Origin of the sequence: Clostridium hominis, assembly GCF_014287825.1 — a bacterium.
Lineage (GTDB): Bacteria > Bacillota > Clostridia > Clostridiales > Clostridiaceae > Clostridium > Clostridium hominis.
Map to the genome: position 1 here is coordinate 1 of NZ_JACOOO010000005.1, position 57,671 is coordinate 57,671.

Annotated in this window: 51 protein-coding genes and 1 riboswitch (1 of these 52 running past the window's edge); of the genes, 9 read left to right on the forward strand and 42 right to left on the reverse strand. The window is 29.5% G+C overall.

Going from position 1 to position 57,671, the window contains the following annotated elements:
• Positions 1-2,169 (reverse strand): Helicase associated domain protein (locus H8S20_RS04630; RefSeq protein ID WP_186859420.1); only part of this gene is annotated, 2,169 nt, incomplete at its 3' end.
• 234 nt (positions 2,170-2,403) lie between these two features.
• On the opposite strand from H8S20_RS04630, the gene H8S20_RS04635 reads away from it, so the two are divergent.
• Entirely contained in the window at positions 2,404-3,474 is a 1,071-nt protein-coding gene (locus H8S20_RS04635) for a helix-turn-helix domain-containing protein (protein WP_186859421.1), read from the forward strand.
• Positions 3,475-3,496: 22 nt separating this feature from the next.
• Here H8S20_RS04635 and H8S20_RS04640 read toward each other — a convergent pair whose 3' ends face one another.
• The 7 genes from H8S20_RS04640 to H8S20_RS04670 all read right to left on the reverse strand — a co-directional run bounded on the left by H8S20_RS04640 (position 3,497) and on the right by H8S20_RS04670 (position 11,020).
• Positions 3,497-3,661, reverse strand: coding sequence for a hypothetical protein (locus H8S20_RS04640; protein ID WP_186859422.1), 165 nt, complete (start codon positions 3,659-3,661; stop codon positions 3,497-3,499).
• Positions 3,662-3,794: 133 nt separating this feature from the next.
• On the reverse strand, positions 3,795-4,538 hold the full coding sequence (locus tag H8S20_RS04645) for a hypothetical protein (RefSeq protein WP_186859423.1): 744 nt from the start codon (positions 4,536-4,538) through the stop codon (positions 3,795-3,797).
• A 193-nt stretch (positions 4,539-4,731) separates the two neighbouring features.
• Positions 4,732-6,141 carry a Na+/H+ antiporter NhaC family protein gene (locus H8S20_RS04650; protein WP_186859424.1) on the reverse strand — a complete coding sequence of 470 codons (1,410 nt, stop codon included), beginning with the start codon at positions 6,139-6,141 and terminating at the stop codon, positions 4,732-4,734.
• Between the two features lie 35 nt (positions 6,142-6,176).
• Positions 6,177-7,328, reverse strand: a complete 1,152-nt coding sequence (locus H8S20_RS04655) for an alanine dehydrogenase (protein ID WP_186859425.1) — start codon at positions 7,326-7,328, stop codon at positions 6,177-6,179.
• 259 nt (positions 7,329-7,587) lie between these two features.
• Positions 7,588-7,757, reverse strand: a riboswitch (Lysine riboswitch).
• A 102-nt stretch (positions 7,758-7,859) separates the two neighbouring features.
• The gene (locus H8S20_RS04660) at positions 7,860-8,819 is read right to left on the reverse strand and encodes an RsmB/NOP family class I SAM-dependent RNA methyltransferase (RefSeq protein WP_186859426.1); all 960 of its coding nucleotides are present in this window, start codon (positions 8,817-8,819) and stop codon (positions 7,860-7,862) included.
• 145 nt (positions 8,820-8,964) lie between these two features.
• Positions 8,965-9,552 (reverse strand): GNAT family N-acetyltransferase, encoded by a 588-nt coding sequence (locus H8S20_RS04665; RefSeq protein ID WP_186859427.1) that lies wholly within the window; start codon positions 9,550-9,552, stop codon positions 8,965-8,967.
• A gap of 94 nt (positions 9,553-9,646) precedes the next feature.
• Positions 9,647-11,020: an MATE family efflux transporter gene (locus H8S20_RS04670; RefSeq protein ID WP_186859428.1), complete on the reverse strand. Its 1,374-nt coding sequence runs from the start codon at positions 11,018-11,020 to the stop codon at positions 9,647-9,649.
• A gap of 461 nt (positions 11,021-11,481) precedes the next feature.
• Here H8S20_RS04670 and H8S20_RS04675 point away from each other — a divergent pair, with 461 nt between their 5' ends.
• Positions 11,482-11,904 (forward strand): HNH endonuclease, encoded by a 423-nt coding sequence (locus H8S20_RS04675; protein WP_186859429.1) that lies wholly within the window; start codon positions 11,482-11,484, stop codon positions 11,902-11,904.
• A gap of 246 nt (positions 11,905-12,150) precedes the next feature.
• Here H8S20_RS04675 and lacZ read toward each other — a convergent pair whose 3' ends face one another.
• The 24 genes from lacZ to H8S20_RS04795 form a co-directional block, all read right to left on the reverse strand.
• Positions 12,151-15,159: a beta-galactosidase, LacZ type gene (gene lacZ, locus H8S20_RS04680; protein WP_186859430.1), complete on the reverse strand. Its 3,009-nt coding sequence runs from the start codon at positions 15,157-15,159 to the stop codon at positions 12,151-12,153.
• A gap of 185 nt (positions 15,160-15,344) precedes the next feature.
• Positions 15,345-16,589: a Gfo/Idh/MocA family protein gene (locus H8S20_RS04685; protein ID WP_186859431.1), complete on the reverse strand. Its 1,245-nt coding sequence runs from the start codon at positions 16,587-16,589 to the stop codon at positions 15,345-15,347.
• Positions 16,586-17,902, reverse strand: a complete 1,317-nt coding sequence (locus H8S20_RS04690; protein WP_186859432.1) for an alpha-L-fucosidase — start codon at positions 17,900-17,902, stop codon at positions 16,586-16,588. Before H8S20_RS04690 ends, H8S20_RS04685 begins: the two co-directional genes overlap by 4 nt.
• Before the next feature lie 82 nt (positions 17,903-17,984).
• The gene (locus H8S20_RS04695; protein ID WP_186859433.1) at positions 17,985-18,842 is read right to left on the reverse strand and encodes a carbohydrate ABC transporter permease; all 858 of its coding nucleotides are present in this window, start codon (positions 18,840-18,842) and stop codon (positions 17,985-17,987) included.
• A complete protein-coding gene (locus H8S20_RS04700; protein ID WP_366455600.1) occupies positions 18,842-19,816 on the reverse strand; it encodes a carbohydrate ABC transporter permease in 975 nt (324 codons plus the stop codon). Before H8S20_RS04700 ends, H8S20_RS04695 begins: the two co-directional genes overlap by 1 nt.
• Positions 19,817-19,868: 52 nt before the next feature.
• Positions 19,869-21,161 (reverse strand): ABC transporter substrate-binding protein, encoded by a 1,293-nt coding sequence (locus H8S20_RS04705; RefSeq protein ID WP_186859434.1) that lies wholly within the window; start codon positions 21,159-21,161, stop codon positions 19,869-19,871.
• Positions 21,162-21,354: 193 nt separating this feature from the next.
• A complete protein-coding gene (locus H8S20_RS04710) occupies positions 21,355-22,596 on the reverse strand; it encodes an ABC transporter substrate-binding protein (protein ID WP_186859435.1) in 1,242 nt (413 codons plus the stop codon).
• Positions 22,597-22,622: 26 nt separating this feature from the next.
• The gene (locus H8S20_RS04715) at positions 22,623-24,182 is read right to left on the reverse strand and encodes a response regulator transcription factor (protein WP_186859436.1); all 1,560 of its coding nucleotides are present in this window, start codon (positions 24,180-24,182) and stop codon (positions 22,623-22,625) included.
• Between the two features lie 12 nt (positions 24,183-24,194).
• Positions 24,195-25,904, reverse strand: a complete 1,710-nt coding sequence (locus H8S20_RS04720) for a sensor histidine kinase (protein ID WP_186859437.1) — start codon at positions 25,902-25,904, stop codon at positions 24,195-24,197.
• A 167-nt stretch (positions 25,905-26,071) separates the two neighbouring features.
• Entirely contained in the window at positions 26,072-26,791 is a 720-nt protein-coding gene (gene deoD / locus H8S20_RS04725; protein ID WP_186859438.1) for a purine-nucleoside phosphorylase, read from the reverse strand.
• A gap of 52 nt (positions 26,792-26,843) precedes the next feature.
• Entirely contained in the window at positions 26,844-28,142 is a 1,299-nt protein-coding gene (locus H8S20_RS04730) for a PTS sugar transporter subunit IIC (protein ID WP_032118531.1), read from the reverse strand.
• Between the two features lie 307 nt (positions 28,143-28,449).
• Positions 28,450-29,778 (reverse strand): 6-phospho-alpha-glucosidase, encoded by a 1,329-nt coding sequence (locus H8S20_RS04735; RefSeq protein WP_186859439.1) that lies wholly within the window; start codon positions 29,776-29,778, stop codon positions 28,450-28,452.
• 253 nt (positions 29,779-30,031) lie between these two features.
• Entirely contained in the window at positions 30,032-30,634 is a 603-nt protein-coding gene (locus tag H8S20_RS04740; RefSeq protein ID WP_032117855.1) for a hypothetical protein, read from the reverse strand.
• 40 nt (positions 30,635-30,674) lie between these two features.
• Positions 30,675-32,588 carry a BglG family transcription antiterminator gene (locus tag H8S20_RS04745; RefSeq protein ID WP_032117854.1) on the reverse strand — a complete coding sequence of 638 codons (1,914 nt, stop codon included), beginning with the start codon at positions 32,586-32,588 and terminating at the stop codon, positions 30,675-30,677.
• 254 nt (positions 32,589-32,842) lie between these two features.
• On the reverse strand, positions 32,843-34,759 hold the full coding sequence (locus H8S20_RS04750) for an OPT family oligopeptide transporter (protein ID WP_032117853.1): 1,917 nt from the start codon (positions 34,757-34,759) through the stop codon (positions 32,843-32,845).
• A 240-nt stretch (positions 34,760-34,999) separates the two neighbouring features.
• Complete coding sequence (locus H8S20_RS04755) at positions 35,000-35,377, reverse strand: hypothetical protein (RefSeq protein WP_207725250.1); 378 nt, start codon at positions 35,375-35,377, stop codon at positions 35,000-35,002.
• A gap of 145 nt (positions 35,378-35,522) precedes the next feature.
• Positions 35,523-35,864, reverse strand: a complete 342-nt coding sequence (locus tag H8S20_RS04760) for a hypothetical protein (protein ID WP_032117852.1) — start codon at positions 35,862-35,864, stop codon at positions 35,523-35,525.
• A gap of 193 nt (positions 35,865-36,057) precedes the next feature.
• The gene (locus tag H8S20_RS04765) at positions 36,058-38,169 is read right to left on the reverse strand and encodes an FAD-dependent oxidoreductase (protein WP_051986828.1); all 2,112 of its coding nucleotides are present in this window, start codon (positions 38,167-38,169) and stop codon (positions 36,058-36,060) included.
• Between the two features lie 124 nt (positions 38,170-38,293).
• Positions 38,294-39,094: a helix-turn-helix domain-containing protein gene (locus H8S20_RS04770; protein WP_032117851.1), complete on the reverse strand. Its 801-nt coding sequence runs from the start codon at positions 39,092-39,094 to the stop codon at positions 38,294-38,296.
• A 100-nt stretch (positions 39,095-39,194) separates the two neighbouring features.
• Positions 39,195-39,569, reverse strand: coding sequence for a (deoxy)nucleoside triphosphate pyrophosphohydrolase (locus tag H8S20_RS04775; protein ID WP_032117850.1), 375 nt, complete (start codon positions 39,567-39,569; stop codon positions 39,195-39,197).
• 37 nt (positions 39,570-39,606) lie between these two features.
• The gene (locus H8S20_RS04780; RefSeq protein WP_032117849.1) at positions 39,607-40,410 is read right to left on the reverse strand and encodes an SIS domain-containing protein; all 804 of its coding nucleotides are present in this window, start codon (positions 40,408-40,410) and stop codon (positions 39,607-39,609) included.
• A 95-nt stretch (positions 40,411-40,505) separates the two neighbouring features.
• A complete protein-coding gene (locus H8S20_RS04785) occupies positions 40,506-41,150 on the reverse strand; it encodes an N-acetylmannosamine-6-phosphate 2-epimerase (RefSeq protein ID WP_032117848.1) in 645 nt (214 codons plus the stop codon).
• A 16-nt stretch (positions 41,151-41,166) separates the two neighbouring features.
• Entirely contained in the window at positions 41,167-42,657 is a 1,491-nt protein-coding gene (locus H8S20_RS04790; RefSeq protein WP_032117847.1) for a PTS transporter subunit EIIC, read from the reverse strand.
• A 282-nt stretch (positions 42,658-42,939) separates the two neighbouring features.
• Complete coding sequence (locus H8S20_RS04795; RefSeq protein WP_032117846.1) at positions 42,940-43,143, reverse strand: DUF1657 domain-containing protein; 204 nt, start codon at positions 43,141-43,143, stop codon at positions 42,940-42,942.
• Positions 43,144-43,368: 225 nt separating this feature from the next.
• Here H8S20_RS04795 and H8S20_RS04800 point away from each other — a divergent pair, with 225 nt between their 5' ends.
• The 5 genes from H8S20_RS04800 to spoVAE are packed head-to-tail and all read left to right on the forward strand — an operon-like array spanning position 43,369 to position 46,317.
• The gene (locus H8S20_RS04800) at positions 43,369-43,575 is read left to right on the forward strand and encodes a DUF1657 domain-containing protein (RefSeq protein WP_032117845.1); all 207 of its coding nucleotides are present in this window, start codon (positions 43,369-43,371) and stop codon (positions 43,573-43,575) included.
• A 12-nt stretch (positions 43,576-43,587) separates the two neighbouring features.
• Positions 43,588-44,448 (forward strand): DUF421 domain-containing protein, encoded by an 861-nt coding sequence (locus H8S20_RS04805; RefSeq protein WP_186859440.1) that lies wholly within the window; start codon positions 43,588-43,590, stop codon positions 44,446-44,448.
• An 11-nt stretch (positions 44,449-44,459) separates the two neighbouring features.
• A complete protein-coding gene (spoVAC, locus tag H8S20_RS04810) occupies positions 44,460-44,939 on the forward strand; it encodes a stage V sporulation protein AC (RefSeq protein WP_032117843.1) in 480 nt (159 codons plus the stop codon).
• Positions 44,940-45,941 carry a stage V sporulation protein AD gene (spoVAD, locus tag H8S20_RS04815; RefSeq protein WP_032117842.1) on the forward strand — a complete coding sequence of 334 codons (1,002 nt, stop codon included), beginning with the start codon at positions 44,940-44,942 and terminating at the stop codon, positions 45,939-45,941.
• Between the two features lie 22 nt (positions 45,942-45,963).
• Positions 45,964-46,317 (forward strand): stage V sporulation protein AE, encoded by a 354-nt coding sequence (gene spoVAE / locus H8S20_RS04820; RefSeq protein ID WP_032117841.1) that lies wholly within the window; start codon positions 45,964-45,966, stop codon positions 46,315-46,317.
• Positions 46,318-46,395: 78 nt separating this feature from the next.
• Here the strand turns inward: spoVAE and H8S20_RS04825 are convergent, their stop codons facing one another.
• Together H8S20_RS04825 and H8S20_RS04830 are read right to left on the reverse strand one after the other, a co-directional pair.
• On the reverse strand, positions 46,396-46,548 hold the full coding sequence (locus tag H8S20_RS04825; protein WP_186859441.1) for a hypothetical protein: 153 nt from the start codon (positions 46,546-46,548) through the stop codon (positions 46,396-46,398).
• A gap of 125 nt (positions 46,549-46,673) precedes the next feature.
• Entirely contained in the window at positions 46,674-47,924 is a 1,251-nt protein-coding gene (locus tag H8S20_RS04830) for a chloride channel protein (RefSeq protein ID WP_051986826.1), read from the reverse strand.
• A 119-nt stretch (positions 47,925-48,043) separates the two neighbouring features.
• Between H8S20_RS04830 and H8S20_RS04835 the strand changes: the two genes are divergently transcribed.
• Positions 48,044-48,382, forward strand: a complete 339-nt coding sequence (locus H8S20_RS04835; RefSeq protein WP_032117840.1) for a TIGR04076 family protein — start codon at positions 48,044-48,046, stop codon at positions 48,380-48,382.
• Positions 48,383-48,492: 110 nt separating this feature from the next.
• Here H8S20_RS04835 and H8S20_RS04840 read toward each other — a convergent pair whose 3' ends face one another.
• The 7 genes from H8S20_RS04840 to H8S20_RS20650 all read right to left on the reverse strand — a co-directional run bounded on the left by H8S20_RS04840 (position 48,493) and on the right by H8S20_RS20650 (position 56,194).
• Positions 48,493-49,137, reverse strand: a complete 645-nt coding sequence (locus tag H8S20_RS04840; RefSeq protein ID WP_032117839.1) for a DNA alkylation repair protein — start codon at positions 49,135-49,137, stop codon at positions 48,493-48,495.
• 41 nt (positions 49,138-49,178) lie between these two features.
• A complete protein-coding gene (locus H8S20_RS04845) occupies positions 49,179-50,006 on the reverse strand; it encodes an alpha/beta hydrolase (protein ID WP_032117838.1) in 828 nt (275 codons plus the stop codon).
• A gap of 47 nt (positions 50,007-50,053) precedes the next feature.
• The gene (locus H8S20_RS04850) at positions 50,054-50,443 is read right to left on the reverse strand and encodes a ribosomal maturation YjgA family protein (protein WP_032117837.1); all 390 of its coding nucleotides are present in this window, start codon (positions 50,441-50,443) and stop codon (positions 50,054-50,056) included.
• 89 nt (positions 50,444-50,532) lie between these two features.
• Positions 50,533-53,706, reverse strand: a complete 3,174-nt coding sequence (locus H8S20_RS04855; protein ID WP_186859442.1) for a DEAD/DEAH box helicase — start codon at positions 53,704-53,706, stop codon at positions 50,533-50,535.
• A gap of 344 nt (positions 53,707-54,050) precedes the next feature.
• Positions 54,051-54,527 (reverse strand): CarD family transcriptional regulator, encoded by a 477-nt coding sequence (locus H8S20_RS04860; protein WP_032117835.1) that lies wholly within the window; start codon positions 54,525-54,527, stop codon positions 54,051-54,053.
• A gap of 1,056 nt (positions 54,528-55,583) precedes the next feature.
• The gene (locus H8S20_RS20420; protein WP_243177514.1) at positions 55,584-56,021 is read right to left on the reverse strand and encodes an MBL fold metallo-hydrolase; all 438 of its coding nucleotides are present in this window, start codon (positions 56,019-56,021) and stop codon (positions 55,584-55,586) included.
• Between the two features lie 47 nt (positions 56,022-56,068).
• A complete protein-coding gene (locus H8S20_RS20650) occupies positions 56,069-56,194 on the reverse strand; it encodes a hypothetical protein (RefSeq protein ID WP_279288160.1) in 126 nt (41 codons plus the stop codon).
• A 706-nt stretch (positions 56,195-56,900) separates the two neighbouring features.
• On the opposite strand from H8S20_RS20650, the gene H8S20_RS04870 reads away from it, so the two are divergent.
• Positions 56,901-57,140, forward strand: coding sequence for a hypothetical protein (locus tag H8S20_RS04870; RefSeq protein WP_032117834.1), 240 nt, complete (start codon positions 56,901-56,903; stop codon positions 57,138-57,140).
• A 128-nt stretch (positions 57,141-57,268) separates the two neighbouring features.
• Here H8S20_RS04870 and H8S20_RS04875 read toward each other — a convergent pair whose 3' ends face one another.
• On the reverse strand, positions 57,269-57,671 hold the 3' portion of the coding sequence (locus H8S20_RS04875; RefSeq protein WP_032117833.1) for a GNAT family N-acetyltransferase. The gene runs 104 nt beyond the window's last position; only the last 403 of its 507 coding nucleotides appear in the window; its start codon lies off the right edge, out of view — the gene reads right to left on this strand; the stop codon is at positions 57,269-57,271.

The following is a 57,671-nucleotide window of genomic DNA, read 5'->3' on the forward strand; positions in this document are numbered from 1 at the left end:
AAATTCTGAGATTTTCTTAAATTCATTTTCTAACAACTCAACCTTTCTTTCTTCTAGATTATCAGACTTATATTCTTTTATCTGTTTATCCATCCAATTTAATAAGGCTGAATTATTTACTATATCTTCATCACTTTCGTAAACATTGATATAGTATTTATCCGAAATCAACTTATAATAGCTTATCTTTTTTCTATAACAGCTACTAATAAAATTATCATATTTCTTTAAGTTCTCTTTCCAATTATAAAATCTTTGATCCCATATAAATCCGATAGAATCTAGTTTTTCTATAAACTCCTCATTTAAAATCCCCTTATTATAAAGTGCTCTTTGGAGGCTTATCCAACTATACAATCTACTATATTCTTGAGATTTAGGTACATTTATATTGCCATATAACTCCTTAAACTCACATAACATTTCGAAGGATTTATCCCAATTATATGTTATCTTTTTTTCTATATTTTTGAGTTGTGATATTAATTCAAAATGCTCATCATATAAAGCTAAACGAATCTCATCACTATCAACACCTATACTTTTTCTATATTCATTATGTAAAGATCTTGCCTCTTCTAGTTTTGCTCTAAAGTTCATAAGCTCTAAATTATCTATATTATCTACAAAATCAAATACTATAGGACTTTTATTAACTGAATCTGCCGTTAAGCATCTTCCAAGTTGTTGATAGTATATAGTTGGTGATTTAGTAGTTCTAAGCATAATAATTCCACTTATATTCCTAATATGGATTCCTTCATTTAATTTACTTATAGAAAAAAGTAATTTAAATTCATCTTTATTATTATTATTTTCAAAGTCAAAGAGTTCTGATGTGTTATTATTTTCTGAGGTCACTATGTATTCTCTAATGTTAATATCAGAATCTAATACATTTCTAAACCAACTTATTACCTCATTTTTCATTTCCTTTAAATGCTTATTATTTTCACAAAAAACTATAAACTTTAAATTATCTTCTTTAGGTAAATGTTTTTTTATAATTAGCTCTGCTCTACTTTCTTTTTCGTATAAGTTTTTATAAATATTAAGTTCCTCTATATATTTTTTCCTATCTTCTGTAGATACATTATATTTTTTCATTATCTTAATCTTTTTATCTATTTCTTTATCTAAATTGTACATAGCAGAAACGTATATAGGACTAGGTAAAATCCTTCTCACTATAGCATCGGAAAGGCTTAATGGAGTTGTTGAAACACCGTCTAATACTTCACTAATCATATCTCTATTATTATCTAAAAACCTTATAGGCGTAGCTGATAGACCTACTACTTTAGCTTCAAAGTTCTTATCTAAAATATAGTTTACAGCTTTTCCCCAATTTAATGCTCCAGTTCTATGTAACTCATCTAAAATTATTAAATCTACCTTCAAATCATCTAACTTACCCTTGTTGTACATAGCTGAAAACTTACTATATGTATAAAACTTACACCTTGTGCTACTCCAAGGAGCTATTCTTTTCATCCTCTCAATTATTTCATTTGTAGGTGCTAAAAGAATTGAATCTTTCTTTATATAGTCAAACAATAATTGAAGTATAATAAAACTCTTTCCTGTTCCTGTAGCATTAGGTACTGCTACCCTATTCTTATTTTCTAATATAGCCTTTATCTCTTTATAAGTATATCTATTATGAGGCCTTAAATCTGGTAACAACACTTGTCCATTATCTTCTTCTGAAAAATTATTTATGAGTTCTTCTATATAGTCAAAGCCTTCTAAACTCATATTTGTTTTGTTAAAAATATTAACTCTTTCTACATATCCGTTTAATGATATTATCATAAAGTACTTACATTTATATCTTAATCTAGATTCTTTCTCAAACTTAAGTAACTCTTCTCTTATTTCAGGATTACTTAAAGGCCTATTTAAGTTTTTAGCTTGTACTATCCAGACTACTTTATTGGGATTACTCTTTCTTGATAGAAGGATATCTGCCCCCCCATCCCAAGATGAACCATTTACCGTTGCAATAAAGCCATTTCCCTCAAATAAAAAAGCTAAATATTCCTCGAATAACTTTCCCTTAATTTCTCTATCCGCTTTATTTAAAAGATCCTTAATAAAATAAATTTCTCTATTATAAGTCATCCTCTTTAGTTTATCTAATATATAATTTTTGTCCTTTGTGTTCATTTATTAATGAAGCTCCTTCTTCTGTAGTCAACTAATTTTTTTAGTGAATCTTTATCCTATTTTGGTAATATTCTCATTTAAATATACCAAGGATAGCCATAACCATCAAAGACAATTATACCCATATTGAATGATACTCAAGTTTTGTGAATAAAAAGATGAATTTCACTCCATTGTTATGAAGATACTTTCTATTTATAATTAAATTAACAACTTTGAAGGATGTGTGTTTAAGTGAATAGTTTTAATATAGGTGATAAAATCTTAAAATTAAGAAAAGAAAATAATATTACACAAGAACAATTAGCTAACATGGTAGGTGTTACTGCCGGTGCAGTTAGCAAATGGGAAAATGGGAACTCTACTCCAGATATAACATTGCTTGCTCCACTTGCTAGAGCGTTAGATACCTCTCTTGACGTTTTACTTTCATTTCAAAAAGAGCTTTCTGATGCAGATGTTAGTGATATTAAAGGAGAATTAACTACTATCTTTTTAACCGAAGGCTATGATAATGGTATATTAAAAAGTAACAAATATTTGAAAGAATATCCAAACAGTGTTTCTCTTAAATTATCAATTGCAGGGTTAATTCAAATGTACGGAATGATGTCTGAAGATGTAACAGAAGATATTATGAAGGATAGACTTAAATACTCACTTAAATTATTTTATGAAGTATCAAAAAGTGATGACTCTAAATATAAATCATCAGCTTTATTCTCAGTAGCTAGCTTAGAAATGATGCTAGAAAATTATGAAAAGAGCGAAGATGCTCTCAAAGAACTTTCAAGTGCATTTATAGATCCAATGGTTATATATCCTACACTTTTAGAAAGGCAAGGTAAAAATAAAGAGGCTGAAAATTTATGCAAAAAAATGCTCTTGCATTATTTAAATCAAGGTTCAGCTATGCTAGCAGTTTTATCAAGACTTTCTAAAAATGATGGAGATATAGAAAAGTCTAAGCTTTATCTATCTGCTCTTGATTATATTCAAAGTAAATTTAAAATTGGTATAGGCTCTGCAGCTTATAGCTATTGCAAAATGTATATAGAAATTGATAACAAAGAACTTGCTGCAAAATGGTTTAAAAAATATATAGACGAAGTAATTTCATTCCCTTATGACTACTCAGAAAATCCATATTTCAAAGATCTTAAACTAGAAGTTGGTATTGATGGACAAAAAGCTATGAGAAAAAGGCTAATTTCAACACTAATAGATAGTGATGAGTTTAAAGCTTTAAAAGGATTAATAGATTACGAAGAGGCAAACTGTAGACTTAAAGAAACAATTAAATAAAGTGCGAGCTAAGCTCGCACTTTTATTCATCGCTACATACGCACATTGAATGTTGCAATTCAATATATTCTTCTTTGCTCAGTGATTCTAAGTATTTATCAAAATGTTCTTCTGAGCAAAAGCTTCCTACTTTATTTTCTAAATGTTCTTTATTAAGTATCATTTTACAATATAGACACTTTTTCATATTATCACTTTCCTAACTCTTTTTTATATTAGCTTATCACCATTCTTAACTACATATTCTATCTTATAGTAATTATGATATTTATAAGCATATATAAAAAGTATACTTTTCTTATTTATCCATATATCCTTTTTTACTTTTTATTTGAACTTGAAGATGATTCCTTCGTTTTACTACTTATTATAGAGTTTTCAATTATAGTATAGAAAATTGCATCTTCTACATCTATATCACTTTTATCCTTAATTTTAATTTTATATTTATGAGTAGGACTAAAATAATTTCCATCAATTACATAATCTATATTATCATCCTCATCATAAATCTTATAATCCTTACAAAATAAGATTGCATCTGGCATAGCTCGTCCCTCTTTATTATGATTTTCATCATAGAAGTATTGCACTCGCTTTAATCTCCAAAAGTCATTTTGTTTCTGTTCTCCTATATATCCAGTTGTGTTACCATTAGCATCCTCTATCTTAGCTAATCTATTTATAGATATATTAAACAGTTTTACTTGTGTTAATCCCAATCTCTTTATTTGACTTTCCTTTTTTATAAGGTTACCCTGAATATCTTTTAACTGAAGTGTATCTCCAAAGATAGGAAATAGCTTTCCTTTAACTTCCCCGACTAATACTCCATCACTAAGGATATAATAATGCTTTCTAAACGAAAATAATTTTTTCTCCATAGTTATCTCATCAGAAAGTTCTATTATCTCTTCAAAACTCTGTGTTTTAGGATTTATTATATCTGTAGATTCTTTCCCAAAAATCCTAATCTTTTGAGCAATGTAAAATCCTAAAGTCCATAAAAGTATAAATATAAGTATTCCACATACTACCTTAACAAATTTATTTACTATTCTCATTCTTCCCCCGACAAATATAAGTTTTTAGATAATTGTACCATTGTGAAATTACACTATCAAGTTATTAAACTGTAAACTCTCTTGATTTAATTTAATAATCCTTATATAAAAAGTGCCTACAGTAAACATAAATTTACCGTAAGCACTTTCCTCTTCACCGTGAATATTTCTTTTTAAATCTTTGCTTGTACCACTATGCTCCTATAAAGCCTACAATTAGGTATAAAACTATTGTAAGTGCTGATACTGTTAACGCATATGGAGCTTGTGTTTTTACGTGATCTAAATGATCTGCTGCTGCTCCTGTAGATGCTAGTATTGTTGTATCTGACAATGGTGAACAGTGATCCCCAAATACTCCTCCACCTGCTACTGCTGATATAGTTGCTAATACTAGCATATTTATCTCTCCCCCTGAGAAGCCAAAAGCTAAAGGTACTGCTATGGGCATAACTATCGCAAATGTTCCCCATGAAGTTCCTGTAGAGAATGCTATTACTGCAGCTATAATAAATGTTAAAGCTGGTAATACAACAGCACTCATCCATCCACTTGTAATCTCTATTATATAGTATGCTGTTCCCATTTCCTTACTTAACTCATTTATTGAATAAGAAAGTGCTAATATTATAATAGCTGGCATAACACCTTTCATACCTCTTACAGCAGTGTCCATAATATCTTTAAAAGGTATACCTTTAATTCGCATAACTATTCCTAAGAATACTACTGCAGCCATAAAAGCTTCCATAGTCTTAGCTGATCCTAAAACTATATATGTTCCTATTGCAATAGATATAACTATTAAAACAGGCGCTATAAAGTTTAAAAATACATTTATCTTATAACCTGGATAAGCTTGTGTTTCTGTTAATTCTTCACCTACTAAAGGCTCTGCTCCATCTCTTAATACTTTACCTTCATTTATAGCTCTTTCCTCTGACTTTTTCATTGGTCCAAAGTCTGGAATCACCTTAGTTGCTATAAGTCCAACCATTAAAACAGCCCCTATGGCATAGAAGTTAAAGAATGATGACTTAACAAAAGTACTCATTGCCATTTCTTGATTTATAATTGGCCCCATTCCAACTAATAATCCTGATAAATATACTGCCCAACCAGTTATAGGTACTAATACACTTACTGGTGCTGAAGTAGAGTCCGCAATATACGCTAACTTATCTCTTGATATTTTAGCCTTATCTGATAAACTTCTCATAGTTGAACCTACAAATAATGGACTAAAATAATCACTAAAGAATACAAACATTCCCATAACCCATGATGTTAACTGTATCTTAACTCTACTTAAGTTTTTCTTTCTCATAATTTCTGTAAATCCTTGAATTGCCCCTGTACGTTGAAAGAATGCTATTAATATCCCTATAAATAACTCTAAAAGTAAAATCCAAGAAAAACTAGTAGTTCCTAACGATCTTTTAAGTAAGTCCGGAAATGCTAATAATCCATTTCCCGTTAATAAAACTCCTATAAAAATCGATACAAATAACGAAAATATAGTGTTTCTAGTTTTAAACGCCAGTACTATAGCAAGTATTGGCGGCAATATCGATATAATCCCCAAGTGCGTTCCCGCTTCCATATATAAAGTCCTCCTCTTTATTCATTTGCTTATTGCTAATTTGCTTCTGTTGTAGTTGCTTTAGGTGCTATATCCATTTTTGCCCCAACTAAACCTAAAACATCTTCTGGTGTTGTCCATTCTCTATTTTGAATAACACTTGTCTCTTCATGAGTAAGAACTCCTTTATAAGCAGTTAAGCTTCTTCTTAAGAATCCATCTCTTCTACAAGCTTCCTTAATTCCATTGTTAGCTATTGATCTAATATGTGGCAATACACTTGCTGCATATGCAATAGAAGTTGTATGAGCTGCTGCCCCTGGTATATTATCTACACCATAATGAATTACCCCATTAACTTCATAAACTGGATTTTCGTGAGTTGTTGGTCTATAAGTTTCTATTGCCCCACCAACATCTGCACTAATATCAACTATTACTGTTCCTTTTTTCATTAAGCCAAGCATTTCTTCAGTAATTAAATGGTCTTTTCTATGCTTCGGCCATTTAACACAATTTACTACTAAATCTGTAGTTGGTAATAATGATTTTATGTTTGATTGATTTGAGAACATAGTTCTTACATTTGCAGGATATAACTCTTGACAAGCTCTCATAGATCCTATATTTATATCCATGACTGTAACTTGAGCTCCTAATGAAGCTAAAGTTTGTATTGCACCTTTACCAACAATTCCTGCACCTAATACTATTGCATTAGCTCCTGGTGCTCCACCGATACCCATTACTAATTTACCGATTCCTCCATTGTTATTAAGTAAGTAATTTACCCCCATTAAAGCCCCTAGCTTTCCTGCAACTTCACAGTTTGGAGAACCATATCTATGTGTATCCTCTGCTGTAAATGCTATTACTTCTTTATCTAGTAACACATCAACCTCTTCTCTGTTAGCAGCAGGATGTATACAAGTGAATAAAATTTGATCTTTTCTTAATAAATCATATTCTTCTGGGAAGAACTCTTTAACTTTAAGTATCATATCACAAGTTGAGTAAATCTCTTCTCTAGTTTCTACAATCTTAGCCCCTGACTTTTTATAATCTTCATCATAAAATCCAGCATTGTATCCAGCATTAGATTGAACCCAAACCTCATGTCCATCATTTATAAGTTCTTCTACTTCTACAGGTGTTACAATAACCCTTGATTCTCCTGGTTTAATTTCTTTTAAAGCTCCTATTAACATCTTTTTCCCCCTTAATCTTATTGCTTGTCCTTTGTTTTAGGATAATAAGGACTATATATAATATTAATTACCCATCTTCATATAGTTTTGAAGATGCAGCTGACAATATTAAAATATAGAATTATAATTGCCTGCTAAATAAATATTAACTTTTATACTTTTTGACCCCAATGTATAATATTTAACTCATTTTTTGTATAAAAAAAACCTTAAGTGTTCACTTAAGGTATGAAGTATACAACAAAATATTGTAATTTCCTTAAATGATAGCACTCCACAAAACGTGACAGTCATATAGATATTATCTATACACCCAAAATAAAGCTTTAAAGCATTAGCTATATCCTTCGGCGATAAATCCTTTTGTAGTAACTCACAGCTGCTTAGCTCATTACAACTACTATTAAGTATCGCTCCTCTATCTTCTAATTATTCTATTTGTTACCATAATAACCTATTCCTATATATTTTTCAATATATATTTTTCAATATTTTTATAAAATTGCAATTTTACCTTTTAAAAATTGCATTTTAACTTTTTTTACTAATTAAGCAAATATAAAAACCCTCCATAAATTCATTTGGAATAATCCTAATAGATTTACCTATTCTCTCATCATAAACCTTATCCTTAAAAGAAATTATTCCACTTTTATAGTTAGTTATATTTAAATTTATAGTCAAAATTTCTGCATCTTTATGCCTTTTTAGTAAATAATTTATTACTTCTTCATTTTCTTGTGGCGAAATTGTACATGTTGAATATAATATAATCCCGCCTTTTTTCAATGCAACAAAAGCTGATTGTATAAGCTCTTTTTGTACCTTTACGAAAGGACTATTCTTTAATAGCTTAAGTTTTTTAGTATTTTTAATATTAATTGTCCCCTCTCCTGAACATGGTACATCAAGAAGTATTTTATCAAAATATTCCTTATAAATATGCATTAGCCTCCTGCCATCTAAATTTAATGACGTAACATTCTTTGCCCCAAGTTTTTCTAAATTAAACTTTAACCGTTCATATCTAATCTTATTTACTTCATTTGCAACTATTACGCCTTCATTATTCATCTTCTCTGCCAGCTTCAAAGTTTTACCACCTGGTGCTGCACACATATCAAGAACCTTATCTTTCTTATTTACATCTAATATCTCAGCTGGCATTATACTAGATAAATTTTGTAAATATATATTTCCATTCTTATAAGCTTCTAAGCCTTGTAGTAGTCTGTCTTGTTTTTCTTTTAATATATAAACATCTTTATAACAAGTACATCTATCTACCTTAATATTCTTTCTTTTTAATTCATCTAAAACCTTATCCCCGTCTTCTTTTAGCCTATTAATTCTAAAGGTAGTTTTCCTTCCTAGTAAATAGCTTTTTAATATTAAGTCAACCTCTTTCGGCGTATATATTTCATATAACATCTCTAGATAATACTCTGGAAATAATTCTCTAACGCCCTTTATACCTATACCAACAGCCATAAATTCCTCCCCATAATTTATAACTTTGTATACTATATGTTAAGTAGTTGTTTTTTATATCAAAATTCTCATTTATAGTCTTAAATAAAAAACAGATTACTTTAATAAAACTTACTAAGTATCCTCTTATTTTTTTACTTTAATTTCACTTAATTTTACTCCATATAAGTTCCCAAGCCTCATTATTATAATTTTCAAAATCCATATGACAACACTCCCAATTTTCAGGCCTACTTCCTGAGTAAGGTTTAAATCCAAACCTTAAGTATAAATTCACAGCCTTATAGCTCCAACTTTGAGTAGTTAAATATATATATTTTTCATCTTTTAATTTTTCATTTTTTAAAATATAGGATATAAGTGCCTTTGCTAATCCCTTGCCTCTATAATCTGGATGTACCGCTACCCAGTGCAATCTATACTTTATTCCTTCATCAAAATGCTTACCAAACCATAATGAAGCTGTAGCAACTACATTTCCTTTAGGGCTCTCCACAAAATAACAATAATTACTTAAATCAACATCCTCTTTAATAAATTCATTTTCAAAATACTTCCTAGCATCTAAAATATTATTAAATTCACCTACTTCTGTCTCAAGTTCAGCCCATTTTTCTTCCATACCTTCCTCATAAGGTTTAATAGTATACCCTACTGGAAGTTTATACTTTCTAAAAAACTCACTATTTCTTCTTACCATTAATACTTCATAATATTTTATCGACTTATCCATAACTGATTCTCCCTATATAGTTCTATATTAATAATTCTATGAGAAAAATATTTATTAATGATTGTTATTTTTCATTACCCAAGCAAATGTTTCTCTAAGATATAGTAATATATTCATCTTCAGATTTGGCTATATTATGATGTTTTTTTAACCAAATAAAATACCCGAAACATATAACTACTGAGACAAAGGATGCTACTGGTGAAGCTAAGCCCATCTTAAATAATGAAGTGTTAGTCATTTTACTCATTAGATATGATATTGGAATACGGACTCCAAATGTTGCAATCATACTATGAATAAAAGAAATCATAGATCTACCACATCCACTAAAATATGAATTCATACAAAATATAACTGCTACTAACATGCAATCAAAAGAATATGACTTCAAGTACATAGCTGCTGAGGCTATAACCTCTACATCTTTAGTAAATATACCTGTAATTGTATGAGGTAAAAACTGACAATATATGCATACTAATATTCCACATATAAGCGAATATCCTATTCCATACCTTAACCCTTTTATTGCACGACCAGGTTTATTTGCCCCGATATTTTGAGCTGTCATTGTTGCTACTGCTGCTGCAAAAGCGGTTGGTGGAAGCATTGCAAATATTATTACCTTTTCAACAACCCCTACTGATGCTGACGCTACTAACCCCATACCATTGACTATTACAGTTATTAATAAAAATGATATATTTACTAATGCATCTTGAAGGGCTAGAGGCGACCCTACTTTTAAAATACGTTTTAATGAATATTTATCAACTCTTACATATTCCTTATTGAATTCAAAAGAAAATCCTCTCTTTTTAATAAATATAATAGATATTATTAAACTTATAGCTTGGGCTAAAATAGTTGCTATAGCTGCTCCTGAAGCTCCCATGTTAAGTCCACCAACTAATATAAAGTCAGCAACTATATTTACTACACATGCTATGGCAATAAAATACATAGGTGTTTTGGAATCTCCTATTCCCCTAAAAATACCACTTACTGCATTGTATCCTACTATAAAAGGAATCCCACAAGCACATATAAAGATATATTGCCTAGCATAATCTATAGCTTCATTTGGTGTATGCATTAAAGATACTGATAAATTAGTTCCAAATATCATAATTGGAGTTAAAATAATAGCTATCATAATAAACAAAATAGTTATTGTGCCAACAGCTTTTGCGGCTCCCTTATCATTTTTTTCTCCTATACAATGACCTATTAAAACAGTTCCTCCCATAGATATTCCAAGTACAATCCCTGTTATTGTCTGCATAAGTTGACTTCCTATAGCTACAGCAGAAACAGCAGCAGAATCAGCGTATTGCCCTACAACAAATAAATCAACTGCACCATATAAAGCTTGCAATAAACTTGCTAGTAAAAATGGCACTGCAAATCTTAACAGTGTTTTTCCTATTGCTCCTTCAGTTAATGATAATGTTTTTTGCTTCATAAAGACCTCCTAAAATATATATTTATAATAATTGCAACCTTCTATTGTAGTAAGTTTTTTATTCTAAAATAGAAAGCGTGTATACTTAGAAAAATAAAAAAAGCTGGATAAGAACGGATTATCTCCGCATCTTATCCAGCATATTTACCAATGTAATATATACCCTCCGATGAACCAAAAATCATATTCAATTATATTAACGTATATATCAATATAATTATTATACTAATATTTTCAAAAAAGACAAGTACAATTTTTAAATAAGTATTACAATTAATACTTACTTTTATTAACATCAAGTTCAAATTTTTCATTCTATTTATTATTGTTTTAAAGCACCCTAATCCCCAGTCCCCCTAAACTCTCATCATTTACTTTTAGCTTTTTAATTAATATAATTGTATATTTAAATATATGTATTAAAAACGCTATTCAAGGGAAAAATACCATTGGTGATTTTTATGTTTAATTTAATTTATTTTATACTAGGACTTTATTTTATTAGCCTAGTTACAACAGTTTTAAAAGAATATTATTTAAAATTTAGAATTACTAGAACTAAAGAAAATTCTAATTTGATGACGAAATTTTTTTCTAAGTTTAAAGGTACTGTATCAGAAAAAAGTAATATTTTCATCCTAAAACACAACAAAAAAGATTTATCCGAAGAAAATATCGAATCAAATCAAATAGTCTCATCGAAAGAAAAACGTCATTTAGCATTTGAAAATGCTAAATATATGTGTGAAGAATGTGGTAATATCGCAAATTTAGATGTGTACAATATTAGCCCTATTTCTTCTGATTCTGATGAAAACTTAAAGGTTTTATGTAAAAAATGTTCTGAAGAATATTTTACTAAAGTAAAGCTACACTATGACTAAAATAACATTGTTCGCGAAACTCACAAGAGAAATATGTCATTCTGACAGAGAAATATTCACCTTTGGTGAAGATAAATATGCCTGTGGCAAATATAATATTGATACCATAGGCATATGCTTCTCTGTGCCCTTAGCCACATATTTCTATTCAGCTTGCTGAATATTTCTCTTTGCTGAAAGCATATATTTCTCTTGCCAAAGGCAACATTCTCTTTGTGAGAGTAGCAAACAATTTATTTAATTAGTTTATTTTTCTTTTCCTCCAAAAGTAAATTTAAACTTATGATTTTCTTCTCCCGAAATTGTAAACTCCTTATGAACTGGAGCCCCCCATGTATCGTCTCCTCCTACTCCCATTTGTTCTTGTGATACTCGAACTATAGTGTGGTTTATTGGAGGTAACTCATAAAAGTGAGCTGCATTTTCTATTTCATGTGGAGTATATGGTAATGCACTAAAATTAAGGTTCTCACCTTTAAATATCAACTCATCTTTATTGTCATTAAATACCTTAGCATATCTCACATCTGACTTATTACCATATTCTTGGGGTCTTAAATATGGTGTGAAATCTGTTACTAATCCTTCATATATTCCAATTTTACATCCATGCTTCCTATCAAAATAACTTTCTTCTGGGCCTCTTCCATACCAAAGAACTTTATCTAAGTCTGATTTTAATGTAAACATCATTCCAAACTCAGGCATATTAGGAATTCCTTCCGCTCCAAAATATTCTCCTGTTATATCTATAGTTCCATCCTTCTTAACAAGATATTTAACATCTATTTTCACCTTATCTACCATAGGTAACCTGTGACTATAACAAACTTCTACTCCATCTTCTAACTCATTATAATATTCCATAGAAGCTTTTCCATAAAGACTTGCAATTTTCCATATACTATTATTAAAGGTCATTCCATTTGCAATATCATTATCTACTGGAGCTCTCCAAAAGTTTAGCTTAGGCCTTTCTAAAATATATTCCTTACCATCATATACATAAGAAACTAATCCACCTTTAACTCTTGAGAATACTACTCTAAAGTTTTCTCCATGTACCCCTACGTGAATATCTCCATCTACAATAGAAAGCTTTCCTTTATATTCTTTTTTGTCTTCTTTGACTACATAAAGTACTTTTTGCTCAAAAGCAATTTCGTAACCTTCTTCTGCCCATATTTCATCTTTACTTAAACAGAAAGAAACTGTTAAAATATATTCTCCAGTATTATTCTCTCTTATAAATGGTATCTCAATACTCTTCTCGCACATTGGAGCTAAATCTATAATAGTAGTCTTTCTATCTATTTCTACTCCATCCCTAGTTAAAATAAAGAAACACTCATATTCATTCAGATTGGTAAATAAGTTTTTGTTTTTTATATTAATCTTATCTTCTAATATTTTTATTTTTATATTTTGATAACAATATTTAACCTCAGGCATCTTAGGAGTAACTTCTCTATTAGCAAATACTAATCCATTACCACAAAAATTATAATCTGTTGGTCTATCTTCAAAATCACCACCATAAGCTAAGAACTTTTCACCACTACTATTTTTCTTCATTATAGCTTGGTCTATAAAATCCCATATAAATCCGCCTTGATATAAAGGATCTTCTTCCGTTAAATCTGTATATTTATATAAAGCACCTAAGGAATTTCCCATGGCATGAGCATATTCGCAACATATCATAGGCTTATCTCTATTTTCCTTTAAAAATTCTTTTATATTGTGTACCTTTGTATACATTTGACTTTCAATTTGTGATGTGTCATTATATCTTCTATCATTGAATATGCCTTCATAATGTACAAGTCTAGTATCGTCTTTACCTTGTAGAAATTTACTCATCTTATAAATATCTTCTCCACCAAAGGATTCATTTCCACAAGACCAAATCAATATAGAAGGATGGTTTTTATCTCTCTCAAACATTGAATTAGCTCTGTCTAATAATAAAGGCACCCACTCTTCTTTATCATTTGGAAGTATATTTTCATCATTGTATTTTCTTGGGCCAGTACATAACCCCCAAGTACCATGTGACTCAAGATTTACTTCATCAATTACATATAACCCATACTCATCACATAATTCATAAAATCTTGTATTATTAGGATAATGGGAAGTTCTAACGGCATTTATGTTATTCTTCTTCATAGTTTTTAAATCCCAAATCATATCCTCTTCAGAAACTACTCTACCACTATTACAGTTAAACTCATGACGATTAACTCCGTTAAATACAATTCTCTTACCATTTAACTGCATTATTCCATTCTTTAGTTCAAATCTTCTAAAACCTACTTTTTGCATTACTGTTTCAATTACTTCACCATCTGCAATTAATAATATTTTTAGAGTATATAAGAATGGTGCTTCTGCACTCCATAAATTATGATTATCTACTTTCATTTCTAAATCTATAGTTATCTCATTCTTAATTGATATGTTATCTTTTTCTCCACTTATAATAACTTCATCATCTTTATCTAATAACTCATATTGAACTATAGCTTCTCCGTTACCATTAAGTAATAAATTAGATTTCAGTATTCCATTTTTATATTTATCATCAACTTCTGCAACAACCTTTAAATCGTATACATGAACTTTAGGAACACTATATACAAATACATCCCTAAATATCCCTGAAAATCTCCAAAAATCTTGATCCTCAAGCCAACTACCTGAGCACCACTTGTATACTTGAACAGCAATTTTATTCAATCCAGACTTTAAAACTTTACTTACTTCAAATTCTGAAGGTGTAAATGTATCTTCACTATACCCTATAAATTCTCCATTTATATATAAAGTAAATGAACTTTCTACGCCTTGGAATGATAAGTATATCTTATTGTTATCTTTTAAATCATCCTCTGTTAGTTCTAAAAACTTAACATAGCTTCCTACTGGATTAAAATCTTTGGGAGCTTGTCCTGCAGAAACATCTTCACATCCATCCCAAGGATATATTGTGTTTACATACTGTGGTCTGTCATATCCTTGCATTTGAATATGACCAGGTACTTTTATCTCAGCCCATTCATTCACATCAAAGTCTTTTTTATAAAAATCCTTTTCTGCCTTATCTAAATTATCACTATAGCTAAATTTCCAATTACCATTTAAAGAATACTTAAATGTATTATATCCTTCAAAATAATGGTCTGAATGTGCCTTGCACCTATTAATTTCAAATACCTTTGGATCATTCAATATAGATATTATATCTTTCATATTAGTCACCTCTCATAAAACTAGCTTTCAAAAAAAGTATACTGAATGTTTAAGTTTATTTAAATCTCCTTTAATTTATAAGCAACATTCTTATGTTTTATAACAAAATATTATAATTTTTTTAAGTTGTATTAAAAACAAAAACCTCATCGAATTATCTTCAACGAAGTTTTTTAATCTACTAATTATAACTCTATATTTTTCCCTTTATCTAATCTACTTTCCTCAGCAGCTAAAGCTATTAAGTGACTTTGTATAGCTTCCAATGCACTACTCTTACATTCATTATTTCCATCCGAAGCTACTAGTGAAACAAAATCTTTCATCATAGATACATCACTTCCACTATGCCCTGTTGCTGGTACATGTAATTCTATCTTTGTAGTGTTTCCAGTCACAAAATCAACTACTTCAATAGTATTCTCTTCCATATTACCTCTAATTTGACCTTTAGTTCCCATAATATTTATTACACGTTCACACTTGTTAGTAAATGCACACATAGTAAAGCTAACTGTTACTCCATTTTCATATTGAAGATTAACAACCTGATTATCTACTACATCATTATCGCAATGATATACACATCTGCCATATGGTCCTTTTTCTAACTCTTTCAATATACTTTCCCTTGAAGTGTCTAAGCTTACAACCTTAGCAAATCCATCAGTATCAGCTTTAGGATGCTCTAAATAAAATCTTGGTGCAAAAAACGGACAATTATCTCTTTCACTACAGCCATCCATGCAATATTTAGGTGCATTTTTAGGCGCATTATTCTTTGTAAAGTGTAGTAAATCACCATAACTACTTACACTTTTACATCTGCTACCAACAAGCCAAGTTAGTATATCCATATCATGACAACATTTTTGTAAGATAATTGGACTACTTAACTCTTTATTTCTCCAATTACCACGTACAAAGCTATGTGCCATATGCCAGTATCCTATACTTTCTATATGTTGAACAGAAACTAATTTTCCTATTGTTCCTTTATCTATAATCTCCTTTATCTTAATGAAAAAAGGTGAATATCTAAGCACATGACATATACTTAAAACTTTATCACTTTGTTCTGCTAGATGTCCTATTTCTATTAATTCTTCTTTATTAGGACTCATAGGTTTTTCACATAAAATATGATATTCTTTTTCAAAAGCTTCCTTAACTGGCTCATAATGCATCTTATCTTGAGTACAAATTAAAATACAATCTGCCATTTTAGGCTTTGATAATAATTCCTTCCAATCTGAAAAACAATTTTCTAAGGGTATGTTATGTTGTTTTCTAAAATCTTCTCTTCTATCTTCTCTTGGTTCTGCCACAGCAACAAACTTTAATTCATTTGGATAATTTAATGCATATGAAGCATATGCTTCTACCCCTCTTTGCCCTGCTCCAATTAAAACAGCTGTTACTTGCTTCATATGTCATTTCCTTCTTTCATTGTTATTTCAATTACAGTATCTCTATCATCTGGTAGCTTGTAAGTAAAATGAGGTATCTCACCAAGCGTTGCAAAAGGAATGTCTTCATAAGCAGCAGTTACCCAACTTTCACCTCTTTTTACTTCAGATCCATCTGCTAAGCGTCTCATTAACTTAATATCCTTACCTCTTATCCCTGTTAATGCTAATGGCCCTATTGGACATTCAAAAATATGTGCATATATCTTATTATCCTTTTTTGTGTATCTTCCCCATTCCGGCTTATCAACATTTAATGCACTACATCCATAAATAGAATCTTTATTTTTACTCATCCACTCTCCAATTTCTCTTAGTTTCTTTTTACTTTCATAAGGTATTCTTCCATTTGCATCAGGTCCAACATTTAAAATCATATTTCCATTCTTACTAACACATTCAACTAATTTTCTTATTATTAGATACGTAGGCTTGTACTCAAAATCTGTTGATGAATATCCCCAGTTGTTATTCATCGTCATACATAATTCCCATGGAACAGGCTTTCCTAAAACATTAGTAATTCCTTGTGGCGGAATTATCTGCTCAGGACTTGCAAAATCTCCAGAATAAATGCTCGGCTCCTCTTCGACCATACTTCCAAATCCTTCTCCAGATGTTTCTAAACGATTGTCTATTATAACATCAGGTTGCTTTTCCCTAACCATCTTTATAAGCTCAGTTGCTTTCCACTTTTCTCCCATCATATCGTCATAAGAAAAATCAAACCACAAAATATCTAACTTTCCATAGTTCGTTACTATTTCTTCAACTTGCCCATGCATAAATTTAAGATATCTATCAAAGTCAATCTCTTCATTTTTATAATCTAAATTATCTTTCATTGGATGAAAAGCATCTCCATATTTAGGATAATCTTTATGTGACCAATCTATAAGCGAAAAATAAAGTCCAACTTTTAAACCTTCTTCTCTTACTGCTTCAACAAACTCTTTAACTAAATCCTTACCTATTTTTGTATTAGTTGATTTATACTCTGTAAGCTTTGAATCAAACAAACAAAATCCATCATGATGCTTTGCTGTTAAAACAACATATTTCATTCCTGCTTCTTTAGCCAATTTTGCCCATTCTCTAGGATTATATTCAGTAGGATTAAATTCTTCAAAGTACTTTCTATATTCATCTACAGTCATTTTTTCTTTACTCATAACCCATTCCCCACGAGCAGGAATAGCATATAATCCCCAATGAATAAACATTCCAAATCTATCATTTCTAAACCATTCAGTTCTAGTATACATATCAGACATAATATTCTCCTTTTATTTAAATAAATACTATTTTTACTATCAGTAAATTCTAAACTTTATAAGCTAATTATATGTTTTTACTTTAGCCCTTCACTGCCCCACCTGATAAGGCCTCAACAAAATACTTAGAGCAACAACAGAATAAAATAATTGGAGGAATTACAATTACAACTATTGCTGAAAATAGACCATTATAGTTTGTACTAAAACTAGTTGTAAATTGAGAAAGTAATGCTGGTACAGTTAATTTTTCTTTATCTATTAACACCATAGAAGACCAATAATACTCGTTCCAGTTATTCATAAATGCTAATACTGCCGCTGTCATAATCCCTGGTCTAGCTATAGGAAAGATTATCATTGTAAATGTCTGAAAAAAGTTACATCCATCTATAAAAGCTGCTTCTTCAATTTCCTTTGGAATTGTTGCAAAGTAATTTTTAATTATAAAAAAGCTAACAGCTATTCCACTACATGTATAAATAAAGATTAACCCACTATGCTTATTATGAATCCCCATATTGTTTACTAAATTATAAACTGGAAATGTCATTGCTGTTGCTGGTATAAACATTGTAGATAACAATAAAGCTGTTACTATACCTTTTCCTTTAAACTCTGTTCTCGCTACAACATAAGCAGACAAAGATATCATTGTAATACTTAAAACAACTGAAGTAAGTGACACTATTATACTGTTTCCAAAATAACGAAGTATGTTCATATCTTTAAATACACTAATATATCCATCAAATACAAGTTTGCTTGGTAATGCAAATCCTGGCTCAGCTAATGGATCGCCTTTAAATGATGATATAACCACCCATACTAATGGAAATAAGGCTATAATTGACATAAGTATCATTCCAATATATACAGATATCTTTCCGCCTTTTGATAAACCATTAATAGTAAGTTTTTTACGTCTTTTAATCTTCATCAGTTCCACTCCTCCTTTTTCCTACTTTTAAATAATAGATTAATTACTATAATAATAAATAGTCCCCCTAATATTTGTATTACTCCAACCGTATTAGCACGGGCATATTGAGTTCTAGAGCTTGTTATAGCTAGCTCACGAATTATATAACTAATACTCTTAGTGCCTGCTGCTCCTTGCGTCAGGAAATATACCTCGTTATATAATAAGAATCCAGCTGTAGCCGCTAAAATTGTTACTGTTTTTATAGTATCTTTTATTAGTGGTAAAGTTATATACCATTCTCTTTTCCATCCAGTTATATTATCTAAGGTTGCAGCTTCATATATTTCAGTTGGTATTGCAAAAATTTGCCCTAATATCATTATCGTGGATGAACCTGCAAATAAAATATATGAGAATGTCATTGCCCAAAAGTTAACTTTAGGTAATAACAGTATATTCTGATCAAATCCTGGAGCGAATAGCTGAATTATTTGATTTATTACTCCAAATCTAGGATTATATATTTGTAAAAATATAAGTCCCATAGCAGCTGTAGAAATTATATTTGGAATAATATAAACATTTCTAGCAAACTTCCATCCTGGTAAACTTTTTGATAACATTATAGCTACTGTAACAGCTATAGGCACTTGGATTACAACTCCACATAAGGCCCAAGCCATAGAATTTCTTAAAGCTTCCCAAAAGTATGGATATTCAGTAAGAATATATTTATAATTAGTGAATAATTCCTTACCTTTATAAAATTCAGGTTTTAAAATATTTGAATAATCCCATTTTGCAAAAGATGTTGCAAATACTGTTAATATAGGATATAGATAAAATAAACAAAATGCACATAAAGTCGGTAATAGAAAAAGAAAAATCCATAATTTCTTTTTATTTTTTGCTGATGCCATACTATTTTTTTTAACCTTAATTTTTAAATTACTTTTTTCTTTGGCACGTAGTTTATCTAACGATAGCATAAAATCCTCCTTATAAAAGTATAGGATGAATTCATCCTATACTTTTTCATTATTACTCTATAAGTACAACTAATTCACTTTTTAACTCTTCAAATTTAGCATCTATATCTACACCTGCTACTGAACATTCAATTAGCTTATTCGCTATTGCAGTTTGAATATCTCCACCCCATGCAGAGTCAATAGTTTTTACTATAGTTTTTGCATTATTTGCTTGATCACAAGCTTCTGCTAATAATATAGCTGTTGGATCATTCTTTTCTTTTGCTAAATCATTTATATTTAAGTTCGTATTACATGGGTTAGCTCCAACTTCTAAGAAAATCTTCTTTTGAACTTCTTCGCTCGTTATGTATTTTACAAATTCTAAAGCTAATTCGATTTTAGCTTCGTCCATCTTACTACTTATTGTTAATCCTCCGCCTGCTGAAGAAAGTGCTACATTACCAGGGAATATAGCTGGTTTAACACTATCATCTCCTGCAAATCCACCAGCTGCCCATACACCATTAAAGAATACTGAAGATTTTCCATCAGAGAAATCAGCTGAGAAATCGTTCGCTGAAGAACCTGCATTAGCTGATCCATTTTCTTGATCTAAAGTCGCTATTGTCTTAAATGCATCTGCAAATTCCTTTGATTCAATAATTTCTTTTGATAAGTCCTTATCTAACAATTCAGGTTTAACTTGTCCTAAATAAGCATTAAAACAACGAATAGATCCTTGACCTGATCCATATGCATAATTTCCATCTTTTCCATTTTCTCTTATACTAGCCATAGCCTTACCAAAGTCATCCCAATTATTCCACGTTTCTGGTAACTCTACATTTGATTCTTTCATAAGATTTTTGTTATACCAAAAGCCTAATGTTAATAATTGATCATGAACTGTATAAATTGATCCATCAATATCGTTTTGAGTATAATTAATACCTACAGCATCCTTCAAATTTTCCGAATCAATATATGGTTTCATATCATATACTAAACCTTGTGTTATAGCCGCTAATGATACTGGATTTCCAGCTAAGTCAATCATATCTGGAAAATTACCACTAGCTACTTTATTATTCATTATATCTAAATAATTTTCTACAGCTACTGGTTTAAATACAACATCTCCACCTTCATGTTGTTTAGCAAAGTCATCATAAATATCCCTCATAACCTTAGCCGCTGGCCATTCACTTTCTTCATGGAAATATCCATGATAGAATTCTAGAACATTTGAATTATTAGAAGTCTCATTACCAACTTCCTCTGTTCCTTTATTTCCACATCCTACGAATAAACTCGTTGCCATTGCCATTGTTAATAATACACCCAATACTCTTTTTTTCATGTTATCTCTCCTCCCTTATTACATATTTATAATATCAAGCAAGCTTTTCAAACTCCATGTAAAACGTTTACCTTTTTTTGTACTCTATTTATATTTTTTATAAAAATAAAAAGAAACTCTTAATCTTAAGAATTTCTTTTTTATATTATTAAAATATTTACTTTTTATTGCACTATTTTTACCCTTTTTTGAGTTACTCTGTTTCAATATTTTTCACAAATTCATCTAGTTCGATTTTTCGATTTAACACATCTAAGATATTATTCATAAAATACACCCTCTTCTTTTCATTCCAGAAGTTAACCGGAATAGGTATATGCATATCTGCATTATTTACCACATTAACTGCCTCATATAATCTCGGCATACTCTCCCTATATTCTTCAATATTTATTTTAGGATTTATAGGGACTTGGCCTGTTTCCTCTAAAAGCCTATTTTGCACATTATCACTAAGCATATATTTAACTAATTTTATAGAGGCCTCTATTCTATCTTGATCTTTTGTATTTCCAACTATATACCCAATACAAGAAGATTTACTAGCAATTGTTTTACCTGAATTCATCGGAAATGCCGCGTATTTAGCATTTATATTCTGATCTATCATAGAATTGGCCCATACTCCATTTATATATATTGCCGATTTATTATTATTAAAATTATTAAGGCTATCTCTATAAGTGAATTCTTTATTTAAATCAGTTGAATACTCAAATATAACTTGAAGTTTTTTTAGATTTTCATATAACGTATTATAATTAAGTTCAGCTCGCCACTCATTGTTTATACTATGAAAATCGCCTCCATTAGATGAAACTAGATAATCAAATAACGCTATGCTATTCTCTGAGTTAAAGCATATTGGTACTATATCCTCATTGATATCATCAGCCCAGTTTCTTATTTTCTTACACATATCTAAGAATTCATCCCACGTCTTCGGTGGTTCTTTTATTCCGGCTTGTGAAAATATATCTGCATTATACCAATATCCACTCATTAAAAACACATCTGGTAATGTAAAAATTTCCTTATTATCATTTTCCCAATACTGAATTACTGATTTAGGAATATTACCTTTAAACTCATCATCGTTTTCTATATAAGGAAATAAATTTACTGCATAGTCTTTTTCAACCATAAATTTATAAATTGTATCGTAGCCTATTCCACCTGTAAATATAATGTCAGGCACATTTCCTATTGATATCATATCTATAGCTTTATTAACAGCATCTTCTGATGAAGGCATTGATAATAAATTAATATGTATACCTGGATTTTCTTTTTCAAAGTCTTCATAAATTTTACGCATTGCAATATGGTCTTCTTCCATTGTTCCCCATCCATGAAGCAAAGTAATTTGAATTATCTCTTCATTTAGGTTATTATCGCTACATGAAATGAATAATGACATTAATGCAACAAGCATAATTAATAACCGTATATATTTCCCTCTCATATTATCCCACTTTTCATTTTACTTAATTCTGCTCTTTCAAACTCTTTTGGTGTTAGCCCTGTGTATTTTTTAAATACCCTTGAAAAATAAGCTGAGTCTGAAAATCCTACTAAAAGAGCAACTTCATTTATTTTTTTATTATACTTAGCTATATACTCTTTTGACTTTTCAATCTTTTTAATATTTACTACATCAAATAAATTCTTTCCTGTCTTTAATTTATAAATTCTACTTAAATAACTTGAATTAACATGAACTTCATTAGCTATTTCATCTAATGTGATTCTATTGCAATAATTATTATTTATATAATTATCTATATCTCTAATTAAATCATCTCTTCTTTCTTTTTGTTCTAGTACTAGTTTTACTGTGTCATTGATAATATCATTAAAAATATTTTTAAGCTCTAAAACTTTTTTTGTGTTTAATATTTCTGAATCTATATTCCTATTATCAAATATTACCTTATCTAAATCTGCACCTTGATCACGCCATATCTTTCTACATGTGGCCAATAAAAGAATTAAACTACTTTTAGTTGTAGCTAATCCGTTTATATTATATAAATTTATTAGCTTATCTAGACTATCTACACTTTCTAAATATCTTCCATTATTAATACTATCTACTATACTGTCTACTATATAAAACTGTTCTTTTCTATTTACATAATTTATCTTTCCTTTTTCAAAGAAAACTACATTATTTCCTCCATCAAAGTTCTGCATTATTTCCTTTAAGGTATTTTTATATGCCTTACTAACATTTTCTATTCTAGAGTAAAATCTACTTATACCTATAATAGTCTTGATTCCTAAAAAGCTTTGAGCCAAATTATTAAATTTATTACATAAAAATTCTATCTTTTCCTTCTTATTTATATCTCCATCAATTATGATACAATATTCGGTTCTACTAACTTTAAAGCTTCTAAAAGTATTTCCATCAAAAACTGTTTTCATCAAATCAAAAATACTCTTTTGTAAAGCGCTATTAAGCTGAATATTTTCATTTACTATCTGACATAAAATAAGAGAAAAAGAAGGAAACTTTTCATTAAATGAATCATAATAATGTTTATACTCAAAATAATAATCATCAGTAATAATTGAATCTTCTATTAAAATTCTATAAAATAATCTTTCTCCCTGTGGTACTATATTAGCTTTCACCTTTGCTTCCTCTAAGTCTTTCACAATGCGTGAAATTGTGTTAGGTATTTCTTCTAAAATAGCTGTTTTCACTATATAATCATTTACTGAATATAATATTGCTTGCTTTGTATATTCAAAATCTGCATAAGCTGTAAGCAAAACAATTTTTATTTCTGGATAGTGTTCTCTTAAATATGCTACTACTTCTAATCCACTCATTATTGGCATTTTTATATCTAGTATAACTATATTAGGAATACAAACACTAAAATTATCTAATAAGTCTTGTCCATTTTTTGCAGAGTATACTAACTCACACCCTAAAGTATCCCATTTAATTAACTTTTTTAAACCATCTCTTATAAAAACCTCATCATCTGCAATCATTACTTTCCACATGACTTAACTCCTTTACATAGGTAATTTAATAAATACTGAAGTTCCTACCCCAACCTTACTTTCTATATCAATTCCAAAATCATCACCATATAAGTTATTTATTAATTTTTGGGTGTTATATATCCCAACATGAGTATGTTCTTTGTAAGCAACTGTATCATTATAACTCTCCTCTTGATTGAACCCTACACCATCATCTTTAACTTCTATTAAAAGGCTATCTCCATCTTTTCTAATTAATACCTCTATTGTTCCTGAATCTTCTTTCGGTTCTAATCCATGTAGTACCGCATTTTCTACAATTGGCTCTATACTTAATCTAGGTATTAATATTTTTTTTAACTCTTCATCCTCATAAGTTATATTGTACGAAATTTTATCTGCAAATCTGTTACTTTGTAAGAATAGATAAAACTCAACTAGTTCCATTTCTTCTGATAAAGGAATTGTAATTTCTTCTTTTCTAAATATTTTCCCTTGTATTAGCTTCGAAAAAGCATATATCATCTTATGCACTTCATCATTATCAGACATTTTGGCCTTTATACCTATCATAGATAAAATATTAAACATAAAATGTGGATTTATCTGTGATTGTAAATATTGAATTTGAGCTTTTGTAGTTAATAACTGATTTTCATATACCTGTTTTATTAGATAGTTAATCTTATCTGTCATCTCATTAAAAACAAAGCTTATATCTGTTAACTCTTGGGTGTTAAACTCCTCAAGCTTAGTATCAAAGTTTCCTTTTCCAAATTCTCTTATTTTATCTGCTACTATTTTCAAAGGCACAGTAAAACGATATGCAACAAAAAATACAATAGCTGCAATACATAAAAGTAATATAATAATTATTCCCACCATAATCATTATGCTAGATTTTATATAATCATAAATATTAGATTTTGAAACTAATACCATTGTTTTTAATCCAAAAGAGTTTTGCTTTTGAGATAAAAAATACTTACTATTTAAGTCTTTTTTATTATCTTCAACACTTGTATCCCCTTTATAAATTATTTCATCATATATATCTTCGATATTATTTGACTGAACTACTAAACTATCATTACCAACTAATACCCATTTTGAATCATTATACTTTTCAATTTCATTAAATATTTCCTTTATAGCCAAGCTATTTAATTGAACTATGCAACTTCCTTTTTCAACTAAATACTTATCATAAATTTTGAATACTATATCTACACTACTTTTATTTATCTTAAAATAATATTCACTATTTTCAGTTAAAAACTTTTTATTTATCTCACTATACTCTTCAGATACTAACTTCAAATGTTCAATAGTGGTAGGGTAAAAAATGCTATTTATACTATCCCCCTTATTATTAAACAAGAAAATCTGAGTAATAAACGGATAATTTTGATTTACCATATTTCTTTCTGAAAAAAGATTACCACAATAACTTAATCTCTTACTTACTTCTTCTTTGCTATAATTAACATCATTAAAAAAATCAGCCATAATAGAATCATTACGTATATACATAATGCTTTCCTCTAAAAATTGTAATTTATTGTTAAAATCATTATTCACTCTTTCTATATAAAAAGATATATCCTCTCTAACATTCTTAGAAAATATTCTAGCAAATACGCTAGTTAATATTCCACCTTGAACTATCATGGCTACTACACAGGTAAAAACACATAAAACTATTAGTTCCTTTTGCAATGTACTTTTTCGCTTTCTCATTAATAATCTCCATTTTGAAAACATTTTCTTCATCTATATAACTTATTATACATAGTTTTACTTATTTTTACTAATATATCTTTTTTTTGCAAGAAAAAAAAGCCTAAGTATAAATTTTATATACTTAGACTTTTAATAACTTATTATATTTTCACTTAATTTTACTACTATTTAGAATACTCTACTACTGTACCTAAGGCTAACTTTATCATATTTTCAAAAGCATGTTGTCTTTCTTCAACTGTAGCCTTCTCATTAGTTAAGGCATGATCTGCAACTGTTAATAGGCATGCTGCTTTCTTTCCTGCAACATTTGCATTATGTAATAGAGCGAAAGATTCCATCTCTACTCCAAGACATCCGTAAGTGTCTCTTATATGATGTAGTACACTTTTATCCATTGTGTAGAAAGCATCAGTTGAATGTATCCTACCTGTCTTTATACTAATATTTAAGTTATCTGATACTTCTTTAATAAGAGAGTTTAATTCACTATTTGGATAAACAATATCTTCTTCATATCCGCTATAAGTTTTAGCATAGGTAGATTGACTCCAACTACTTTCAACAAGCATTACATCATGCATATTTAACTTTTCACTATAAGCTCCAGTAGAACCTATTCTTATAATAGCATCTACATCATACTTATTAAAAAGCTCATGTGAGTATATTCCCATTGATGGGCCTCCCATACCTGATGACATTACAGTTACTCTAATTCCTTTATAGTACCCTGTAAATCCAAACATATTTCTAACTTTATTTATTTGTACTGCATCTTCTAAATAATTTTCTGCAATAAATTGTGCTCTTAAAGGATCCCCTGGCATAAGTACTATTTTAGCAATCTCTTCTTTATTAGCTTCTATATGTATAGTTCCCATTATTATCTCCCTTCAAAAAAATAAAGTGCAAAGCACTTTATTTCTATATCTATTACGCTACTCCATTAGCCTTTCCTTCTGCAATAGCTTCTTTTCTTAATTCGTCTTTTTCCATAGCCTTGAAGAATGGATAGTATAATGCTGTCATAAATAATACATTAAATATTGCTAGAGCAAATGCTTTCCAATCTAATGTTAATAAAAAGGCTTGGAATCCTGGTGGTAGGAATCCTGGTGCTTCGTATAATGGAAGTCCAACTAATCCTGTTGACATAGCTAGATAATTTAAACCTGCAACTACTACTGGTCCAAATACGAATGGTAAAAACATAAATGGGTTCATTATTAATGGTGCACCAAATATTACCGGCTCATTTATTCCAAAGAAACTTGGTACTATACCTAATTTACCTATAGCTTTAAGTGATTTAGCTTTACTTCTCATCATTAAGAAAACAAGACCTAATGTGATACCTGATCCAGTTACTTGTAAGAATCCATAATAGAATCCAAAAGTAAATACATGTTGAGGTGCTTGGCCTGCTGCTACTGCCGCTGCATTTGCTGCACCATAGCTAATTGCAAAGGCTGCCCATACACTTGATGTTATTGAAGCTCCATGTAATCCAAAGAACCATAATAATTGAGTTAAGAATATCACTAACATAACAGCTGGTAGTGAATCCATTGAAGTAATTGCTGGAGCAAGTAATTTCATTATTAATTGTGGGAATGTTACTCCCGCCATGTTCATACAAATTATTGATCCTGCTACTGCTAGAGCAAAGTTTAATATTAATGGAATTAATATTGTAAATGATTCTGCAACCATTGGTGGTACGCTATCTGGCATCTTAATTACTAAATTCTTTTCTTTACATAATCTACTTATTTCAACAACTACTATTGAAACTATCATACTTACAAATAGCCCTTCAGCTCCTAAAGATGATACATTCCATGTTGTTGGATTTGCAAAATCTGCAATTGATACAGATAATACTAAGTGACATAAAACTGATGTTATTCCAATTAAACTTGAGTTTAAATTATATTTCTTTTGTAAACTATCTGCAATGAAGAATGCAGCATATAAAGACATAAGATTAGTTGTAAAAAATCCTGGTAAATTGAAATAATTAATATTAGTATTTACGAATTCATAAAATCCACTGTTTGGGAATAAGTTTGCAATCCCTATTGGAATTAAACTAAAAGATCCGATTATGATTATAGGAATTACAGCTATAATACCATCTTTAATAGCTTGTAAATGCTTTTGACTTTCAATTTTCTGTGCAATTGGCATTAAACACTTCTCCATAAATCTAGAAAAAGCACCTTGTTTCATATTATTACCTCCTAAGTTTCCGTTAAATTTAACTTTATTATACTTACCCTTACACATGTAATCAAACAAACATTTTCCTCTCTGGTTAGGAAGAGTTTCTCTTTTAATCCTTTTCATCTGAATATTATAATTATTTTTTTAAAAAATTTTCGTGTTTTTTTGTTTTTACACTTAGAATTTTTTTATCAATATAAACTAGAGATTAAAATGAAAAGAAGCTATACCATTGTCCTATTACTTCCATGGTATAGCTTTATATTATTAAAACTCACTATTTAATATTTTTATATTAAAATATACTGTTCAATTAGTTAAGTTCTGGCCAATATCCTTTATTAACCTCTATAAAATCATCTAAAAGTTCCTTTGCAACAGTTGCACTTGGTACAGTTTTAGATAACATCAGTGCTTGCCATAACTTATGATATGACTTTTCAATCCATGCATCAACTACTAGCTTCTCTACAGCTAATTGTTGCTCAATTAATCCTTTTTGGAATGTCGGAATACTACCTACTGATAAAGGCTCGTACCCATCCTTCCCAACAATACATGGTATCTCAACCATGGCATCATCTTGAATATTTGCTATAGCACCATTATTTTCAACTATTAATAACATTCTTTCTTGAGTATTATAAGCTAACGCCGTTGCTAAATCTACTATAAATTCAGCATGAATACCTATTTGTAATCCTGAACCTTCAGAGTTTCCTTGCTGCTCAATTAAAGCACAGGCTCCAAAAACTTCTTTTTCTCTTCCATCAATAACTTCATTTGCACGAGTATACTCTGGATTAGAGTGGTTTACAACATAGTCTGGGAATAAATAATATTTTAAATAACTACTTGGTATTGTAGTTAAATCTGTCTTAATTATTTCTCTAGTGAAAAGATTAGTTTCAAACCAGCTATCCTTCTTAGCTGTTTTCATCCCTTCCTCACCATTAATAAATCCATATTCCTTTATATGATCAACAAGTTTAGGAAGTAATTCATTTCCTTCTTTATCTTTAATAGATGTATACCACCCAAAGTGATTTAACCCATAATATCTTATATCCATATGTTTTCTAGACTCTAAGCCAGCAATTTTAGCTATGCTATGCTCCATACCTATTGGCATATCACAAATATTTATAACTCTAGAATCAGGACGTAATCTTCTAACTGCTTCTGCAACTATTGATGCTGGATTTGAGTAATTTAACATCCAACAATCCGGTGAGTACTTTTCCATATAATCGATATTTTCAAGTACACCTGATATAGATCTCATTCCATAAGCAATTCCACCTGGTCCACAAGTTTCTTGTCCAACAACACCATGCTTTAATGAAATCTTCTCATCCATTTCTCTCATTTCAAGCTTACCAACTCTTATATGAGCAAGACAGAAATCAACATCTGTATAAGCCTCTTCTGGATCTATTGTCGCTAAATATTCAATCGAAGGATCTTTCTCCTTAATTAATATTTCACAAGCTTTAGCCACCTTATTTTGTCTTTCTTCGTCATTATCGTATAGCTTAATCTTTCTTAATGGAAGTCTATCTAAATTATCTAATAACATTAAAATAATTTCCGGTGTATAAGTACTTCCCCCACCTGCTATAACAACTGAAAATTTTCTCATAGTAAATTCCTCCTTTTAACTTTTACTCTACAAATTTAAGAGTACTTCAGCACTCTCTTTTACTATGTACTTGATAAGTTAAATAAGTTCATCTACTATTTCTAGTAAACTATTGTCTAAAACTTTAAGTACCATAAGAAATTTTCTTTTCAACTAAATTATATTAATTAAAGCTTTACACCTCAACCCATAAATTTCCTAACTCTTAGGAAAGATTAAAAGAGCAGAGAATTATTCCCCCTGCTCTTTTTAATTAATATTGATCTTTTCCGTAAACAAATGCGTTTTCTACAGCATCTTCTGGCTTGTATACTTCTAAGATTTTTCCATATCTCTCTCTATAATCATTGTCAATTTCAAGTTGAGGTATTACTTTAGTTCCTTCTTCAAAGAAGTGCTTTGAACCTCTTCCCATTTCTTGACCTCTCTTAGTGTGCTTGTCTAAAGCAACATCCATAACCTCTGGCTTTTTACCCATTGCAAAGCTCTTAATTACTATGTTCTTTAAGTAATCACTTGAACGGTCTTTAGTGCTTTCTGCTAAAATTCTTGTTGCATGGATGAAGTACATTGGTTGATCTCCATCATCATATGGATAGTTCTTTCTCATTTCATTTAATGCATTAACTTGAACTGCTGCATCTAGATTACCAAATCCAACATCTTCAACAGATATAGTTAATATTCTTCTCCATAATTTATCTAATAATTGTGGTGAAGTTATATATAATTCATATGCATATTCACATGCCTCTTCTACCATTGATCTTCTTACTGCTTTTTGATAAGATGAAATAATTTCATCTGCTACAAAACCATTTCTTGTCTTTATTTCTGCCCACATCATGTAACTCATAATAATTTCTCCTTGTTTTTAACAATATTTATATTTAAAGTTATTTGATATTCTTAGATAACTCAATGAACGATTGTAAAAATTCACTTTTATCTTCTAAGTCAATCAATGATCTTAATATACACTTATTTAAGGCTACTCTTTTAAATAATTCATATAGAAGACTTAAATCATAATTTGCTTTATGTGTTTGTGTTGATAAAAATAAAATCCTTATATTTTTTCCTTTATATGAAATAGGTTTCTTTAAAAGAGCTACACTCACTAAAATCTTTTCTGAAAAAGTCTTCCTTGGCCGTGGTATCATAACAGACTCCCCAATAACCGTAGGATAATCTCTTTCCCTAGCCAATATATCATCTACAAATTCTTTTTCATTTAAAATACAACCTACTTTTTTAAACTTTTTAGCCTGTTTCATTATTAATTCATCAAAGCTATATTCTTCATCATATATTTCTATTAAATCTTTCTCAAAGTACTTCTTAATAATATCTTCAAATTTAGTTCCAATATTAACTTTATGCATCATTTGCTTTAATCTCTGTATATCATTACTATCCGGTATACTTTCAATCACACATGTAGGAACTTTGACTTCTTTTTCTATATTAATAGGAGATATAATAATCTCTGCATCATCTATATCTTTATAATTACTTAACTGATTTAAAGATATTTTCCCTAAAATCTCTACTTTATTATAAAAATTATCACTAATCCATCTCTGAATTAAGCCATTAATTCCAACCCTAGAATCTGTTATCATAAGTAACTTAGTCTTATACGTAAAATTATCTAAAAGAGGTTCTAGATAAATTGCTATATTGGCTACTTCATCATCCTTTGTGTATTTATTAAAATACTTATATACTATCTCAACTATTAGCATTGAAATTTCATAAGCAAATGGATATCTATTTTTAATATCGTTCTTTATAGAATTTACGAATTGATAGTCACTTTGTATACGTCGTAACATGTATTCCATATACTCTAATAGATTTTCTAAAAATTCATTATTATCAGTTAAATCAACATCATATTTTTCTTTAATTGCACAAATAAAATCGCTTAAAACAATATTAGTAATTTCACTTATCTGATTTTCGGAAGTTAATTTTTTAGTCCATAAAAATTTATAAATAGGCTCTATATCATTTTTATTTAACTTAACTCCAGCTTCTAATAAATCATCTATTGTTTGCAAAGCATTCTTATCTGTTAATTTAATTTTACTTTGTTGATTTAAATAACCATTGCTACTTCTTATTTTAGCTATGTATAGAAGCCAACTTAGTATAACTATATATTCTTCATCAACAAAATTCTTTTTATCTATAAAACACTTTTTTACTTTATCACAAATAGAATGTAGATCTTCTAAACTAAAGTTATCATCAAATATAATCTGAACTTCTTTTAATGATATTGTCTTTTCAAACACACTGACACTAACTATTTTAAAAAGTAACTTTCTAATCTCTTCTTCAGATGCTTCAACAAAAACATACTCTTTTTCGTATTTTATTCCATTAAATAAATATTTTGTTGCCATACTTTCCTGTAGACTCTTAACAACTTTATATACAGTTCTTGTAGAAACAAATAATATTTCACTTAAATCATATATATTTTGTTTTCCTTCAAAAAGAATTTTACCTAATACAACGAAATCTCTATGATCATCTAAATGATAATCTGAATTTAACCCTTTTTCGTTATTCAATATTTCCTTTAACTTCTCTATATACTCATTCTTTAAAAAATATCCACTCTTATGAGATGATGAAACAGTTATATTATCATTACTTAAAAGTGAATTTATCTGTGAAATATCATTTCTAATAGTTCTTGATGAAACTGAAAGTTTTTCTCCAATATTAGAACCAGTAATTCCAGATGTGTTCTTTAGAATTATCTCCAATATATTTGTTTGCCTCTTAGTAAACATAGCGCACCTCTCATTACCTATTATCATATACAAATATACGCTAGCTCACTTTAATGATTAGATTGTTACTAATCACTTTAAGTAAATTTTAATAAAGCTTTAGTAACGATTCAAATATTCTTTTTCCTATTAGTTAGGAAATTGAGCAAGCGTACTTTTAAAATTCTTCTATTACATTTAATTATAGTATATAGAAAAGCATATATTATTTCAATTTTCGACAAAAAAATAAAGTGCAAAGCACTTTATTTTTATTACTCGTTATTTTTAATTTTTGATGTCATAATCGGTATTGTAGTTGCTACTACTAATATAATTAACAGTATTATAGCCATCATATTTCCACCTAAAAATCCTCCTGGGACTCTAGGTTTAATAATACCTGTAACTTGTAATATTATTCCTAATAATCCTATTATAGATCCTCCAGCAACAAGTCCTGATGAAAGACTAATACCATTAGAAACCTTAACTTCTTTCTCTTTTTCACTCTTACTCATTTTTTCTATAAATAAACGTATTAAAGCTCCTACTAATATTATTGATGTTGTTGATATAGGTAAATAGAAACCTATTGCTATAGTCATTATAGGAAGATTTAACATAAATAAGAATAATGCTATGACAATGCCTACTAAAATCATTGGCCAAGGTAAGTTACCTGACATGATACCTGAAGTTAATGTAGACATTAAGTTAGCTTGAGGAAGTGCAAATGGCGCATCTGCTCCTGTTATTCTTAATTGATCAGCAAGAACCATTATTGTTCCTGTAACCACAACTACTCCTACTATACTAGCTAAAGCAAAGTAGTTTCTCATTTCTTTTCTACTTCCACCTATTATGTAACTTACTTTTTGAGATTGACTATATCCACCAGCAACTGATATAGCAACTACCATAAACTCTGCAAATAAAAGTAATGACTTATTGTCAGATTGACCTTTCCAGCCCATTATTACAAATACTAAAGTTAATATAACTAAGGCTGCTATTGTCATACCTGATACTGGAAGATTTGATGTACCTATAGTTCCAGCTAACCTTCCAGAAACTATTACGAATAACAAGGCTAGAATAAGAGATACAATAGCTGCTACTATAGCCATGGTAATGCTTCCTGAAATAAAGAAACCTGCTACAAAAGCTAGAACAATTCCTACTAAAAGTATTATCATCTCACCTGAATTCTTTTCGCCACCAGAATTTGATTTAGCCTTTAACGTTTCTTTTAAAGATACAACTATAGTTGGTATAAGCTTAATTGCTCCTATAATACCACCACAAAGCATCATCCCTGCACCTATGTACTTAACATATCCACCTGAAATTGCATTAACATCCATCTGATTAATAGCAACTGTTGCATCATTCCATGAATTCATACCTTCTGATGCCATATCACTAAAATAACCTATTAATGGTGCAACTCCAAAATTAGCTAATATTGATCCTGCAAACATAGTTAAAGATACTTCTAACCCAACTATAAATCCAATTCCTAATAAAAGGGGATTTACTTCTGTTGAGAACTTCCACTTATAAAATTTACTTCCTAAGAAAGTCATTGTATTATTAACTACATTTAAGAAAGAACTAGTTAAAACATTTATAATGCCACTTATTCCAAAGCCTATTCCCATAAACTTTATTGCATCTCCACCAGTTTCTGAAGCAACTAGAGTTTCAGAAATAGCTAAAGACTCAGGATACATAAGTTGACCATGCTCCTCAACTATCAAGTAATTATAAACTAATGAAGTAGCTCCTATTCCAAATAAAGCTCCTGCAACGCTTACACTTACTCCTTCTAAGAAGCCAACATTGCTTCCTATTAATATTACTGCTGGTAATACATAAATCATACCACTTGCTATAGATTCTCCACCACTAGACATACCTTGAATAATATTCTTACCAAGGATTCCTTTCTTTTTAGCAAAGACTCCTACAAGCATTGAACCTATTATAGCTCCTGGAATTCCTGCAGCAACTGTTAATCCTGATTTCATACCAGAATAAGCTGTAGATGCTGCAAATACGGCAGCTAAAACAACTCCAATTATCATCACTGCCACATTTACTCCTTTTTTAGACTTATCAGTTACAAATGGAACATAATCCTTTCCATGTACTCCACCGTAAGCCTCTTTAGGTAATTTGTTTTTCATAAAAATCCCTTTCCTTCATTTGATTAGATTTACTAAAATAGCTTTTTAGATATTTTGTTACATTTTTCTACACATTCTTTAGTATTTGTAAAAAAAATTATTTTATAATGAATTTATTTTGGAAAGGTTGTTAAACTAATTATGAATTCAAAAAACATCTCACTAAATTTAATATTTTTACTCCTAAAAATATTAAGAGGGCGATAATATAATATTATCGCCCTAATCAAATTATATGTTTTATGCTCCCATTGCAGTTATAAAAAAGCAAATAGCTGTTATAGCTGCTAATGGTGTCATTATATACTTTTCTTTTTTGCTCTTAGATATAGCGTTCATAATTGTATTTAAAACTAGATAAGCTGCAAAAACATAGCAGCCAATCTTAGCTACATTATCAGGTATCTTAGTAGCAAGTACATTTCCTGTTTGTAATAATATTATCATTGCAAATATTTGTACAAATACAGATATAGCACACATAACTCTCATGGATTTAGGCATAACTGTATACTTTCCACCCATAGCAAATTCACCATAAGGTAATCCTAAAACTAATGTAATATATAGAATTGCTATAAAACTAATAGTAATACTCCCAATTATTGCTGTTATCATATTCTCCCCCTAGATTTTATAATATTCTGTTTAATATTTTTCTTATAATTATACTACAAAATAAAAATAATAAAACGTTAATATTAAATAACTAGGCTATAGAAGATCTTATTCTATTAAATTAACAAAGCTATAATACAGCTAATTAAAAAGCCTGACTTTCTTGAATCTCAGATAGATTATCATAATTTAATATTACAGTAATGTATTTACTACATTCTACATCTTCTATTTCACATTTGCATCCATATGCTTTTTCTATTTTTCCACTATAACTTTTTAAATCGCTTAAGCTTCCTCCAATAGCTACTTCTATAATCATAACAAGAGAATTACCTTCTTTATAGTAACGTTTTATTCTATATTTATTTAATCCAAGCTTATCCCATCTTTTAAAAACTATTAATAGTTTCCTTTTTAAACAGTCTAATCCCCCTACTAAAGCTATTCCTGATCCTAAAACTAACCCTAAATTTAATAACCCCATATTTTCACCTCATATTTAAAACAAATCACCGTATATAACATCGATATGAGGTATTATAAATTATTATTCATTTATTATTAATTATTATTTGACTCTTAATTACACTATTAATTATTATTGTTAAAAACTCCTCTAATCTATTAAAATAAAAAAGCAATAAGATACTAAGTAATCTTATTGCTTTTAATGTGTTTTATTTTAAATCTTCTATAATTGTATCTGCAACAACATATCCATAAGTTAACGCAGCATCAAATCCATTACCATATTCCTTACCATCTTTTTCTTCAATAGAGCCTGTTACATCCCCTGCTGCATATAGTCCTTTTATTGCTTTACCTTCCTCATTTAGGACTCTAGCATCTAAATCTATAGCTACTCCTCCTGTAGTTAAATAGAATGTAGGAATAACTCTTAACATCCAAATACCATCGCGTGTTTCAATGTAAGGTAACCCTTTTCTTCCAAATTCATCAGCTTCTCCTGCAAGAGCTAATTCATTGTTTTTCTTGATTGTTTCTTCAAGATTTGGAAGGTTTAATTCCTTTGCAGCATCAGCTACAGAATCATATCTCTTAACTTGATCTCTTTCAAAAATTGATTTATATGAAAGTCCATAGGCATCAAAATCTTTGGTTGACTCTGCCGCTGAATCATCAAATACATAGTAGAATGTTTCTCCATTTTTTGGATCTACAAGCGCTTCAGCCAATGTTTTGTGATTACTCTTCATTATATTTCCAAACTGATCACCATTTACATTTACTATTATTCCAGGGGTAGAACTGTGCATAAATGCTAATTCATAGTTTGATCCATATTCAGACATAAATGCTCCTAACGGACGCCCCATGCACTCTATCGCTGCTCCAGCCTCTTCCGCCATTTTAATTCCTTCTCCAGTACTTGCTGCAACACTATTAAACTTATACTTAGCATATTGTGGATAATATTCTTCAATCATTTCTTGGTTAGAAGCAAATCCACCTGTTGCCATTACAACAGCATCAGCAGTTATATTCCATGTCTTACCGTCTTTACCTTTTGCAATAACTCCTGTTACATCACCATTTTCATTTGTTGTCAATTCAGTTACTGGTGTAGAATATACAACCTTTGTCTCTCTTTGTTCAAGTCTTTGAGCTAAAAACATTAATGCATATCCTGCTCCCCCTTGATAACAACCAGGTGCAAGATATGGTGTAAATCCATATTGTAGTCCACCTTCAAAGTTACCCATTGAAGCAAATCCAACCCCCATATCATGTAACCAGTCTACAACTTTTCCTGATGCATCCATCATAACATTTTGGTATGGTTGTGCTTTATCAAATCTATCGTATTCTTCATTTATATAATTTTCAAATACAGGCATAAGCAATTCTTTATTCCAACTAGCACTCTCTTGTTCTCTGCCAAGACCATAGTTTTTACCAAGTTCTGAATAAGAATTCATTATTCCACTATATGTAGTTGCCATAGAACCACCCGGAATATCCATCTTTTCAAATACTATTACATTTTTGCCTTCTTCAGCTAATCTATTTGCTGTAATAAGCCCTGCTGTTCCTGCTCCAACAACTACTACATCATATTTTTCTTCAACAACTTCAGTGCTAAGAGGTGCTTGTTCAACTTCTTTTTGAAAAGTAGCTACACTGCCTCCTGCATCCTTTATAGCTTGAGTTACAGCAGCCTTTACTGCATTTGAAGATACAGTTGCCCCTGATACGGCATCAGCATTCAAACTTTGGCTTTCAACAATTTTCTTCGGCATCCTTGCAGTTGCATAGTTACCTATCCCCATAGTTTCCTCATGAGATGTTACTTCACAGCTTACTATAGCACCATCTTTAAACATTGTTGTAACGTATATATAATCCTCATGTCCCATTGCCTTTGTTAGATATTTTCCATCTTTAACGGTACTTTCTTCTGTTTCTATTCCCTTAGCATCATTTAATGCTAAATTTATAGCATCAATAACTGCATTTGATGTTATAGTTGCTCCTGAAACAACTTCAATATCTGCACTATTTTTTTCTATAATAGCTTTTTGTAACTGATCTAATGCAGCTCCACCTATTTCTTTAGTCTCCTTATCTCCAGTAAGAACAACATCAGTAATTTTTCCTCCAGCAACTGTTACTACAGCTTTTATCTCTCCACCAAATCCATTAGCGGTGCCTGTATATTCACCTGCTTTAAGTTGTCCTCCTGCTTGACTACCAGAATTGTTTGTACATGATACTAAAGACATAATCATACTAACGATTAAAATACTAGTAATTAATTTTCTCTTCATATCTTTCCCCCCTAAGTTAAAACATTATTTATACACTCACATAATGTAGTGCTTTTCACAATATAAATTCTAAGGTCTCAATCAATATGAAGGTCAAGATATTTTTTTAACAATATTTATACACTTATTTTATTGGTAATATAAGTTCAACTACATTAACTTTATTATCATTTTCATCCTTACATGTGCTAATAAGCCGTGTAAAAGGATTTGCTCGCAATTCATAATTAGTTGTTCTTAAGAATTTCCAACATTCACTTTGCATATTATCAATATCAATATTGTTAAAATACTTGAAAAGTTTAACAGCAAATAAGCCCCTTTCTATCTCACTAATATCATCACTTTTTGCAGTAATAAACCTATTAAATATTTTCTTCTCTGCTATAACTCCAACAGAATAATTACCAAATACTCCATCCTTGAAATTAAACATAATTGATGTAGTAGTAAAAAAAAGGTTTTGATACCACTCTGTACACTCTTCTATCATCTTCTTAGTTAGTATTATTCCCTCTTTTTCTTTTGTAACATTATATCTATAAAAACTATCCATTTCACATACTTTAAAGCTGTCTTCTCCATTATTTAACTCATCTAACTTATCTATGTAAAAATCAAGTTGTTCCACTAATTTAAGCTGATGCTCTATTTCTTCCATCACTTCTCTTCTTCTTTGTTTATATTGCCAATATACATCTTGCTCATTCTGCCTATGATAAACTGATGCACTATCCTTCAAAGGAAATCCTGCATTTCTTAACCTCTTAATAGTTCCTAACTTTTGAAAATCATACTCATCAAAATACCTATATCTATTTATCCCATCTCTTTTAGGTTCAATAAGTCCTAATTTTTCATAATGATGAATTGTTTGAGGACTTATTCCAAACAATTCTGCTAATTCTCCTACTTTATATAACATAATCCTCCCATAACCCTCATACTATATGTAAGTTTTTAATTATAAAAAATCATCATCTTAAAGTATTTATCTACTATCGCTATCATATTTTATAAAAGAATTATATATTACTTATTAGCGGTATATCTGCAGGCGCAATCCTATAATTACATATTTCTTCTAAAGTAACCCATTTATATTCATCATGGTCAGTAAGCTTAATATCACCTTCAATAATCTCTGCAGTAAAACCTTTTAAAGAAATAACTTTACCATCACCATAATCATATATGCTCTCTCCAACATATTCATTAACTCTGACCTTTATATTCATCTCTTCCATAAGCTCACGAATAAGACTTTCTTCTGGCGTTTCACCCTCTTCAATCTTTCCACCTGGAAATTCCCATAGACCTGCTAGAGGCTTTCCTTCTCTCTTTTTAGCTATAAGTATCTTATTTTCTTTTTCTAATATTGCTGCTACTACCTTTATCATATAACTCACCCTTACACATAATACTTTTATTAAATAATTACTCTTTTATTATTGCATCAATAGTTATTTGCATTTTCTCTCTTAAGTTTTCATCTTTTAATAGAACCATTGAAATTAAATCTAAAACGTACATAACTGAAAATTGACTATTAATAAATCTATTTTTATCTATAAATTTAGGGTTATATACCATAAGATTTATATCTGAATATTTTGTTATAGAACTTCCTTCAAAGCTTGTTATAGCAATTACTTTAGCTTCATTTTCCTTGCAAACTCTAAGAGCCTGAACAACCTCTTTAGTTTCTCCCCCTATTGATAAACCTATAACTAAATCTTTCTCAGAAACTATAGAACTATTAATTATCATCATATGTGAGTCTGATATGCTTAATGTATTAAAGCCCATTCTTAGTAACCTTTGCATCATTTCATCAGCTGTTAATCCTGAACTTCCAACACCATATATGTATATATTTCTAGCTTTTTTTATTTCCTTAACTATATTAAATATAGTTTCTTTATCTATTAAATATTTTGTTCTTTCAATAGCTTCATTATAATATTGATAAACATATGAAAATACATCATTTTGGTCTATATTATTATCACTCTCTTTTTTGCTGGCACTTAATTTTATTTTTAAATCTACAAAGCTTTCACACCCGATTTTTTTAGCAAATCTAGTTATAGTAGATCCTGATGTACCTATAGTCTTTGCCAAATCTGTTATATTAGCATTTTTTATAACTTCTTTATATTGCATTATATAATCAGCAATCGCCTTTTCCTTATCAGAAAACTCATTGTATCTTTTTTGTATTTCACATAAAATCTCCACGAGATATCCTCCACATTTGTATTTGATTCTAATTATATAATTTATTTAAGAAAAATAAAAGAGATAGAGTTTGTATCTCTATCTCTTTAACTATTTTATAAAGCCTTAATTATTTCGTCATTAAACTTCTTAGTTATTAGCTGTGGTCTTGTTATAGCTCCACCAACAACAACTGTATATGCTCCCTTTTCTAAAGCTAATCTAGCTTTTTCAGGAGTATCAAAGTTTCCTTCTGCTACAATCTTTGCTTTACAATTTTTTATTAATTCTTCTAAAACATCAAAGTTATTTATTCCCTTTGATTGCTCTGTGTATCCAACTAAAGTTGTACCTACGTAATGGAATCCTAATTCTCCTGCTCTAATTCCCTCTTCCACAGTTGAAATATCAGCCATAAACTTTTGGTTTGGATACTTTATAAATATTTCTTTTAAAAATTCTATATCTTGATTTATTGTTGCGTCTACTGCTATTACGTCTACTCCTGTGCTTACTAATGCATCAACTTCTGTCATAGTAGGAGTAATATACGGTACCATATCAGGATAATCAATTTTTATTATTCCTATTACCGGTAGATCAACTACTTCTTTTATAGCCTTTATATCTTCAACACTATTTGCACGAATCCCTACTGCTCCACCTTGTTTTGCAGCTACTGCCATTCTACTCATTATGAATGAGCTATGAAGTGGCTCATTTTCTAGCGCTTGACATGATACTATTAATCCTCTATTCATTAAAATCACCTCTTAATTATTCTTGACCCATTATTTCATTAATCTTTTGTTTTAATGGATCTGCCATTGCTCCAAAGATAGCTTGTACTCCACCTTTTACTTCTAATACTGCAGTTGCTCCTAAAGCTTTAATTCTTTCCTTGTCAACCTTTGAAACATCTCTTACTGCAACTCTTAATCTTGTTATACAAGCATCAACATCATCTATATTTTCTTTACCACCTAAAGCTTTTAAAACTTCAGCTGCTGTTTCGTTCATACTATCTTTTGTAACTACTTTAACTTCTTCACCTTCTGGTTCTCTACCTGGAGTCATAACATTAAACTTAGTTATTAAGAATCTAAATGTGAAGTAGTATAATACTGCCCATACAGCACCTATTAATAATACATATATCCAATTTGTCTTATCATTTCCTTGAAGAACTCCAAATAATGAGAAGTCAATTAATCCACCTGAGAATGTATTACCTATAGATATATTTAATATATCTGCTAGGAAGAATGATAATCCATCAAAGAATGCATGCACTACATATAACCATGGTGCTACGAATAAGAACATGAACTCTATTGGTTCAGTTATACCAGTAACAAATGAAGTTATTGCTGCTCCTAAGAATAAACCACCAACTAAATTTCTCTTTTCCTTTGGTACACAGTGATACATTGCTAAACAAGCTGCTGGAAGTCCGAACATCATTGTTGCAAAACGTCCTGCGAAGAATCTTGTTCCTTCTGTGAATAATCCTACATGATTAGGATCTGCTAATTGAGCAAAGAATATATTTTGTGCTCCTACTACAGTTTGTCCTGCAACTTGAGCAACTCCACCTAATTCTGAATACCAGAATAATGGGTATATCATATGATGTAATCCTACTGCTCCAGTTAATCTTAATAAGAATCCATAAAGGAATGTTCCTATTGGACCTAGGTTAGCTATTCCATTACCTATTGTTACTAACCAGTTTTGGAATGTTGGCCATATCATAAAGAATACTGCACCAATAAATATTGCTGTAAATGAAGATACTATTGGCACAAATCTTGAACCACCAAAGAATCCTAAAACAGATGGTAATTGAATATTGCTATATCTATTATGTAGATATGCTACTACTGATCCTATTACTATAGCACCAACTACCCCAGTATCAATTGATCCTACTGCTGGGTTAAATGCATTTATCATACCTTTAATAGATGCATTCATTACTAAAAAAGCTACTGCACCAGCTAAAGCTGCTGTACCTTTGTCTTTCTTAGCTAGACCAACTGCTAGACCTATACACATTATTAGTGCTAAATTCCCAAATACTACATCCCCTGCTGAAGACATAACTTGGAATATTCCTTGTAACCAAGGTATATCTAAAAACGGATACGCTTGTACCGTATTTGGATTTGATAACGCTCCACCAATACCAAGCAATAAACCTGCTGCTGGTAATATTGCTATTGGTAGCATAAATGATTTACCTATCTTTTGTAATTGTTTAAACACTTATGTTCCCTCCTATTTTATGAAAATAGTTTTTTCTTTATATCTTTTTAAGAAAACCATTTCCTGAATATGTTTACATCATATCATGAAAATTATTTTCTTGCAATAGTATTTTTGAAAATAATTTTTAAAAATATCTACTAACTTAAAATAAAGTTTTTTAATAATAAGAGTCATAGCATAAGCTATGACTCTTAAATCAATATAATATTTTATAACATAAGAAATATATTTCTCCAGAAATCACCAATAACATAAATTGTCTTAATAACTGTATATTAATTATTTATCATATTGGGGTTCTTCTTTCTTTACAAAATCAAGTCTTGATTTAATTTGTTGTTCTACGTCTTCCATTGTTGATGCAAGTTGATTAAACATTTGTTTTGCTTCTTGATTATCTGTATCTAAAGAGAATGTCTTCATATCAGCTGCTAATCCTTTAGCACTAGCTAATGCTGTTTCAAGTTTAGTTCCTGTTGGCATTAGAATTCCTCCTTTATCACTTTTTATTTCAAATATATTTTCTTCATAATCACTCTAAATATTCAAATTATAATAAAGAAATATCTTCTATTTTTATATTCACTATTTCTTTATTATAGTTTAACAATCAACATCACTAGTTTATATTAACAAATGAATTAAAATTAGCCATAGTGGTTAAAGTAAGGTGGTAGATAATTTAATAGATACAAAGGAGACTTTTATATGACTGTTATTTCAAAGGTAAAACAAACCTTAGCTACACTAAGAGGTACTGAAGCAACTTTAAAAATGTACTCATTACAAGAACGTGATAAAGAAGCTAAAGCTATTTATGCTGAAGCATCTAAGGAAATAAGTAAAATTAAAACAGATTTAGAAAAAAGAATAGGAGTTATGGAGTTTGAAGAACCCCAATATAAAGGTAACTAAATGAGGTGGCATATGGATTCTTGGTTAATAATATTATTTAATTCAATAATTCTATTTTTCTTAACATTTGTTATAACAAAATATATAAAGAAAAAGACCTTATCTAGATCTACTCCTTTTGACCTTATTTCTTATTTAGTGATTGCTATTATAATTTCCTTAACTTCTTTGAATGTCATTAATAATATTTATTTTGGATTAATTACACTAGCTGTCTGGGTGCTGCTACCAATTATCTTTGATTATGCTTCTATGAAAAGTAAATACATTTACAACATAATGCATGGTAAAGAAAGAGTTTTAGTGAAAAACGGAAAAATAATGGAGGATAATTTATCTAAGGAGAGAATTACAGGGCAAGAGTTTCTGGAGGTAATGCGCTCAAAGAAGGTGTTTAACTTAGCTGATGTTGAATTTGCACTAATGGAAACAACAGGAGATATAAATGTTAGTTTAAAAGCAGATAAAAAACCTATTACTCCACACGATTTAGGTCAACAAGTAGCATCAAAAGCTGAACCACAAACAGTTATTTTAGATGGAAATATATTAAATGAAGGTCTTACCAATGCAGGATTAAATCATGGTTGGCTTAAAACGCAACTTGAAATCAAAGGGGTTGCCCTTGAAAATGTATTTCTAGGTCAAGTTGATTCTTCCGGAGACTTATATGTCGACCTTTTTGATGATATGATTCAAGTCCCTAAGACACAAGTTAAAGAAATGCTCTATGCAACTATTCAAAAAACTCAGGCAGACCTTATGTCATTTTCTTTAGACTGTGACAATGAAGATGCAAAAAATATGTACTCACAAAATGCTAAAAAATTAGAATATATTCTAGGAAAGTTAAAACCATACTTATTACGTTAGAGGTGAACTAAATGTCAAATATGAAAAAGAAAAAAATGACTCCTGTTCAACAGGAATATGATAAATTAGTAAGTAGTATAGAACCTAAAAGACCTATTTTAGCTAATTGTATTCGAGCATTTATTGTAGGTGGTACAATATGTACGATTGGTCAAAGTTTACAATGGCTTTTTATGAACTATTTTAATTTCGATGAAAAAACTTCAGTAGCTCCTACATTAGTTGTTTTAATCTTTTCTGCAGCTTTATTTACTGGACTTGGAGTATTTGATCATCTTAGTCAATGGGCTGGATGTGGAACTGCTATCCCTATTACTGGATTTGCTAACTCTATAGCTTCTGCTTCAATCGAGCATAAGAGCGAAGGATTTGTACTTGGTGTAGCTGGAAATATGTTTAGTCTTGCAGGGGCAGTTGTTGTTTATGGAACTTTTGCTGCCTTTATAGTTGCTACAATAAAATTAATAATAACACGGTTAGGAGCGATGTAAATGCTTAAAGGACATCAATCTTGGATTTTTGAATCTAAACCTACAATACTAGCTTCTGCAGCAGTTGGAGGTCCTTTTGAAGGTAACGGTGCTTTAGCTGATGACTTTGATATACTCTGTGAAGATTTATGGCTTGGTCAGGATAGCTATGAAAAAGCAGAAAGAGCTCTAATGGAGCACGCATGCCAAAGAGCAATACAAAAATCAAATTTACAGAAAGAAGATATTAATTTCTTCATAAGTGGAGATCTAATGAATCAGATTATTTCCAGTAGCTTTACAGCAAGAACCTTAGGTGTTCCTTATCTTGGGATATTCGGTGCTTGCTCTAGTTCTATGGAAGGTCTATCATTAGCGGCTCAATTAATAGATAGCAAATCAGCTGACTATGTTGTAGCTGCTGCAAGCAGTCATAATGCATCTGCTGAAAAGCAATTTAGATATCCTACAGAGTACGGAGTACAAAGACCCCCTACTGCTCAATGGACAGTAACAGGTGCTGGAGCTGTAGTACTTGGTCAAAATGGAGATGGTCCAAAAATAACCTCTGCAACCATAGGAAGAATAGTAGATATGGGTATTTCAGATCCTTATAACGTTGGTGCTGCTATGGCACCATCAGCTGTAGATACTATTGAAGCTCATTTTAGAGATTTGAATATTGATGCTTCATATTATGATCTTATTGCTACCGGTGATTTAGGTAAGGTTGGTCATGAGCTTGCCAATGCTTTATTAAAAAAACATGGAATAAATATGCCAACGGATATATTTACAGACTGTGGACTTTTAATATATACAAAGGACCAGCCAAGTTTTTCTGGTGGTAGCGGCTGCGGCTGTTCTGCTACTGTTACTTATGGCCATTTACTTAATCGTATGCGAAGAGGAGAATTAAAGAAAATACTAATCGTTGCCACTGGTGCATTAATGTCTCCTATCTCCTATCAGCAAAAAGAAAGCATACCTTGCATTGCTCATGCTGTTTCTATAGAAATGTAAAAAAGAAGGTGGAATTTAAATTATGGAAAAATTTATTTTCGCATTTATAGTAGGTGGATTAATTTGTGTTATTGGTCAGCTTATAATGGATATTTTAAAGATTACTCCAGCACATACAGTTTGTACACTAGTTGTAATTGGTACAATTTTAGGAGGCCTTGGTTTATATGATCCTTTAGTTAAATTTGCAGGTGCAGGAGCGTTTGTACCTATAAGTAGTTTTGGAAATACTCTTGTAAAGGCTGCTTTAACAGATGCTGAGCAAAGTGGATTTATAGGAATATTTACTGGACTTCTAAAAGAAGTAAGTGCAGGAGTTTCTTCAGCAATAGTATTTGGATTTCTTTCTGCAATGATATTTAAGCCAAAAGGATAATACTTTTTAAACTATACCATATAGGGAAGACACTTAGAAAAAAGTGTCTTCCCTATAAATATTTTTTCTATATAATCATTAATTCTTTGGAGACTTTGATGTATTATTTCTTACTGGAACAAATTTTGAAGTTGTATCATTAGGATCAATATATTTATAATCTCCATTTTCATCTTTTCTAAGTCCTAAAGATGCCATTTTCTTTTTGCTATTTCTATGCTTACTGCTCATTTTTTCTCACCTCCTACAGTATTTATATTTATCATCCAATACCATATTATTCTTAGTGTTATAGTCAAAAAACTATAGATACAACTTCTTATAAAATAGGAAAACATAATTTATTTCTTAATCATTTAATTTTTACATAATACTTTAGTTTCAATATCATTAATCAGTTTACTTATAACTGCGGATAGTACCATTGGTATTATCGTGTTAATTGGAAAGAAAAATATTAATAAAAATATAGATACAAACATATTTCCTATAACCTTATTTACAAGACCCGTAACTATTATAGCCAAACTAAAAACTGGATCTATAGAAAATAACTTAGACACTCCATATCCTAGACAACTACCAGAAAATATCAAAGGAAATATATGTCCACCTCTATGCCCTGTTGATAAGCATATTTCTGTCAATAAAAGTTTTACTAATGCTAATAAAATAAGCAGATAAGCAGATATATTATTCCACTCAACAACTAACTTTCTTAATTCATGTTCTCCAGAAAATAATGTCCATGGGAAAAAAGTTCCTAATATACCTATCCCTAATCCTCCAATTATTCCTTTTAGTATTTTTCTATTTTCAATAGGCCTTAATATTTTGTGTAGTACTAAAGCATACATTTTGTATATATATGCAAGTAATATAGCTATGATAATTAATGGTATAAACCAAATAATCTCTTTCAACCCAATATTACTTTGTTTAAATCTAACTATAAATGAAGGTCTATTATCAAATTTTGATAATAATATAAATACTAAAAAGCCAGATATTGTTGTCACAGTATAAACAATCACTTTTATTTTTTTTATTATATCTCTGTTTTCTGAACTTTTTTCACTTAACGTATATAGTCCCAATAAAGGTGCTCTAAATATAATCCCAGCACTAACTTGCATACTATATTCTATTAGCTCATCTGGATACTGATTAACAACGTTCTTTTTCTTAAATCGTTCTTTCATTTTATCTCCAACAAAGGTAATTATGCCTCCTGCAATACCTGATAGTGCAGCCTCCGGTCCAACACTTGCACCAAAAAATAGTATTGTTAAGGAATTTATAATAGAATACTTTAACGATTTATACTCTACTCTTTTACTTTTTTTAAACTCTTCTAACGTTTGGTCCATGTATTTGGGGTATTCTCCAAAATATTTTTGCGTAATTCCAACTAAAATACCTCCTATACTTGCAACTATTAAAGTCCAATATTTTATATTAAAAAAATCTTTTAAAGTGTACCATATGAAGTGTATACCTATATTTACAATTCCTAAAAACATCCATGTAAAAAAGCCTACAAATGCACCCATAAGTAAACTATTAAGCATTAACCGTAAATCTAGCTTTACAATGTTTTTATCCAATGTATCCCCTCCTTAAGTTGCTCTTAAGTAAAGTTTTCCTCTATAGTATAATTTGTATCCCAAATAAAATATCACATTTTTGCAATATCATGGTATATGGGAAAAATAGTATTTAAGATATGAAAAAATGTAAGATTGAAGTTTTAAAAACAACATTTCATGATGATTTAGCGCAACAATACGGATGTAAAAACCTTGGAAAATGTCCTATGCATAAAGTTGGGGATATTTTCTATGGAGATTATGCAAAACCAGAGGGTTTATGTGATGAAGCCTGGAAAGCTATGTACCAATATGTATTTGCACTATCCCACGGTAGCAATATTTTCTACTACGGCGATTGGATAGATAAAGAAGGGGTTGCAATATGCTCTTGTAACGATGGTATTCGTCCTGTAATTTTTAAAATCGAAAGAACAGATGAAGAATCAATTATAAATTATGAGCCTATAAAATAGAAAAAGTCAGAATACTACTAAATAAACTTAGTATTCTGACTAAATTATACTTTTTAAATATTTATCTAAACCCAATACTCTATTACAAATAGATTATTTACTTATATATTTTATAAATACTTGCTAGCTTCTTTTTCACTTAATTTACTTAATCTATTATTAGCTACAAACTCACTAACCCATTCCTTATTAGTTTTAGAGTATTCCCTTAAAACCCATCCAATAGCTTTTCTTATAAAGAATTCTTCATCTTCAATATTAGCTTGAATTACTTTTTCCAATATATCGGTTTTTGTATCACTCTTAAACTTTAGCTGAGTTAAGATAGCTGTTCTCCTAAGCCACATATTAGAATCCTTGCTCCAATATAATATATACTCATCAATAAGCTCAGGATACTTTTTACATAACTCCCCAACTAAATGACTTGCAATTAAATCAATTGTATCCCACCATGATTTTGTAATTATAAGATCCTTTATAAAATTAATATCCTCTTTTTGAAGCTTCTTCTTCTGTTTTACAAGATAATCTAGCGCTACATACTGTAACTCCCTATATTCATAGTTCCATAACATCTTAACAAAGTCTTTATCTATTAAAGCTTCCTTAGATTTTTCTTTTAATAATTCCTTTTCTAACTCTTTTCTTAATGGTGTTTTAATACCTAAATATTCAAAATTATCCTTCATGTAAGCTTTCATATACTTTGCATTATCTTCGTTTCTATTTTCTATAAATACATTAATTATCATTAAATCACATCCTTATTTGACTTACATTCCTAAGAAGTCACTCAAGTCAAATTTATCCACTTTATTGCTAATCTAAACCAGCTAGCTACATGACCGTCAATTAGCTTCTTCTCTCCATCCTTTGCAGTAGCTTTTTCACAAAGACTTAAACCATGAACCCCTTTAGGATATATATGCATTTCAAAAGGTACTTCATACTCTGTTAAGGCGCTAGCTAAAAGCAGAGAGTTTTGAACTGGTACTGTTTTATCATCAAAGGTATGCCATATAAATGTCGGTGGCGTATCCTTACTTACCAAATTTTCTATAGAAAGCTTTCTTCTATCTTCATCAGTTGAGTCTTCACCTAATAAATTGTCAAAGGATCCTTGATGCCCAAAATTATTACTAGTTATAACTGGATAAGACAATATAATTTTATTAGGTTTTACTTCTCCAGCTTCTAAGCCTAATCTTTCTTTAATAACCTTATCTGTCCATAAAGTTCCTAAGGATGCTGCTAAATGACCTCCAGCTGAAAAACCACATACTATTATATTTTCATTGTCAACATTCCACTTATCTTTCATCTTTCTAGCATAATCTACTGTAGCTGCAAGCTCTAATAATTGCTGAGGATATCTTATTGGTACTACACTATATCTTAAAACTATGGCATTAAAGCCTTCAGCCATAAATCTTAATGCTACAGGTTCAGCTTCCCTATCAGAAGTAAACCTATATCCACCACCTGGACATATGATAACTGTTGGCCTTTTTCTGTCTATATTTATCTCTGCGCTATTAGTAGGTATATAAGCTTCAACTACACCGCTACCACTTTCTAAAGCTGTATAAACCTCTCCTAACTTTATCTTTTCAAATACCACTCTACCACCATCCTATTTTTATAAATATATCATTTTAATTTTAGTATTTATCTTTTTGTGTTTATCCTTTTAAAAATACTCTCAATAATTCCACCAATAAAAATCCCTATTGTATAACATATCAAATCACTCCATAGAAATCCAAAGCCAAGAATAAGTCCACCTAAAGTTGTATTCCTTATACTATCAATCCAAGGTGCGTGATATAATTGACTAATTTCTATTCCATATGAAAATATTATAGCTATTGAAATATTAAATAATATAGGTTTGTTATTAAATACAAAATCAACAATTAAAAATACCATAAGTGCCCATAATATATCTCCTGCATATAAAGAAACTATTACTGGAAGATTATCTAATTTCCTTGATAATAACCCTAAAATCATAACTATTATTATTAGAATTAAATATACTACCCTATTTCGCCTCATAACTTCCCCTTAAAATTAACTTAATTACATTATACATTATTTATCTGCAAATATTAAAAGGGCGATATATAACCCTTTACTTATAATTTCTAAATTATAATAGTTTTATTTGCTTTATTTATCATGCTTGGTGGAATCTCCTCATGAAGCTCCCATACAAAGCTTATAGGTTTGCTTCCAGTATGACTCCTATACTCACAAGTTCCAAGATAAGTATATGGATATGTTATACCATCTTTATTTTTATACTCTCTTACAAATAAAGCAACCTTATTTCCTTGAGATAAATATTTTATATATCTTTGTCCTGTTGTACTCTCTACTGATGTAGTACTTTGACTTTGCCAATGGAATAACTTTTCGTTAATAGCATAATCCTCGTATAATGTTGATGGAGAAAAGTCTTTATCTGATTTATTTAAAGTAATGAAGAATATATCTAATTTCTTATCTTCAAAATACTTAACACCTTCTCTAAAGGCTGGTTTTTTATCTTCATTAAAGTATCCCAAAGCAGCCATAATTGCATCTCTCGAATAGTCGCAGTGTAAATCCAAAGGACAAATAAATCCTAAATCTATTTCTTTATCTACAAAATCAATATGATTATAATTGTAATTTAATATTTCACATACTTCTTCCATCATAACTTTATTATTAAGAAGTTTATTAATCCCCTCTCTTAATGATAACAATCCTTCTTTATTAGGAGCATTATTATAGAACGTATAATATATCATATTTAGCATTAATCTCTCTTCCTCATTAAAGTCTACATCTGAAATATCGTTATAATCTTTTATTATTCTTCTAATAAATTCAATAAATCTTCTTGAGTTTACCAAAAGTATATTTTTTAATTTCTTAGTGATTTCATTTTCGGCTACATCATTAAATTCTTCTCTTACTCCAGCTAATACAGATAATCTTGCAAAGCTTCTATCTCCTTTTTTACCATAGAAATCTGTCAAAGATAGATGGTTATATGCTAAGAAGTTTTCTAATGTTAATTCCAGACCAGTATCTCCTTGGAATGTTTTTAACTTACTAATTAAATTATTCTTAGTATTAGATGCTGATTTAATATTTCTTAAAATATATTCTTTAGCTTGTTTTTCTAATTGAATATAGCATCCTTTAGGTAAAGTTAAAAATCCATTTTCTATATAATTCTTAATTGAATTACTTGTTCTTCCTATAAGAGCCCTAAACTTTTCTTCAAAGTTATAATTCTTATGAGCTTGACCTACGAAGTCTAAAACTGTTAGACATTCTTTATTTTCACTTAATCTAAGCCCTCTTCCTAACTGTTGTAAGAATACAGTTAAACTTTCTGTAGGTCTTAAGAAAAGAATTGTATTAACTTCTGGAATATCAACACCTTCATTATAAAGATCCACAACAAATATAAATTTTATCTCACCATTTACAAGCTTTCTCTTAGCATCATTTCTTTCTTCATCAGAACTTTTACCATGAAGAGCAATTGATGAAATCCCATTATTATTAAAATAATTAGCCATGTAAATAGCATGTTCAACACCAGCACAGAACCCTAATCCAATAACAGAGTTTATATCTGTAACATACTTATTTATACTTGTTATAATCATATTTGATCTCATATCATTATTAGTATAAAGATTATCTAATTCTCTTATTTCATATCCTTTTCTACTCCACTTAAGCTTACTTAAGTCAACTGTATCTGTAACACAAAAATATTGAAATGGACTTAAAAGCTTTCTGTCTATAGCTTCTGGCAATCTTATTTCTGCTGAAATCCTATCTTCAAAATAATTAAATACATCTTTACCATCTCCTCTTTCAGGAGTTGCAGTTAATCCTAATAAAACTTTTGGTTCATAATAACTTAATAGCCTTTGATAAGACGGAGCTGCTGCATGGTGAAACTCGTCTACTATAATAAAATCATAATAATCTTTAGATGTTATTTCACATAAATCTTTACTATTTAAACTTTGTATAGAAACAAATAAATGATCTAAACTCTCTGGAACTCTTCCCCCTACCATCAACTCACCAAAGTTATTATCTTTTAATATCCATCTAAAGGTATCCATACTTTGCTTTAATATCTCTTCACGATGAGCAACAAACAATAACTTATTAGACTTTCCTATATTTTCTTTGCAGAAATTCTTATAATCAAAAGCTGAAATTACAGTTTTTCCAACACCAGTTGCTGCAATAACTAAGTTTCTATACTTATTATGTATTTTTCTTTCAACTTGAAGCCTTTCTAATATTTCCTTTTGGTAAGAATATGGTCTTATATCGAAAGTAAAATTAAACTTTCCCTCTTTTCTTTCATCAATTCTTTCACTTTTTAAAGACATCTTAAGCCTTCTTATATCATCCTCTGTTCCACTATAGGATACAAACTCTGCATCATTCCAATAGCTTTCAAAGGTAGCCTCAAACTTCTTTATAATATCAAAGGAATCTTGCTCAGTAATCTTTATATTCCATTCTAATCCTGAAGTTAATGCAACATTAGAAATATTTGAAGATCCTATATAAGCAGTAGTAAACCCAGTATCTCTCTTAAACATATATGCCTTAGCATGGAGTCTTGTCCTATCTGTATCATAAGATATTTTAATCTCTGTATTCTGTAATTTACTTAACTCCTGAATAGCTTTTAAATCAGTAGCTCCCATATAAGATGTAGTTATTATCCTAAGCTTCTTACCATTTTCCGTTGCTTCCCTAAGACTTTCAATAATACATCTTATACCACTCCACTTAACAAAAGAAACAAGTAGATCTATAGAATCACAAGATACTATCTCCTTATTTAACTCACTTAACATATTAGGCTCTAAAGATGCTCCAGTAAAAAGAGAACTTTGAGATAAAGGAGTTATAGGTCTAACAACACTCTTTTCAGATAAAGCTTTCTTATTATTAACTCTAGAATAAAGAGCCGTTAACATCTTTCCATTTTCATCTATGTTATATTTCTTAATATCCTCCTCATTTGACACAGTACTTAATATGTCAATTATCTCATTACAAGCTTCAATCTGCTTTAAAAGCTTAGCTCCATCATCTTTTTCCTTATCTCTTATATAATTAAGAGATTTTCTTATAACCTGCACTATGTACTGAGAAAGTATAGCTTTAGCTTCTTCTTTATCTATATCAGATTTATTTATAATAAATTTATCCTGCTCTAAACTATTTAATTGGTCTAATATTTCTTGGTTAATGACTTGTTCGTATAAACCTTGTTTCAATAAATACACCTCTTCCCAATTGAAATATTTGTTAATTAAATTTTATCAGAAGTTATCTTTATAGTCTAATTCTAGATATAGAAAAAGCCATAGTTACTAACTATGACCTTGTATAAACTAAAAATATTATGGTGAAGGTGATACGCTACCTTTAAAATCCACCTTTTCTTATAAAATTATACTCACAATTATATTTTTATATTAATTTTATCTAAGCTGAATATATCAAGTAAACATAGCCTTCCAAAACTTCCTTATCCTAAGTTTTCTAATATTTTGCCTATATTTTTATGTTCTTTAACTTTATTAAATCTTTAAACAAAATATAGTATAAAAATAATTCATTAAGATTTTTTACTTGATATATATGAATTCACTTCCTTAGGAGAAATATTTAAAATAATTGCAAACTCTTCACTTACTAATCTTTCTGCTTCTTTTATAATCTCCTTGTCTGCTTTATTTAATTTTTTTAAATACCTTTTATTAGATATTAATTCAATTAAGTCCTCACATTTACCACTTTTAAGCATCGTTTTAAATTTATTGCTTCTTTTTTTTTCATCATCTATCCATAATGCCTCCATATTAGACATATCATTTATTAATGAAGTCACATCTCCTTTAGAAATTATCTTTCTCATTGGAATTTTAGTATTGTCTAAAGGAATTTTTATTATTGTATTATTATTATTATTATGAATACCACTTAATACATAATATTTTCTTTCCTCACCATTTATAAATCTCTCATTAGTTATATCTATAACTTTACATACCCCTGTCCTACCGTACATTATATAATCATCAACCTTAAACATGAAAAATCATCCTCCTTAATAATATTAAAAAGTGTAGATTTTCCTACACCTTTTAATGTTATATATATAATTTATATTAGTATTCAGGTATAGATTTTTAAATTTATACCTAAGTGTGTTATTTAGTAATTATATAACTATTTTTTCTACACCTATTACTATATTTTCACAAGTTCGCTTATAGCATATTATTTTTCTTTATTTAGCTAATTTTAAAAAATATAAAACATATTTTTTCTTTTAGAAATTAATCATTTTTATTTTTATATAATAAAAAAGGTGGCTTTCGCCACTCCCATTCAATGGTACTAATTTCTTATTTGATATCACTTAACCTGTTATTATTACGTAGTTTAAGCATTCAAAAAACATTTCTTTAGTTATTTTATATTCAATTTCTCCTTCTAACCCTCTAACTTCCATAAATCCAATTTCTTTAAATAAATTTCTTAATCTTTTATTTGTCTTAATAATTATTGCTTGACTAGTCTTTCTATAAATATTACTACTAATGTGGATATAAGTAAAAAGCTATATCCTCAATTATTTAAATTTAACTTATTTTTTAAGTACTTATCTTAATTTTTGACTCTTTTACTTAACAAGTTATATCTTCCATTTTTAGCATTAAATTTCCACTTAAAGTTATTAAAAGGATTTTTATTACAATTTTTAAGTATGTATACCTATTAAATCAAAGGAAAGTTATAAAAAATCTAACATATAGATTTTGGTGGGTTATTATCGTGGATTCACAAAAATCATACCCAGGATTATTTATTTTCATATATTTTTAACTTAACTGTGAATTTATATTATACATTATGTTATAATCTCAAATAGACTATATCCTACGGTTAAATAGATTGTAGTCTATTTTTAATAATATTCTTATAACACATTTTATATTTAGTTAAACTAATTTTATTAGTTCTTTATCACTAATAATTAAATTTTCTCAAGTGAATTCTTTATCTCCGATTGATATATTCCTCCATGATAACATATGACTTTATCAATATTATAATTTAGTAATTTATTTATAGATTTTTTAGCCTATCTCATATTTAATGTATACTGTGGATTTGCAATGGCTAATTTTTTATCCTCTATTACTAAAGCATCTCCGGCTATCAATGTTCTACTTTCATTTACATAAATCGATATATGTCCTGGCATATGACTGGGTGTTTCAATTATCTCTATACCACCCCACCAGTCGAATGTATCACCATCGTTTAAGGTTATATCTATATCTACATTATCTATTGATTCTAATAATTTATGAAAATTAAGTGCTTCATCTTTTCGCTCTTCTGTCAAATTATCATATATTGACTCTGCTTGTTGAAGTCTTAAAGACTTTTCTTTTGCACTAATATATTTTTCATCTTTTAATGACGCTAATATCTGGATATTTGAATACTTTAATTTTAAATCAGCTGCTGATCCCATATGATTAAAATCATGATGAGTTATGATTAACTTTGTCAAATTACTTAAATCTATATTATTTTTAGTTACACATTCTTCTATCAATACTAAAAATTAGGACATGCACAATCAATTAAAATCATTTCTTTATCATCACTTAATATAACTGTATATATTTTATATATCATTCCATTAAATTCAAAAGTAACTTCTAATACATTTAATTTATTCATCTTACTCCCTCCATAATTAATAATCTTTTCTCTATAGATCATAATTATATCACTAAATATTTAGAGTAATATGTTCATAAATTATTCTGTATTATTCTTGATTATAAATAAAATACTTATTAACAATTTTGACTGATTATATACCTATATTATTACTAATAAGGTAACAAGAATGGTAACGAGCATGGTAACAAGCGTTCAAAACTCTTACGCGTGTGTACGTGTACAAACACCTCTTCTTATACATATATTTTATATTTCATATTATAATTCTTGTTACCTTGTTACCATTCTGCCCTTATCCCAGTAATACTCTCATTTCTTATGGTAACAAGCATGGTAACGAGCTCAATTCTTGTTAACGCTCGTTACCAATTCCTATTAAGAATTGTTACCATCTTTCTGTTATTCCTTAAAATTCTTCATTTTCCCGCTGCTATTTCTGCTCTTGTTACCAAGCTCGTTACTATATGTGTATAATTTAATTCTTTATCCTCTTCCTTTCTTAATCATCCTTTCTGCAACCACCTTAGATCCATATATAACTCCTTTGCTATTTGTGTCCACGACTACATACGTACTATTTGCTTTTACCTACTGTACATATAGAATTTTTTATTTAATTATCGTAACAATAGTTACAGACTGTATATGTAACTTACTATAAAATAAATATTATATTTTAAATTTCAAGGAGGATATTATTATGGCTTGTGGATGCGGTACACATAGTAAAGATGGGAAGGCTATTGTAGATAGAGTTAGGGAAAAAGGTAAGGCAGATATGAAATTAAATACTCCACATACAATTACATGTTCATGTGGTTATGATTTTACAATGAATACATTTGTAGATGTATGTCCAAATTGTAAAATGACATATGGAGTTACCCCATGTTCTCAAAGTGATAAAGAAAATATTAAGTCTGCTGGAATAAACTATTAGATCCTATATATCCCAATATAAAAATGCACCTAAAGCTTAAGCCTTAAGTGCATTTTGTCATATTATTTAAAAAAAGCTTTTCTATATCTACTTCTATCTCTTCTTTTTAACCTACAATCAAAATATTCTCATGAAGCTATTTTCCAAAAAGCATCTTTTGTCATATGATATTCAACTTCTTTTTCTAATTCTTTAACTTCCGTAAATCCAATTCCTTTAAAAAGATTTCTTGATCTTTTATTTGCTTTTTTTACTTTTGCAACTACCTTATCTGTTCTTAAGTCAAAAAAAGCTTTCTTTAAAGCTTCTAATACAGCATTATAGCCTATTCCTCTTCCCCATAATTCCTTTTCTCCAACTGCAATTACTATTTCAACACCTTTATTTTTAGGAATTAATCTTAAAAAACCTACTGTTTGGTTTATATTTTTAATAGTAAAAAAACTACAATTATTATTAAATAGATGGGTTAATATTGGCATGTCTATTCTATTTATCATATTAATTAGATTCCTTGTAACATTAGAATCC

Excerpts from the sequence above, each read along its gene's own strand:
- H8S20_RS04640 (WP_186859422.1), bottom strand. The coding sequence starts at position 3,661 with ATGAAAAAGTGTCTATATTGTAAAATGATACTTAATAAAGAACATTTA.
- H8S20_RS04645 (WP_186859423.1), bottom strand. The coding sequence starts at position 4,538 with ATGAGAATAGTAAATAAATTTGTTAAGGTAGTATGTGGAATACTTATA.
- H8S20_RS04650 (WP_186859424.1), bottom strand. The coding sequence starts at position 6,141 with ATGGAAGCGGGAACGCACTTGGGGATTATATCGATATTGCCGCCAATA.
- H8S20_RS04655 (WP_186859425.1), bottom strand. The coding sequence starts at position 7,328 with ATGTTAATAGGAGCTTTAAAAGAAATTAAACCAGGAGAATCAAGGGTT.
- H8S20_RS04660 (WP_186859426.1), bottom strand. The coding sequence starts at position 8,819 with ATGGCTGTTGGTATAGGTATAAAGGGCGTTAGAGAATTATTTCCAGAG.
- H8S20_RS04665 (WP_186859427.1), bottom strand. The coding sequence starts at position 9,552 with ATGGATAAGTCGATAAAATATTATGAAGTATTAATGGTAAGAAGAAAT.
- H8S20_RS04670 (WP_186859428.1), bottom strand. The coding sequence starts at position 11,020 with ATGAAGCAAAAAACATTATCATTAACTGAAGGAGCAATAGGAAAAACA.
- H8S20_RS04675 (WP_186859429.1), top strand. The coding sequence starts at position 11,482 with ATGTTTAATTTAATTTATTTTATACTAGGACTTTATTTTATTAGCCTA.
- lacZ (WP_186859430.1), bottom strand. The coding sequence starts at position 15,159 with ATGAAAGATATAATATCTATATTGAATGATCCAAAGGTATTTGAAATT.
- H8S20_RS04685 (WP_186859431.1), bottom strand. The coding sequence starts at position 16,589 with ATGAAGCAAGTAACAGCTGTTTTAATTGGAGCAGGGCAAAGAGGGGTA.
- H8S20_RS04690 (WP_186859432.1), bottom strand. The coding sequence starts at position 17,902 with ATGTCTGATATGTATACTAGAACTGAATGGTTTAGAAATGATAGATTT.
- H8S20_RS04695 (WP_186859433.1), bottom strand. The coding sequence starts at position 18,842 with ATGAAGATTAAAAGACGTAAAAAACTTACTATTAATGGTTTATCAAAA.
- H8S20_RS04700 (WP_366455600.1), bottom strand. The coding sequence starts at position 19,816 with ATGCTATCGTTAGATAAACTACGTGCCAAAGAAAAAAGTAATTTAAAA.
- H8S20_RS04705 (WP_186859434.1), bottom strand. The coding sequence starts at position 21,161 with ATGAAAAAAAGAGTATTGGGTGTATTATTAACAATGGCAATGGCAACG.
- H8S20_RS04710 (WP_186859435.1), bottom strand. The coding sequence starts at position 22,596 with ATGCTTGTTGCATTAATGTCATTATTCATTTCATGTAGCGATAATAAC.
- H8S20_RS04715 (WP_186859436.1), bottom strand. The coding sequence starts at position 24,182 with ATGTGGAAAGTAATGATTGCAGATGATGAGGTTTTTATAAGAGATGGT.
- H8S20_RS04720 (WP_186859437.1), bottom strand. The coding sequence starts at position 25,904 with ATGAGAAAGCGAAAAAGTACATTGCAAAAGGAACTAATAGTTTTATGT.
- deoD (WP_186859438.1), bottom strand. The coding sequence starts at position 26,791 with ATGGGAACTATACATATAGAAGCTAATAAAGAAGAGATTGCTAAAATA.
- H8S20_RS04730 (WP_032118531.1), bottom strand. The coding sequence starts at position 28,142 with ATGAAACAAGGTGCTTTTTCTAGATTTATGGAGAAGTGTTTAATGCCA.
- H8S20_RS04735 (WP_186859439.1), bottom strand. The coding sequence starts at position 29,778 with ATGAGAAAATTTTCAGTTGTTATAGCAGGTGGGGGAAGTACTTATACA.
- H8S20_RS04740 (WP_032117855.1), bottom strand. The coding sequence starts at position 30,634 with ATGAGTTACATGATGTGGGCAGAAATAAAGACAAGAAATGGTTTTGTA.
- H8S20_RS04745 (WP_032117854.1), bottom strand. The coding sequence starts at position 32,588 with ATGTTTACTAAGAGGCAAACAAATATATTGGAGATAATTCTAAAGAAC.
- H8S20_RS04750 (WP_032117853.1), bottom strand. The coding sequence starts at position 34,759 with ATGAAAAACAAATTACCTAAAGAGGCTTACGGTGGAGTACATGGAAAG.
- H8S20_RS04755 (WP_207725250.1), bottom strand. The coding sequence starts at position 35,377 with ATGATAACAGCAATAATTGGGAGTATTACTATTAGTTTTATAGCAATT.
- H8S20_RS04760 (WP_032117852.1), bottom strand. The coding sequence starts at position 35,864 with ATGGGGTTATTAAATTTAGGGTTAGTTTTAGGATCAGGAATAGCTTTA.
- H8S20_RS04765 (WP_051986828.1), bottom strand. The coding sequence starts at position 38,169 with ATGAAGAGAAAATTAATTACTAGTATTTTAATCGTTAGTATGATTATG.
- H8S20_RS04770 (WP_032117851.1), bottom strand. The coding sequence starts at position 39,094 with ATGTTATATAAAGTAGGAGAATTAGCAGAATTGTTTGGAATAAGTCCT.
- H8S20_RS04775 (WP_032117850.1), bottom strand. The coding sequence starts at position 39,569 with ATGATAAAGGTAGTAGCAGCAATATTAGAAAAAGAAAATAAGATACTT.
- H8S20_RS04785 (WP_032117848.1), bottom strand. The coding sequence starts at position 41,150 with ATGAATAGAGGATTAATAGTATCATGTCAAGCGCTAGAAAATGAGCCA.
- H8S20_RS04795 (WP_032117846.1), bottom strand. The coding sequence starts at position 43,143 with ATGCCAACAGGAACTAAACTTGAAACAGCATTAGCTAGTGCTAAAGGA.
- H8S20_RS04800 (WP_032117845.1), top strand. The coding sequence starts at position 43,369 with ATGACTGTTATTTCAAAGGTAAAACAAACCTTAGCTACACTAAGAGGT.
- H8S20_RS04805 (WP_186859440.1), top strand. The coding sequence starts at position 43,588 with ATGGATTCTTGGTTAATAATATTATTTAATTCAATAATTCTATTTTTC.
- spoVAC (WP_032117843.1), top strand. The coding sequence starts at position 44,460 with ATGTCAAATATGAAAAAGAAAAAAATGACTCCTGTTCAACAGGAATAT.
- spoVAD (WP_032117842.1), top strand. The coding sequence starts at position 44,940 with ATGCTTAAAGGACATCAATCTTGGATTTTTGAATCTAAACCTACAATA.
- spoVAE (WP_032117841.1), top strand. The coding sequence starts at position 45,964 with ATGGAAAAATTTATTTTCGCATTTATAGTAGGTGGATTAATTTGTGTT.
- H8S20_RS04825 (WP_186859441.1), bottom strand. The coding sequence starts at position 46,548 with ATGAGCAGTAAGCATAGAAATAGCAAAAAGAAAATGGCATCTTTAGGA.
- H8S20_RS04835 (WP_032117840.1), top strand. The coding sequence starts at position 48,044 with ATGAAAAAATGTAAGATTGAAGTTTTAAAAACAACATTTCATGATGAT.
- H8S20_RS04840 (WP_032117839.1), bottom strand. The coding sequence starts at position 49,137 with ATGATAATTAATGTATTTATAGAAAATAGAAACGAAGATAATGCAAAG.
- H8S20_RS04850 (WP_032117837.1), bottom strand. The coding sequence starts at position 50,443 with ATGAGGCGAAATAGGGTAGTATATTTAATTCTAATAATAATAGTTATG.
- H8S20_RS04860 (WP_032117835.1), bottom strand. The coding sequence starts at position 54,527 with ATGTTTAAGGTTGATGATTATATAATGTACGGTAGGACAGGGGTATGT.
- H8S20_RS20650 (WP_279288160.1), bottom strand. The coding sequence starts at position 56,194 with ATGAATAAATTAAATGTATTAGAAGTTACTTTTGAATTTAATGGAATG.
- H8S20_RS04870 (WP_032117834.1), top strand. The coding sequence starts at position 56,901 with ATGGCTTGTGGATGCGGTACACATAGTAAAGATGGGAAGGCTATTGTA.